The 57671-nt window shown below is 52.4% G+C and carries 52 protein-coding genes; 31 read left to right on the forward strand and 21 right to left on the reverse strand.

Annotated features, from left to right (window positions below):
* Nucleotides 1–179: 179 nt before the first annotated feature.
* Nucleotides 180–638 (forward strand): YbaK/EbsC family protein, encoded by a 459-nt coding sequence (locus tag OGX90_RS15850; protein ID WP_003830001.1) that lies wholly within the window; start codon nucleotides 180–182, stop codon nucleotides 636–638.
* A 57-nt stretch (nucleotides 639–695) separates the two neighbouring features.
* On the opposite strand, the gene bglJ is transcribed toward OGX90_RS15850, so the two are convergent.
* Complete coding sequence (gene bglJ / locus OGX90_RS15855) at nucleotides 696–1373, reverse strand: DNA-binding transcriptional activator BglJ (protein WP_048214999.1); 678 nt, start codon at nucleotides 1371–1373, stop codon at nucleotides 696–698.
* Nucleotides 1334–2059, reverse strand: coding sequence for a helix-turn-helix transcriptional regulator (locus OGX90_RS15860; RefSeq protein WP_286624239.1), 726 nt, complete (start codon nucleotides 2057–2059; stop codon nucleotides 1334–1336). Before OGX90_RS15860 ends, bglJ begins: the two co-directional genes overlap by 40 nt.
* Nucleotides 2060–2517: 458 nt before the next feature.
* On the opposite strand from OGX90_RS15860, the gene OGX90_RS15865 reads away from it, so the two are divergent.
* From OGX90_RS15865 to opgB, 6 genes are all read left to right on the forward strand, one after another.
* Nucleotides 2518–3294 carry a threonine/serine exporter family protein gene (locus OGX90_RS15865; protein ID WP_032942309.1) on the forward strand — a complete coding sequence of 259 codons (777 nt, stop codon included), beginning with the start codon at nucleotides 2518–2520 and terminating at the stop codon, nucleotides 3292–3294.
* Nucleotides 3285–3758, forward strand: coding sequence for a threonine/serine exporter (locus OGX90_RS15870; RefSeq protein ID WP_020996241.1), 474 nt, complete (start codon nucleotides 3285–3287; stop codon nucleotides 3756–3758). The genes OGX90_RS15865 and OGX90_RS15870 overlap by 10 nt, the downstream gene beginning before the upstream one ends.
* Nucleotides 3759–3882: 124 nt before the next feature.
* A complete protein-coding gene (gene dnaT, locus OGX90_RS15875) occupies nucleotides 3883–4422 on the forward strand; it encodes a primosomal protein DnaT (RefSeq protein WP_008786116.1) in 540 nt (179 codons plus the stop codon).
* A 2-nt stretch (nucleotides 4423–4424) separates the two neighbouring features.
* Entirely contained in the window at nucleotides 4425–5162 is a 738-nt protein-coding gene (gene dnaC, locus OGX90_RS15880) for a replicative helicase loader DnaC (RefSeq protein ID WP_003019133.1), read from the forward strand.
* Nucleotides 5163–5232: 70 nt separating this feature from the next.
* A complete protein-coding gene (locus tag OGX90_RS15885) occupies nucleotides 5233–5724 on the forward strand; it encodes a YjjA family protein (protein ID WP_111466152.1) in 492 nt (163 codons plus the stop codon).
* Nucleotides 5725–5954: 230 nt separating this feature from the next.
* The gene (gene opgB / locus OGX90_RS15890; protein ID WP_153687644.1) at nucleotides 5955–8246 is read left to right on the forward strand and encodes a phosphatidylglycerol--membrane-oligosaccharide glycerophosphotransferase; all 2292 of its coding nucleotides are present in this window, start codon (nucleotides 5955–5957) and stop codon (nucleotides 8244–8246) included.
* Between the two features lie 105 nt (nucleotides 8247–8351).
* Here opgB and OGX90_RS15895 read toward each other — a convergent pair whose 3' ends face one another.
* Together OGX90_RS15895 and OGX90_RS15900 are read right to left on the reverse strand one after the other, a co-directional pair.
* Complete coding sequence (locus tag OGX90_RS15895) at nucleotides 8352–9797, reverse strand: tagaturonate reductase (RefSeq protein WP_208744726.1); 1446 nt, start codon at nucleotides 9795–9797, stop codon at nucleotides 8352–8354.
* Between the two features lie 13 nt (nucleotides 9798–9810).
* Complete coding sequence (locus OGX90_RS15900; RefSeq protein WP_048215005.1) at nucleotides 9811–10833, reverse strand: zinc-binding alcohol dehydrogenase family protein; 1023 nt, start codon at nucleotides 10831–10833, stop codon at nucleotides 9811–9813.
* Nucleotides 10834–10970: 137 nt separating this feature from the next.
* Here OGX90_RS15900 and OGX90_RS15905 point away from each other — a divergent pair, with 137 nt between their 5' ends.
* From OGX90_RS15905 to OGX90_RS15915, 3 genes are all read left to right on the forward strand, one after another.
* Nucleotides 10971–11885: a GntR family transcriptional regulator gene (locus OGX90_RS15905; RefSeq protein WP_003830023.1), complete on the forward strand. Its 915-nt coding sequence runs from the start codon at nucleotides 10971–10973 to the stop codon at nucleotides 11883–11885.
* Nucleotides 11886–12098: 213 nt separating this feature from the next.
* On the forward strand, nucleotides 12099–13460 hold the full coding sequence (locus OGX90_RS15910; protein ID WP_003845612.1) for an MFS transporter: 1362 nt from the start codon (nucleotides 12099–12101) through the stop codon (nucleotides 13458–13460).
* 52 nt (nucleotides 13461–13512) lie between these two features.
* The gene (locus tag OGX90_RS15915) at nucleotides 13513–14028 is read left to right on the forward strand and encodes a GNAT family N-acetyltransferase (protein WP_213752486.1); all 516 of its coding nucleotides are present in this window, start codon (nucleotides 13513–13515) and stop codon (nucleotides 14026–14028) included.
* A gap of 281 nt (nucleotides 14029–14309) precedes the next feature.
* Here the strand turns inward: OGX90_RS15915 and tsr are convergent, their stop codons facing one another.
* Nucleotides 14310–15971, reverse strand: a complete 1662-nt coding sequence (gene tsr, locus OGX90_RS15920) for a methyl-accepting chemotaxis protein (RefSeq protein WP_008786110.1) — start codon at nucleotides 15969–15971, stop codon at nucleotides 14310–14312.
* A gap of 191 nt (nucleotides 15972–16162) precedes the next feature.
* On the opposite strand from tsr, the gene OGX90_RS15925 reads away from it, so the two are divergent.
* The 4 genes from OGX90_RS15925 (at nucleotide 16163) to yjiA (ending at nucleotide 20511) form a co-directional block, all read left to right on the forward strand.
* Entirely contained in the window at nucleotides 16163–16705 is a 543-nt protein-coding gene (locus tag OGX90_RS15925) for a hypothetical protein (RefSeq protein ID WP_003830032.1), read from the forward strand.
* Between the two features lie 289 nt (nucleotides 16706–16994).
* Complete coding sequence (btsT, locus tag OGX90_RS15930; protein WP_048219778.1) at nucleotides 16995–19145, forward strand: pyruvate/proton symporter BtsT; 2151 nt, start codon at nucleotides 16995–16997, stop codon at nucleotides 19143–19145.
* A gap of 202 nt (nucleotides 19146–19347) precedes the next feature.
* Nucleotides 19348–19542, forward strand: a complete 195-nt coding sequence (locus tag OGX90_RS15935; RefSeq protein WP_003830038.1) for a YbdD/YjiX family protein — start codon at nucleotides 19348–19350, stop codon at nucleotides 19540–19542.
* Nucleotides 19543–19554: 12 nt separating this feature from the next.
* Entirely contained in the window at nucleotides 19555–20511 is a 957-nt protein-coding gene (gene yjiA / locus OGX90_RS15940; protein WP_060682792.1) for a GTPase, read from the forward strand.
* Between the two features lie 70 nt (nucleotides 20512–20581).
* Here the strand turns inward: yjiA and OGX90_RS15945 are convergent, their stop codons facing one another.
* Nucleotides 20582–22234, reverse strand: coding sequence for a DUF262 domain-containing protein (locus OGX90_RS15945; RefSeq protein ID WP_234692574.1), 1653 nt, complete (start codon nucleotides 22232–22234; stop codon nucleotides 20582–20584).
* 272 nt (nucleotides 22235–22506) lie between these two features.
* Here OGX90_RS15945 and hsdR point away from each other — a divergent pair, with 272 nt between their 5' ends.
* The 4 genes from hsdR to symE all read left to right on the forward strand — a co-directional run bounded on the left by hsdR (nucleotide 22507) and on the right by symE (nucleotide 28767).
* A complete protein-coding gene (gene hsdR / locus OGX90_RS15950; RefSeq protein WP_234692575.1) occupies nucleotides 22507–24930 on the forward strand; it encodes an EcoAI/FtnUII family type I restriction enzme subunit R in 2424 nt (807 codons plus the stop codon).
* A gap of 74 nt (nucleotides 24931–25004) precedes the next feature.
* On the forward strand, nucleotides 25005–26474 hold the full coding sequence (locus OGX90_RS15955; RefSeq protein WP_234692576.1) for an N-6 DNA methylase: 1470 nt from the start codon (nucleotides 25005–25007) through the stop codon (nucleotides 26472–26474).
* A complete protein-coding gene (locus tag OGX90_RS15960) occupies nucleotides 26474–28207 on the forward strand; it encodes a restriction endonuclease subunit S (RefSeq protein ID WP_234692577.1) in 1734 nt (577 codons plus the stop codon). The genes OGX90_RS15955 and OGX90_RS15960 overlap by 1 nt, the downstream gene beginning before the upstream one ends.
* Before the next feature lie 215 nt (nucleotides 28208–28422).
* Complete coding sequence (gene symE / locus OGX90_RS15965; RefSeq protein WP_234692578.1) at nucleotides 28423–28767, forward strand: endoribonuclease SymE; 345 nt, start codon at nucleotides 28423–28425, stop codon at nucleotides 28765–28767.
* A 104-nt stretch (nucleotides 28768–28871) separates the two neighbouring features.
* On the opposite strand, the gene OGX90_RS15970 is transcribed toward symE, so the two are convergent.
* The 4 genes from OGX90_RS15970 to OGX90_RS15985 form a co-directional block, all read right to left on the reverse strand.
* Entirely contained in the window at nucleotides 28872–29936 is a 1065-nt protein-coding gene (locus tag OGX90_RS15970; RefSeq protein ID WP_234692579.1) for a DUF2955 domain-containing protein, read from the reverse strand.
* Nucleotides 29926–30993 (reverse strand): HlyD family secretion protein, encoded by a 1068-nt coding sequence (locus OGX90_RS15975; RefSeq protein WP_286624246.1) that lies wholly within the window; start codon nucleotides 30991–30993, stop codon nucleotides 29926–29928. The genes OGX90_RS15970 and OGX90_RS15975 overlap by 11 nt, the downstream gene beginning before the upstream one ends.
* A gap of 6 nt (nucleotides 30994–30999) precedes the next feature.
* Nucleotides 31000–31464, reverse strand: a complete 465-nt coding sequence (locus tag OGX90_RS15980) for a MarR family winged helix-turn-helix transcriptional regulator (protein WP_111466167.1) — start codon at nucleotides 31462–31464, stop codon at nucleotides 31000–31002.
* A gap of 146 nt (nucleotides 31465–31610) precedes the next feature.
* Nucleotides 31611–31775 carry a DUF1127 domain-containing protein gene (locus OGX90_RS15985; RefSeq protein ID WP_003019180.1) on the reverse strand — a complete coding sequence of 55 codons (165 nt, stop codon included), beginning with the start codon at nucleotides 31773–31775 and terminating at the stop codon, nucleotides 31611–31613.
* A gap of 177 nt (nucleotides 31776–31952) precedes the next feature.
* Here OGX90_RS15985 and OGX90_RS15990 point away from each other — a divergent pair, with 177 nt between their 5' ends.
* Nucleotides 31953–33365 carry an aminotransferase-like domain-containing protein gene (locus OGX90_RS15990; RefSeq protein WP_204191945.1) on the forward strand — a complete coding sequence of 471 codons (1413 nt, stop codon included), beginning with the start codon at nucleotides 31953–31955 and terminating at the stop codon, nucleotides 33363–33365.
* A 51-nt stretch (nucleotides 33366–33416) separates the two neighbouring features.
* On the opposite strand, the gene OGX90_RS15995 is transcribed toward OGX90_RS15990, so the two are convergent.
* Nucleotides 33417–34367 (reverse strand): Rpn family recombination-promoting nuclease/putative transposase, encoded by a 951-nt coding sequence (locus OGX90_RS15995; protein ID WP_286624248.1) that lies wholly within the window; start codon nucleotides 34365–34367, stop codon nucleotides 33417–33419.
* Nucleotides 34368–34597: 230 nt separating this feature from the next.
* On the opposite strand from OGX90_RS15995, the gene OGX90_RS16000 reads away from it, so the two are divergent.
* From OGX90_RS16000 to mdtM, 3 genes are all read left to right on the forward strand, one after another.
* A complete protein-coding gene (locus OGX90_RS16000) occupies nucleotides 34598–35413 on the forward strand; it encodes a helix-turn-helix transcriptional regulator (RefSeq protein ID WP_234692582.1) in 816 nt (271 codons plus the stop codon).
* A 48-nt stretch (nucleotides 35414–35461) separates the two neighbouring features.
* Nucleotides 35462–36112, forward strand: coding sequence for a LysE family translocator (locus tag OGX90_RS16005; RefSeq protein WP_032942296.1), 651 nt, complete (start codon nucleotides 35462–35464; stop codon nucleotides 36110–36112).
* Nucleotides 36113–36436: 324 nt separating this feature from the next.
* Nucleotides 36437–37678, forward strand: a complete 1242-nt coding sequence (mdtM, locus tag OGX90_RS16010; RefSeq protein ID WP_060682797.1) for a multidrug efflux MFS transporter MdtM — start codon at nucleotides 36437–36439, stop codon at nucleotides 37676–37678.
* Nucleotides 37679–37758: 80 nt separating this feature from the next.
* Here the strand turns inward: mdtM and metC are convergent, their stop codons facing one another.
* Together metC and OGX90_RS16020 are read right to left on the reverse strand one after the other, a co-directional pair.
* Nucleotides 37759–38949, reverse strand: coding sequence for a cystathionine beta-lyase (gene metC / locus OGX90_RS16015; protein WP_234692583.1), 1191 nt, complete (start codon nucleotides 38947–38949; stop codon nucleotides 37759–37761).
* A gap of 30 nt (nucleotides 38950–38979) precedes the next feature.
* Nucleotides 38980–40212, reverse strand: coding sequence for a dicarboxylate/amino acid:cation symporter (locus tag OGX90_RS16020; RefSeq protein WP_003830065.1), 1233 nt, complete (start codon nucleotides 40210–40212; stop codon nucleotides 38980–38982).
* 219 nt (nucleotides 40213–40431) lie between these two features.
* Here OGX90_RS16020 and OGX90_RS16025 point away from each other — a divergent pair, with 219 nt between their 5' ends.
* The 8 genes from OGX90_RS16025 (at nucleotide 40432) to OGX90_RS16060 (ending at nucleotide 47339) form a co-directional block, all read left to right on the forward strand.
* Nucleotides 40432–41358, forward strand: coding sequence for a LysR family transcriptional regulator (locus tag OGX90_RS16025; RefSeq protein WP_003845596.1), 927 nt, complete (start codon nucleotides 40432–40434; stop codon nucleotides 41356–41358).
* A gap of 75 nt (nucleotides 41359–41433) precedes the next feature.
* Entirely contained in the window at nucleotides 41434–42714 is a 1281-nt protein-coding gene (locus OGX90_RS16030; protein ID WP_003830070.1) for a DUF445 domain-containing protein, read from the forward strand.
* Between the two features lie 13 nt (nucleotides 42715–42727).
* Nucleotides 42728–43192, forward strand: coding sequence for a GNAT family N-acetyltransferase (locus OGX90_RS16035; RefSeq protein ID WP_204191940.1), 465 nt, complete (start codon nucleotides 42728–42730; stop codon nucleotides 43190–43192).
* Between the two features lie 95 nt (nucleotides 43193–43287).
* Nucleotides 43288–44439: a double-cubane-cluster-containing anaerobic reductase gene (locus OGX90_RS16040; protein WP_234692585.1), complete on the forward strand. Its 1152-nt coding sequence runs from the start codon at nucleotides 43288–43290 to the stop codon at nucleotides 44437–44439.
* A gap of 9 nt (nucleotides 44440–44448) precedes the next feature.
* A complete protein-coding gene (gene yjiL / locus OGX90_RS16045) occupies nucleotides 44449–45216 on the forward strand; it encodes a putative 2-hydroxyacyl-CoA dehydratase activator YjiL (protein WP_032942289.1) in 768 nt (255 codons plus the stop codon).
* Nucleotides 45213–45464, forward strand: coding sequence for a putative Se/S carrier protein (locus OGX90_RS16050; RefSeq protein ID WP_057067059.1), 252 nt, complete (start codon nucleotides 45213–45215; stop codon nucleotides 45462–45464). The genes yjiL and OGX90_RS16050 overlap by 4 nt, the downstream gene beginning before the upstream one ends.
* Nucleotides 45465–45558: 94 nt before the next feature.
* Complete coding sequence (locus OGX90_RS16055; RefSeq protein WP_137377270.1) at nucleotides 45559–46746, forward strand: MFS transporter; 1188 nt, start codon at nucleotides 45559–45561, stop codon at nucleotides 46744–46746.
* Between the two features lie 146 nt (nucleotides 46747–46892).
* Entirely contained in the window at nucleotides 46893–47339 is a 447-nt protein-coding gene (locus tag OGX90_RS16060) for a hypothetical protein (protein ID WP_236249200.1), read from the forward strand.
* Between the two features lie 62 nt (nucleotides 47340–47401).
* Here the strand turns inward: OGX90_RS16060 and OGX90_RS16065 are convergent, their stop codons facing one another.
* The 5 genes from OGX90_RS16065 to uxuA form a co-directional block, all read right to left on the reverse strand.
* Nucleotides 47402–48409: a porin gene (locus tag OGX90_RS16065; RefSeq protein WP_286573917.1), complete on the reverse strand. Its 1008-nt coding sequence runs from the start codon at nucleotides 48407–48409 to the stop codon at nucleotides 47402–47404.
* A gap of 193 nt (nucleotides 48410–48602) precedes the next feature.
* Nucleotides 48603–48812, reverse strand: coding sequence for a hypothetical protein (locus OGX90_RS16070; protein ID WP_003830087.1), 210 nt, complete (start codon nucleotides 48810–48812; stop codon nucleotides 48603–48605).
* Between the two features lie 629 nt (nucleotides 48813–49441).
* Complete coding sequence (gene uxuR, locus OGX90_RS16075; protein WP_286573916.1) at nucleotides 49442–50215, reverse strand: Uxu operon transcriptional regulator; 774 nt, start codon at nucleotides 50213–50215, stop codon at nucleotides 49442–49444.
* 132 nt (nucleotides 50216–50347) lie between these two features.
* Nucleotides 50348–51823 carry a fructuronate reductase gene (locus tag OGX90_RS16080; protein WP_048236203.1) on the reverse strand — a complete coding sequence of 492 codons (1476 nt, stop codon included), beginning with the start codon at nucleotides 51821–51823 and terminating at the stop codon, nucleotides 50348–50350.
* A gap of 80 nt (nucleotides 51824–51903) precedes the next feature.
* Complete coding sequence (gene uxuA, locus OGX90_RS16085) at nucleotides 51904–53088, reverse strand: mannonate dehydratase (protein WP_286624252.1); 1185 nt, start codon at nucleotides 53086–53088, stop codon at nucleotides 51904–51906.
* A 261-nt stretch (nucleotides 53089–53349) separates the two neighbouring features.
* On the opposite strand from uxuA, the gene gntP reads away from it, so the two are divergent.
* Nucleotides 53350–54693 (forward strand): gluconate permease GntP, encoded by a 1344-nt coding sequence (gene gntP, locus OGX90_RS16090; protein ID WP_003033260.1) that lies wholly within the window; start codon nucleotides 53350–53352, stop codon nucleotides 54691–54693.
* 49 nt (nucleotides 54694–54742) lie between these two features.
* Here gntP and OGX90_RS16095 read toward each other — a convergent pair whose 3' ends face one another.
* From OGX90_RS16095 to OGX90_RS16105, 3 genes are read right to left on the reverse strand one after another with little or no spacing between them, the layout of a single operon-like run.
* A complete protein-coding gene (locus OGX90_RS16095) occupies nucleotides 54743–55438 on the reverse strand; it encodes a LutC/YkgG family protein (protein ID WP_286624254.1) in 696 nt (231 codons plus the stop codon).
* Nucleotides 55431–56858: a LutB/LldF family L-lactate oxidation iron-sulfur protein gene (locus OGX90_RS16100; protein WP_286624256.1), complete on the reverse strand. Its 1428-nt coding sequence runs from the start codon at nucleotides 56856–56858 to the stop codon at nucleotides 55431–55433. Before OGX90_RS16100 ends, OGX90_RS16095 begins: the two co-directional genes overlap by 8 nt.
* Nucleotides 56859–56868: 10 nt before the next feature.
* A complete protein-coding gene (locus OGX90_RS16105; protein ID WP_001102105.1) occupies nucleotides 56869–57588 on the reverse strand; it encodes a (Fe-S)-binding protein in 720 nt (239 codons plus the stop codon).
* Between the last annotated feature and the right edge of the window lie 83 nt (nucleotides 57589–57671).

Raw genomic sequence — 57671 nt, forward strand, 5'->3', positions numbered from 1 at the left:
TTCAGCATTCTGCAACCGGTTACTGTAACCGGTTTCTTTGATTGTGAAGACGATCGAAAAACTGCTAATGTTGCTATGTTGTTACAATAAAATATTTACAGTGTGGTTGCCCCTATGACAAATTACATCCTGCAGTTTTCTGCTGTGCAGGGCTATCTGTAAGCGATAGGGAGAGAAGAATGAGTTTGCAATCAGTACGCCAATTCCTGGCGCAACATGCACCAGATATCGAGATAATCGAATTAAACCAGAGCACAGCAACCGTTGATCTGGCAGCAAAAGCCCATAACGTTGAACCTGGCCAAATAGCGAAAACACTTTCGCTAAAGGTGAAGAACGATATCATCCTGGTCGTGGCAAAAGGCGATGCCCGACTGGATAATAAAAAGCTTAAGAGTACGTTCGGTGCCAAAGCCCGAATGTTAAGTAGTGATGAGGTCGTGAACGCGACGGGGCACCCCGTTGGCGGCGTTTGCCCCTTCGGATTAGAAACACCGATATCAGTGTACTGTGATGTTTCTCTGAAGCACTACGCTGAAGTGCTGCCTGCCGCAGGTGCCATCCACAGCGCTGTTCGCATCACGCCTGAAAGGATGGCTGAACTGACTTCTGCCACCTGGGTTGACGTGTGTCAGTAATGTTTCACGCGCTAAACCGGCGGCCAAGCCCGGCAAGAAACACGTCAACGTTGCCCGTCACGAAACCGCCTGCATAAAAGGCGCTGGCTCGCCAGCACGCAGATACAGCAGGATGTCGGCGGCATCCAGTAACCCGGCATCCGAGCTGACCCCCAGTTTGGACATCACATTGAATTTGTGTGCCCGAATGGTTTTGATGTTCCGTTCAAGCTGAACAGCAATCTGTGGCATCGAATAGCCATTCGACATAAAGCGCAGTATTTCTCGTTCTGTCGGACTGAGCATACGGCTTTGATTAATATACCAATGGTTTTTCGTGCCTTCGGTTCCCCGACCAGGGCTGCTTAACGCCGTAAATAACGCGTCCTGCAACACCGTTAACGAAGAAGCTTTACTCACAACGCCATCTAACGGCAAGGGGGACAGGGAACCAATTAAACGCGCTTCAGCATCATCATCGGCAATCACCACACGGCGAATCCGCGGATAATTTATCGCCAGCTCCGTTAAATAAGCCAATCCTGCCCTACGATCGGTTCTGATTGCAGAGAGGGAAAAAATAACTGCCGAAAACGACATCTTTAACATTGCCTGGCTAAAAGCGGGCTGGTTTGAAAAAAGATGAAGTTTATATTGGTCATCCGGCATGGTATTAAATAAACTCTTAATACCCACGCTGCTCATCGTGCACTTTTCTACCAGTGCAACGTTTCTTTTGATGATTCTGCTTTCCATTCCGTGGTTTCTCCATAAACTGAAGGTAAATTAAGTTCTCGCGATCCTTGAGAACTATTTATCCAGGCATACATTTCTGCATTGCTATTTATCGACAAGCGACGCATAGCGCTATTCTTTTGGGCACTGATTGTTTTATTGCTTTTTTTCAGCAACGCCGCAATCTGATTAATCCCCCAGCCTTTCCCAAGCAGGCGCAATACTTTTCTTTCAGAGAGAGTGAGAACGATAGATCGTGTGCTATGGTCTAACAATTGCGGCATAGCAGGCGGAGAGAGCAGCGCCTTGCTTATTCTCTCTGCTCGTGTATTTCCCGCGTGAATGACATTCACTAAACTTTCAATCGGCTCGGCGTCAGAGAGCAGCGAGCTGACAGGACACATCAGTAGTTCAACCGCCAGAGGATAAAAGATACGAGATACGAGAAATACCCAGTGAATATCACGGTATTGAGATAATAAAGAATAATATTGTTCGCAAACTGCACGTGGATGATTGCAGTCTCCGGTTAAATCAGCAATTACCAAATCAGCACACCGTAGCTGTAATAACGTCAGTTCTTCAACAGAACGACAGTAGGTAAGTTCGTAATCGGAGAACTTTCCCTGCATTATACCTTTAAGCCCAGTTTGTATAATCGGTGATTTACTAATAATAATTGCGTTTTTGCAGCGTCCTGGCAACATATCCCCTCCACACTCACCAGTCCGCAATCGTACTTAATTAAATTCTCCCGGGTGGATTAATAATCTTAACTCACAGGAAAATACTCCGAACAATAAGCGGGGTGAATTGTTATCCTTGGTATTTATTTCAAAAAGTATTGACGGCACCATCCAAATAGCGCCAAATTCTAAGCTATTATTGCACAATTACGTATAAATACATTATCTGTACAATTATAATAACTACAATAGATCGTTAGCATGGCTTACGTATTTGCCATCCGGGAAAATAGCGCTACATTTCAATCATGTCTCCCTCTCGTACCTTAGCGAACGGGGGCGTTAAGATGCCACAACCGTATCACCTGTGTCTTTTTTCGACACAAAGATTGATCTTAGCCAGAGCCAGCGGGCTCATGCTTCATGATAAAAAGAAGACATTCGTCACTCAAAGAGATCCTTTTCAGTCAGAGCGAGCCATGCAAACAGAGCAGTCGTCACAGCGAACGGTTACACGGTTATGTATTCAATGCGGACTTTTTTTACTTCAGCATGGGGCAGAAAGCGCTCTGGTTGACGAGTTATCCACCCGACTCGGGCTGGCACTTGGCATGGATAGCGTAGAAAGCGCCATCTCCTCTAACGCTATCGTCCTGACCACCATTAAAGACGGGCAATGCCTGACATCAACGCGAAAAAATCAGGATCGCGGCATTAATATGCACGTCGTGACGGAAGTGCAGCACATTGTCATTTTGGCGGAACATAAACTGCTGGATATTAAAGGGGTAGAGAAACGCTTTAGCCAGATTAAGCCGCTACGCTATCCAAGATGGCTGGTCGCCTTCATGGTCGGTTTATCCTGCGCCTGCTTTTGTAAACTCAATAACGGCGGATGGGATGGTGCGGTGATCACCTTTTTCGCCAGCATGGTGGCAATGTATATCCGTCAGATTCTGGCATCCCGGCATTTGCACCCACAAATTAACTTTTGCATCACCGCGTTTGTGGCGACAACGATTTCTGGTCTGCTGCTGACGCTACCGACGTTTAGCCACACCCCGACCATCGCCATGGCCGCCAGCGTGCTGCTACTGGTTCCGGGCTTTCCGCTGATCAACTCCGTCGCGGATATGTTTAAGGGACACATTAATACCGGGCTCGCCCGCTGGGCAATTGCCAGTTTGCTGACATTGGCAACCTGCATTGGCGTGGTCATGTCGATGACCTTATGGGGGCTGCGCGGATGGGCGTGATCGATTTCATATTGGCGTTAATGCAGGACATGATCCTGTCGGCGATCCCGGCGGTAGGCTTTGCCATGGTATTTAATGTCCCTCATCGGGCGCTCCCCTGGTGTGCGTTACTCGGCGCGCTCGGCCACGGTTCGCGAATGGTAATGATGAGCGCAGGGTTTAATATCGAGTGGTCGACCTTTATGGCATCGCTGCTGGTCGGCTGCATTGGGATCCAGTGGTCGCGTTGGTATCTGGCACATCCGAAAGTCTTTACCGTTGCGGCAGTGATCCCGATGTTCCCTGGGATCTCCGCTTACACCGCCATGATCTCGGCGGTAAAAATCGGTCATTTTGGCTACAGCGAAGCGCTGATGATCACCCTGCTGACCAATTTCCTGAAAGCCTCATCGATCGTCGGCGCGCTCTCCATCGGACTATCCGTGCCAGGATTATGGCTGTATCGCAAACGCCCACGCGTTTGACGGTGCACTTTCTTTAATACCCTGCAGAGAGGGGAATCTCCCCCTCATCTGCTGCTCTCCTTCTTCTCTGTGTTACTATAAAAGCAGTCCCCTTCTCGGTTGTTGTTCAGTATTGAGAAACATTATGCCCTGCAAAATTTTGACGCCAGACGTCACTAGCATTGACGCCTTACTACACGATCACCACGCCGTGCTGGCCAAGTCTGCGGGTGGCGCCGTAGCCGTATTCGCTAACAATGCGCCAGCGTTTTACGCGGTGACGCCTGCGAGACTGGCTGAGCTGTTGGCGCTTGAGGAGAAACTGTCACGCCCGGGAAGCGATGTGACATTAGATGATCAATTTTATGAAGAGCCGCAAGCCGCTCCCGTTGCCGTACCAATGGGGAAATTTGCGATGTACGCTGCCTGGCAGCCTGATGCCGACTTTCAGCGTCAGGCCGCTTTATGGGGCGTAGCGTTGAGAGAGCCAGTTACTGCTGAAGAGCTGGCCTCATTTGTTGCCTACTGGCAGGCTGAAGGAAAAGTCTTTCACCATATTCAGTGGCAGCAAAAACTGGCGCGCAGCATTCAGATTGGACGGGCCAGCAATGGCGGAATGCCAAAGCGCGATGTGAACAGCGTCAGTGAACCTGACAGCCACATTCCACCGGGTTTTAGAGGATAACGATGAAAAACGTTGGCGACCTGATGAAACGTCTGCAAAAAATGATGCCACCTAATGTCGAGCCCGCCTTTAAAACGGGCGAAGAACTGCTGGCATGGCAAAAAGAGCAAGGTGAAATTCGTGCCGCAGCGCTGGCCCGCGAAAACCGGGCTATGAAAATGCAGCGCACATTCAACCGCTCCGGTATCCGTCCGCTGCATCAGAACTGTTCGTTCGAAAACTATCGGGTAGAGTGCGAAGGTCAGATGAACGCCCTGAGCAAAGCCCGCCAGTATGTTGAAGAGTTTGACGGCAACATCGCCAGCTTTATCTTCTCCGGCAAACCCGGCACCGGCAAAAACCATTTAGCCGCCGCCATCTGCAACGAACTGTTGCTGCGTGGTAAGTCAGTGTTGATCATTACCGTGGCCGATATCATGTCGGCGATGAAAGAAACGTTCAGTAATCGTGAAACCAGCGAAGAACAGCTGCTCAACGATCTGAGCAATGTGGATCTGCTGGTGATCGACGAGATCGGCATGCAGACCGAATCCCGCTATGAAAAAGTGATCATTAATCAGATTGTCGATCGCCGTTCGTCCTCAAAACGTCCGACCGGTATGTTAACTAACAGCAATATGGATGAAATGAACAAGCTGCTGGGTGAGCGCGTGATGGATCGTATGCGCCTTGGCAACAGTCTGTGGGTCATTTTTAACTGGGAAAGCTACCGTAGTCGGGTAACCGGTAAAGAGTATTAACGTATTAGGACCACTCCTAAGACTGCCAGCGCTATACTGCGCTGAAAAGGCATAACACGAGTTGCATATAATGATGAAAACTACCAAACGTCTGCTGTGCTGTGCGCTTGCCGCCAGCACGCTCATCTCCACCAGCGTTTTCGCCGCCTCCTGGCAGGATTCGCTCTCCAGCGCGGCCAGTGAGCTGAGCAAACAAAGCTCCGGCTCGCAAAGCAGCTCGTCGCTCTCTTCCCTGACCAGCCTGCTGAACGGCAGCAATCAGTCTTTGACCTCCAGCAGCATGAATAACGCCGCCGGGATCCTGGAATACTGCGCTAAACAGAAACTGGCCTCGGTCACCGACGCGCAAAACGTCAAAAACCAGGTGCTGGATAAACTGGGACTCAGCGCGCCAGAGCAGAAACAAGATACCAACTATATGGACGGGATTCAGGGGCTGCTCAACGCCAAAGATGGTCAACAGCTGAACCTGAGCACGATCGGTAACAGCTCGCTGGCGAAGCAGGTAAAAACCAAGGCCTGCGATCTGGTGTTAAAACAGGGCATGAACTTCATTTCCTGACGCACGACATGCCGCGTATAACCTGCGCGGCATCTATTTATTTTCGACAATACATTCACATTCCAAATAAACAGTATTTCTCCACAAAAACGCGCATATCTAAACCAATTCTGAATAACAACGTAATTTAATGTCACTACAATTGCAGCAATGTAACAACGCTATTACATTGTTCTCTCACCAAATGATTAGCCTGCCAGGCAATTGCCCGGTTTACTGAGGATCGACCGTTGTCAGAATTAATCTCCATCACTCTGTTTCTCGCTTCAGTGCTGATTTATGCCTGGAAAGCGGGTCGCAACACCTGGTGGTTTGCCGCCACGTTAACGGTGCTGGGGATTTTTATTGTCTTGAATATCACGCTGTACGCCAGTGATTATTTCACCGGCGACGGGATCAATGACGCGGTTCTCTATACGCTGACCAACAGCCTGACCGGCGCAGGCATCGGCAAATATATCCTGCCGGGCGTTGGGATCGCGCTGGCGCTGACGACCGTTTTTGTCGCTCTCGGCTGGATCCTACGCCGCCGTCGCCATCATCCACATCATGTGGGTTACAGTCTGCTGGCCCTGCTGCTGGCGCTGGCCTCCGTTGACGCTAGCCCGGCATTTCACCAGATAACCGAACTGGTGAAGTCGCAGTCACGCGATGGCGACCCGGATTTCCCGACGTATTATAAAGAGCCATCGAAAACCATTCCCAATCCGAAGCTGAACCTGGTGTATATCTACGGTGAGAGCCTCGAACGCACCTATTTTAATAACGACGCGTTCCCGGATCTGACCCCGGAACTCGGCGCGTTGAAAAACGAAGGTCTGGATTTCAGCAACACCATGCAGCTGCCGGGTACGGATTACACCATCGCGGGCATGGTCGCCTCCCAGTGCGGTATTCCGCTGTTTGCGCCGTTTGAAGGCAACGCCTCTGCGTCGGTTTCAAGTTTCTTCCCTAACAATATTTGTCTGGGCGATATCCTGAAAAACTCCGGCTATCAGAACTACTTTGTGCAGGGTGCCAACCTGCGCTTTGCTGGCAAAGACGTGTTCCTGAAATCTCACGGCTTTGACCATCTGTATGGTGCGGAAGAGTTAAAAAGCGTGGTGGCGGACCCGACCTATCGTAACGACTGGGGCTTCTACGACGATACCGTGCTGGACGAAGCGTGGAAAAAATTCGAAGAGCTTTCGCGCTCGGGCCAGCGTTTTTCACTGTTTACCCTGACCGTGGATACCCATCATCCGGATGGATTTATCTCCCGTAGCTGCAACCGTAAACGTTATGACATCGACGGGAAGGCTAACCAATCGTTCAGCGCGGTCAGCTGCAGCCAGGAAAACATTGCCGAATTTATCAATAAAATCAAAGCATCGCCGTGGTTTAAAGATACCGTTATCGTGGTGTCTTCCGATCATCTGGCGATGAACAACACCGCATGGAAGTATCTGAACAAGCAGGACCGCAACAACCTGTTCTTCGTACTGCGCGGCGATCAACCGCAACAGGACACGCTGGCGGTAAAGCGTAACACGATGGATAACGGCGCAACGGTACTGGATATTCTCGGCGGCGATAACTTTATCGGCCTTGGCCGCAGCAGCTTGTCGAGCGAATCCGTCTCGGAAGTGTTCCTGAACATCAAAGAAAAAATGCTGGCGTGGAAGCCCGATATCATTCGCCTGTGGAATTTCCCGAAAGAGATGAAAGAGTTCACCGTCGACCAGGACAAAAATATGATCTCTTTCTCCGGCAGTCATTTCCGCCTGCCGCTGCTGCTGCGCGTATCGGACAAACGCGTCGAGCCGCTGCCGGAAAGCGAATACTCGGCCCCGCTGCGCTTCCAGCTGGCAGATTTCGCCCCACGCGATAACTTCGTCTGGGTCGATCGCTGCTACAAAATGGCGCAACTGTGGGCGCCGGAGCTGGCACTCTCTACCGATTGGTGCGTATCACAGGGGCAGCTGGGCGGACAGCAAATCGTACAGCACGTCGATAAAGCCAAGTGGAAAAGTAAAACCGTATTTAAAGACACGGTGATCGACATGGAGCGCTATAAAGGTAACGTCGATACGCTGAAAATTGTCGATAATGACATTCGCTACAAAGCAGATAGCTTCGTTTTCAACGTGGCGGGCGCGCCGGAAGAGGTCAAACAGTTTAGCGGCATTTCACGCGCCGAATCCTGGGGACGCTGGTCCAATGCGCAGCTCAGCGAAGAAGTAACGATTGAGTACAAAGCCCCGCTACCGAAGAAATTCGATCTGGTCATTACCGCGAAAGCCTTCGGTGACAATGCCAATCGTCCGATCCCCGTGCGCGTTGGCAACGAGGAGCAGACGCTGGTGTTAGGCCATGACGTCAGCACCACCACCTTACATTTTGATAACCCGGCGGATGCCGATACGCTGGTAATTGTTCCACCCGATCCGGTCGCCACCAACGAGGGCAATATTCTCGGTCACTCACCGCGTAAGCTGGGGATCGGGATGGTTGAAATCAAAGTCGTGGCTCAGGGTTCGTAACATGAAAGGCCTGATAGCGCTTTGCTTATCAGGCCTATCGTGAACCGAATGTATTGTCTGAAAAAAAACAGCGCCCAACACCACACCGGGCGCTGCATGGCAACCTTATTCCAGACCGTTCACCGCCTGGCGCATACCCTGCACCAGAATCATCTCCAGATTGGCCGTCACCTGCCCGGCAAGCCCAGGTAACAACGTCAAATCCTCTCCCCAGTGTGCCGCATCGCCAAGCACGGCATCCACCAGTTCACGCAACGTTAAATCGTTGCCAACTCGCGGCCACAGGCTGGCATACAGGCTTACCCACTGCTCATCATCCTGTATCGGATAGCGTTCCCCGTCGCGCTCTGCACGATAAAACGCCAGCAGCGCAGCGAGGGCAAACGTTAACCGCACGGGCCAGCGCCCATTGTGCTGACCCGCCAGCAGCTGCGGCAAAATTCGGGTGCGGAATTTGGTCATCCCGTTAAGCGCAATGGAAAGCAACTGGTGGCGAATGTAGGGGTTCTGAAAACGCCCGCTCACCGCATCGGCAAATTCACGCAATTCGTCCGCCGGGAGATCCAACACCGGAATAATCTCCTCACTAATCGCCCGCTCGACAAAGCGGCGGACATCAGCATCCTGCATCGCCTCGCCAACGGTCTCCAGCCCGCACAGCCACGCGACCGGCACCAGAGCCGTATGCGCACCATTGAGGATAGCGACCTTGCGCTCTTTGTACGGTTTGATATCGCTCACCACACGGATATTCAGCGGACACTGCGCCAGCTTCAGCTCCTCTGCCAGCCACTGCGGCCCCTGGATCACAAACAGGTAAAAATGCTCCGCGGTATCGAGAAACGCATCGTGATAGCCAAGCGTAGCCTCCAGCGTAGCGGCTTCTTCGCGCGGATAGCCGGTGACAATACGGTCGACCAGCGTGGAACAGAACGTGTTTGCCGTCTCCACCCAGTCGGCAAATGCCGGAGGAAGTTGCCACTCCTGCGCATACCGCAGCACCAGGGTTTTGAGCGCCTCACCGTTATAGTCGATAAGCTCGCACGGGATAATTACCCAGCCCTTATCCACCGCGCCCGCAAAGTGGTTAAAACGCTCCAGCAGCAGGCGTGTCAGCTTGGCCGGAAAACTCACCGGCGGCGCATCATCCACACGGTCCGCTGCGTGATAGCTAATTCCGGCTTCGGTGGTATTCGAAAACACAAAACGGATGTCCGCATTGTGCGCCAGCGCCAGATACGCCGCGAAATCCTGATACGGGTTGATTTCGTTATTCACCGAACGGATAAGCCGTGCCTCACTCACTGCCTCACCCTGCTCGTTAAGCCCGCGTATCAGCGTGGTATACAGCCCGTCCTGGGTATTCAGCGACGGCGGAAAATCGGTATTGATCGGGCGAACGATGGTCACGCCAGCGTTCAGATCGGTTTGCTCGTTGAGGATATCCAGTTGCCAGTCAACAAACGCCCGCAGGAAGTTACCTTCACCAAACTGGATCACGCGCGTTGGGTAGCTGGCCCCCGGAAAATCACGTCGATTCAATGTCTTCATCGCATTTCCCCTCTCAGAACGTGATCACGCCTTTAATCAGCTCACGGTTGTTAATCACATCCCGTTCGTAGATTTCTGCCAGTGTGGCAAACGCGTAACGGTGCGTGAGCATCATGTCGGCGGTAAGTTTGCCTTCCGACATCAAACGGCCCACTTTGGCGAAATCTTCCGGCGTGGCGTTGCGGCTGCCCATCATGGTGGTCTCTTTCTTGTGGAACTCAGGGTCAGAGAACTGCAAATCGCCTTTGAACAGCCCAACGAAAACGATGCTGCCGCCATGACGAATCAGATTCACCGTGTTGTTCATCGCATGCTGATTCCCCGTGGCATCAATAACCTTTTGCGCCAACGAACCGCCAAACTGGTCACGCAGCTGCGTATCAAAATCTTCAGCGGATGGGTCGATAACCGGGAGCCCCAACCGGGAAGACACGTGCTCCCGGCGTGCTGGACTGGTATCGGCGACCACCACCTGTGCGCCATCGGCTTTGGCAATCGCTGCCGCCCCCAGACCAATCGGACCCGCGCCGACCACCAGCACCTGCTCACCCGGAGCCACCGCCGCCCGGCGTACCGCATGAGCGCTGATAGCGTAAGGCTCAATCAGCGCCGCCGCCTGCGGGTCAATCCCCTGCGCATCCAGCAGGTTGGTCACCGGAACGGACAGATATTCACTGAAACCGCCATCCTGGTGCACGCCAATCACTGAAATCTTCTCGCAGCAGTTGGTGCGCCCGCTCAGGCATGCCGGACACTGCTGGCAGGCCACGTAAGGAATAACCGCCACCTGCTGACCATTTTTCAGATTCTGTATATTCTTACCCAGACCGACAATTTCCCCACATATTTCATGCCCTAATACACGCGGGTAGCTGAAAAAAGGTTGATTGCCACCCCAGGCATGAATATCAGTACCACAAATTCCTACCGACTTAATTTTAATTAATGCTTCACCCTCACCCGGAATAGGTATTTCGCGCTCTTTCCAGACTAATTTTTTAGGTTCCTGGCAAATCAACGTATTCATCGTAGACATGATTCTGCTCTCCTGTTTTTTTGTTGCCTCAGATATCAACGAAAATAAAAAAGACGGAGAAAGCAGAAACACAATCTGTGAATTCCAGCGCATAAAAATGTTTTAAATCGGGTTTTAATAGATAAAAAGGAGAAGCCATGAGCCGTTCGCAGAACTTACGCCACAATGTGATTAACCAGATAATCGATGATATGGCGCGTGGTCATATCCCTTCCCCACTCCCCTCACAAAGCGCACTGGCGGAGATGTACAACATCAGCCGCACCACCGTGCGCCATATGCTGAGCCACTTAGGCGAGTGCGGCGTGCTGACCCAGGTCGGCAGCCACTATGTCATCGTGCGAAAACCCGACCATGACGACGGTTTTGCCTGCACCACCGCCTCCATGACCGAGCAAAACCGGATTTTTGAGCAGGCGTTTTTCACCATGATCAACCAGCGACAGCTGCGTGCAGGCGAGAGCTTCTCCGAACTGCAGCTTGCCAGAGCCGCAGGCGTCAGCCCGGTGGTAGTGCGGGAATATCTTTTAAAATTCGAGCGTTACAACCTGATTAAAAACGAAAAACGCGGTCAGTGGAGCATGAAGCAATTCGATCAGGCCTATGCTGAACAGCTGTTTGAACTCAGAGAGATGCTGGAAACGCATTCTCTGCAGCATTTCCTCAATCTGCCCGATGATGACCCGCGTTGGTTGCAGGCTAAAACGCTGCTGGAGCGCCATCGGATCCTGCGCGACAGCATTGGCAGCAGCTTTCGCATGTTCTCGCAGTTAGATCGTGAGTTCCATGCTTTGCTACTCTCTGCTGCCGATAATGTATTTTTTAATCAATCACTTGAAATCATCTCCGTGATTTTCCACTTCCACTATCAGTGGGATGAGAGCGATCTCAAGCAGCGTAACATCATTGCCATTGATGAGCACATGACCATCCTCAGCGCGCTGATATGTCGCAGCGACCTGGATGCCACCCTGGCGCTCTGTAACCATTTGAATTCAGCCAAACAATCGATGATTCGCTCCATCAACCAGGGTTGTAACGTCGCTCATTAAGTACCGATAAAAAACAGCAAATCATTACCGGGAGCACGATTTTATAAAAATAAAAACGCCTGAAAAATACCTCTTGCCTATGCTCACGCTAAGTCGACTGCATTAAAAACTTTTGTGAGCGGTGATGAGCAAATTGATTCATCACTGGTATTTTTTCAATACTGCACAGTCCTGCTGTGTGAAAAATAAATTATTGAGGTTCAGGAGTCCGGCGTGGAAAAAAATAATATTACCCTCGACCCAAGTTCTTCGTTTGGCACGTCGTCATCTGCGGATATTAATGTTCCGCCTGAGGGCATGGTGCAACGCAGTAGCCGAATTAAACGTATCCAGACCACAGCAATGATTTTATTATTTTTTGCTGCGGTGATTAATTACCTCGACCGCAGCTCACTGTCGGTCGCCAACTTAACGATTCGTGAAGAACTGGGGCTGAGCGCCACGCAAATCGGCGTGCTGCTGTCGGTATTCTCTCTCGCTTACGGTATTGCGCAACTGCCCTGCGGTCCGCTGCTGGACCGCAAAGGTCCGCGCATTATGCTGGGACTGGGGATGTTCTTCTGGTCGCTGTTTCAGGCGATGTCCGGCATGGTGCACAGCTTCACCCAGTTTGTGTTGGTGCGTATCGGGATGGGGATCGGCGAAGCGCCAATGAACCCGTGCGGCGTAAAGGTCATCAACGACTGGTTTAACATCAAAGAGCGCGGCCGCCCGATGGGATTATTCAACGCCGCCTCCACCATCGGGGTTGCCATTAGCCCGCCGATTCTGGCTGCCATGATGCTGGTAATGGGCTGGCGCTGGATGTTCATCACCATTGGCGTGCTGGGTATTTTCCTCGCCATCGGCTGGTACATGCTGTATCGCAACCGCGAGCAAATTGAGCTGAGCGCCACGGAACAAGCGTACCTGAACGCCGGTAGCGTCAATGCCCGCCGCGATCCGCTGAGCTTTGCCGAATGGCGCAGCCTGTTCCGCAACCGTACCATGTGGGGCATGATGCTGGGCTTTAGCGGCATCAACTATACCGCATGGCTATACCTGGCCTGGCTGCCGGGCTACCTGCAAACCTCCTACAACCTGGATTTAAAAAGCACCGGATTAATGGCGGCGATCCCGTTCTTGTTTGGCGCAGCCGGCATGCTGATTAACGGTTTTGTCACCGACTGGCTGGTGAAAGGCGGTATGGCGCCGATCAAGAGCCGTAAGATTTGTATTATCGCCGGGATGTTCTGCTCCGCAGCCTTCACCTTCGTCGTGCCGCAGGCCACAACGTCAATGGCCGCCGTGTTACTGATCGGTATGGCGCTGTTCTGTATCCACTTCGCAGGTACCTCGTGCTGGGGTCTGATCCACGTCGCCGTCGCCTCACGTATGACAGCTTCCGTGGGCAGTATCCAGAACTTTGCCAGCTTTATCTGCGCGTCGTTCGCACCGATCGTCACCGGTTTTATTGTTGATACCACCAACTCTTTCCGCCTGGCGTTGATCATCTGCGGCTGCGTCACCATGGTGGGTGCCCTCGCCTACATCTTCCTGGTTCGCCAACCCATCAGCGATCCGCGTAAAGATTAATCCTCCAGATGCCCGATAACACCGCGTTTATCGGGCATGTTATGCTCCTCGTATGAACATCACCTTGCGCGCCACTACTCTGGCAGACACTGCCGCTCTTCCCGCCATCGAACGATCTGCGGGGCAACGTTTTTTACGCATCCCCGAACTGGCGTGGATTGCTGAAGACCAGATGTTATCCGCTGCTCAGCATCAGGCTTTTGCCGCCGCAGGCATGAGCTGGCTGGCGCAGGTCGATGCGCTTCCGGTCGGTTTTTTGGTTGCCGAAACGCTGGGGTCATCGCTGTTTATTGCTGAACTGTCGCTGCATCTGGAGTGGCAGGGAAAAGGAATTGGCCGCAGATTGATTGAGTATGTTGCCGAACAGGCGCACGCGAAAGGTTATACGTCGCTCACGCTGACCACCTTCCGCGATGTGCCGTGGAATGCGCCATGGTACGCGCGACTGGGATTTGAAATGCTGGCTGACGAGACGCTACCTGCAAAGTTGCGCCAGAAAAGAGAAGAGGAAGCGGCGCATGGACTGGCATTTGAATCGCGCTGCGCCATGCACCTGATGTTGCGCTAATTGCCCGATGGCGGCTACGCCTTATCGGGCCTACGTAACATTTCCGGTAAGCCTGATAAGCGGCAGCGCCATCCGGCAACCACGTATCTTTCCCCGTAGGCCGGATAAGCGGCAGCGCCATCCGGCAACCACGTATCTTTCCCCGTAGGCCGGATAAGCGACAGCGCCATCCGGCAACCACGTATCTTTCCCCGTAGGCCGGATAAGCGATAGCGCCATCCGGCAACCACGTAACTTTCCCGTAGGCCCGATAAGCGATAGCGCCATCCGGCATCACAGGCTTAGAACGTTTCCCAGTTGTCCCCGGCATCCGTTACCGCGGCTTTGCGCGGCTGGACCGTTGAAACCGGTTTAGCGGCCGCAACGTCACGCGCGCGCTGTTGGTCATGCTGAATACGGAACACGGCAACGGCCTGAGTCAGGCGGCTGGCCTGCTCTTCCAGCGCCGCAGCGGCGGCGGCGGATTCTTCCACCAGCGAGGCGTTCTGCTGCGTCACGCGATCCATCTCGGCAACGGCCAGACCCACCTGGTCAATACCGCGGCTCTGTTCATCAGAAGCAGAGGCGATTTCACCCATGATATCGGTCACGCGGGTTACCGCATTGACGATCTCATCCATGGTTTCACCGGCGCTTTCTACCAGCGTTGAACCAACATCCACGCGGCTGACCGAGTCTTCAATCAGGCTCTTGATCTCGCGCGCGGCCTGCGCACTACGCTGGGCCAGGTTACGCACTTCACCCGCAACCACCGCAAATCCACGGCCCTGCTCGCCCGCACGTGCTGCTTCTACCGCGGCGTTGAGCGCTAGAATGTTAGTCTGGAAGGCAATGCCGTCGATGACGCTGATAATGTCGGCGATTTTCTGCGAACTGGACGCGATGTCACGCATGGTTTGCACCACGTTATCCACCACTTTGCCGCCTTTCTGCGCGGTTTCAGAAGCACTCAGCGCCAAATGGCTGGCCTGACGCGCGTTTTCGGCGTTCTGCTTCACGGTCGCCGTCAGCTGTTCCATGCTGGCTGCGGTTTCTTCCAGAGATGCAGCCTGCTGCTCGGTACGGGAGGAGAGATCGTTATTGCCCATCGCAATCTCGCTGGCCCCACTGTAAATCGCGTTGGCACCGTTACGCACGTCACCCACGGTATTCATCAGCTCACCCTGCATATGGCGCAGGCTTTCCGCCAGTTGCCCAATCTCGTTGGACCCTTCCACTTCAATACGTTTCACCAGGTCACCGCTGGCGATATGACGAATGCTGTCGATCAGACGGTTCATTGGAGAGATAAGGGTCAGCTTGATACCAAACCACACCGCAATAATCGCCGCCAGTACGGTAATCAGCACACAAACCAACACCCACATCGCCTGGCTGTAAGAGCTGTTGTTATCTGCCACCGCGATGTCATACAGGCGATCGTTCTGCTGCATGTAGTTGATATATTGCTTCTCAAAACCATCCTGATAGCTCTGTGTCGGTTGATCAAAGAACGCGTTGATCTTCCCGTCACCCAGTAACTGGATCAGCTCCGCCAGCGCACCGTGATAGATGTCATAGGTGCGGTTGATCTCCTGGAAAGCGGCTTCGCTTTGGCGCGGATCGCGCGGGAGCGACTCGTAAATCGCCCAGTTTTTTTCCGTCAGCTTCAGCGCCGTGCTGGCTACCTGCATCAGCTCGGCAACGGTCGCGCCGCTGCCAATATTGCTCTGATCCATCATGTAGCGAATGCCTGCCCGGTTCAGGGTGTTACGCGTTTGCAGCAGCTCAACCCAGGTGGCGTTCAGCGCAGACTGTTGCTGGCGAATGGTTTGCAGAACGGTAAAGTTCTCTTTGTCATTCTTAAGTGAGTTAAAAAACAAGCCGCCAGAGGCGAGCTGTAAAAGGCCAAATAGCGCCAATACCAGCAGTAAGCTGGTAACAATCTTCATTCGTTTTAACATGTTTTCTCTTTCCGCTAGACAGATACTCTGGTTTTCGGCCTGGAAAGAGAAAACTTTATGGTGCCAGCAATTGCCACAGGATTATCGTTTTCACATTAAATACCGTTCCCTATGACAAATTACGCAAAAAATTAGTCGTTCCATTACGTCTTAGGTGTAGGATTCCGTTTTTTGAAGGAAAGGATGCTTCTATGTTAAATCGCGATTTTGATCACCTATCCACCCTCGCACACCACTTTTTTGAACGTGAAGATATTCGCCAAAAGCTCAATATCATCGATCAGTACAACATCTCCGGTTGGGAAGTCTGGATGCAGATAGAATTTGCCAATCTGCTAGCTTCGACGGGTCATGAATGGTGGCGTGAGCAAACTCTTGCTTGCGATCTCCGGAAAAATCCACAGCGTTTGTCTGTACGTGCAGATTTCTTGTTGCGGAAAAAAGGCTGGACGCAGGATAGCTACATTGCGCTTGAACTCAAACAGAACCAGGATCCGACAAGCTGCGTCAGAAATATGATTGCTGATTTGGTTAAAAGCGCAAAAATCAAACGTTCGGAATTAGAGCTGCGTAGCTTCTGGACGCTGGGGGTAACGCCCCGCATAGATAAAGAGCGCCTCGATGAACTCATTGACTACTATCTGGATGAAAAATATTACCTGACTAAATCACGTAAGAAACATGTGTTGCTCAGAGACATTGAACATACGCCTTATTGTTATATCGTAATCTGAGTCTCTCAGTGAGGTGCTTTGCCAGTGGGAAAACACGGCATGTAGACAGGCAAACGCTATAATGCCGTGATCTCATTCACATAAATATCCCCGTTAACCCCTACTGCTTACCGCTCACTGACACTTGGGACCGCTTAAGCTGACATACAACCGCTCACTTATTTACCTTACTTTACGCGCGTAATTCTCTGGCAAGATCCCCCCAACATAGCAGTCAATTTACCTCCTCAAACACAAGATCAAACCCACGCGGCTTCGGCCAATTATTAATTAGATACCAGGTTTTACTATGGATACGAAAAAGATATTCAAGCACATACCCTGGGTGATTCTCGGAATCATCGGTGCATTCTGCCTCTCGGTAGTGGCATTACGTCGGGGTGAGCACATTAGTGCCCTGTGGATCGTTGTCGCCTCAGTTTCTGTTTATCTGGTGGCCTATCGTTACTACAGCCTGTACATCGCCCAAAAGGTGATGAAACTTGACCCAACGCGTGCCACGCCGGCGGTCATCAACAATGACGGTCTGAACTACGTTCCAACCAACCGTAACGTCTTGTTTGGTCACCACTTTGCCGCTATCGCAGGTGCTGGTCCGCTGGTTGGGCCGGTACTGGCTGCGCAGATGGGCTACCTGCCTGGTACGCTGTGGCTGCTGGCAGGCGTCGTGCTGGCCGGTGCGGTGCAGGACTTCATGGTGCTGTTTATCTCTTCCCGCCGTAACGGCGCATCTCTGGGTGAGATGATCAAAGAAGAGATGGGCCCGATCCCGGGAACCATTGCGCTGTTCGGCTGCTTCTTAATCATGATCATCATCCTCGCAGTACTGGCGTTGATCGTGGTAAAAGCGCTGGCAGAAAGCCCGTGGGGTGTGTTCACCGTCTGCTCAACCGTACCTATCGCGTTGTTCATGGGGATCTACATGCGATTCCTGCGACCGGGACGTGTGGGCGAAGTGTCGGTGATTGGTATTGTGCTGCTGGTTGCTTCTATCTACTTCGGCGGCGTGATTGCGCACGACCCATACTGGGGCCCGGCGCTGACCTTTAAAGACACCACCATTACCTTTACCCTGATCGGCTACGCATTTATCTCTGCGCTGCTGCCGGTATGGCTGATCCTCGCCCCGCGCGACTATCTGGCTACCTTCCTGAAAATCGGCGTTATCGTCGGTCTGGCGGTGGGGATTGTTATCCTCAACCCGGAACTGAAAATGCCGGCAATGACGCAGTACGTTGATGGTACTGGCCCGCTGTGGAAAGGCGCTCTGTTCCCGTTCCTGTTCATCACCATCGCGTGTGGTGCGGTATCTGGCTTCCACGCGCTGATTGCTTCCGGTACCACACCGAAGCTGCTGGCCTGTGAAACCGATGCGCGCTTTATCGGTTACGGCGCGATGCTGATGGAATCCTTCGTCGCAATTATGGCGCTGGTTGCCGCGTCTATCATCGAACCAGGTCTGTACTTCGCGATGAACACCCCGCCTGCGGGCCTTGGCATCACCATGCCGAACCTGCATGAAATGAGCGGCGAAAACGCACCGCTGATTATGGCGCAGTTGAAAGACGTCACCGCACATGCGGCAGCGACTGTCAGCTCCTGGGGCTTCGTCATTTCGCCTGAGCAGATCCTGCAAACCGCGAAAGACATCGGTGAACCGTCCGTTCTGAACCGCGCAGGTGGCGCACCGACGCTGGCCGTTGGTATCGCTCACGTGTTCCACAAAGTGCTGCCGATGGCTGATATGGGCTTCTGGTACCACTTCGGTATTCTGTTCGAAGCGCTGTTCATCCTGACCGCACTGGATGCCGGTACCCGTTCTGGCCGCTTTATGCTGCAGGATTTACTGGGTAACTTCGTGCCGTTCCTGAAGAAAACCGACTCCCTGGTTGCGGGTATCATCGGTACTGCGGGCTGCGTAGGCCTGTGGGGTTACCTGCTGTATCAAGGCGTTGTTGACCCGCTGGGCGGCGTTAAGAGCCTGTGGCCGCTGTTCGGTATCTCTAACCAGATGCTGGCTGCCGTGGCACTGGTTCTGGGCACCGTGGTGCTGGTTAAAATGCAGCGTACCAAATACATCTGGGTTACCGTTGTTCCGGCTGTATGGCTGCTTATCTGCACCACCTGGGCGCTGGGTCTGAAACTGTTCAGCACCAACCCGCAGATGGAAGGCTTCTTCTTCATGGCGAATCAGTACAAAGAGAAGATTGCTAACGGCGGCGAACTGACCGCTCAGCAGATTGCCAACATGAACCACATCGTCGTCAACAACTACACCAACGCAGGTCTGAGTATTCTGTTCCTGGTGGTGGTGTACAGCATCATTTTCTACGGGTTCCGTACCTGGCAGAAAGCCCGCGCCATCGACGGTCGCTCTGATAAAGAGACACCGTATGTACCGGTGCCGGAAGGCGGCGTGAAGACCTCTTCACACCACTAACCTGAAGCCGGGTGGCGCACAGCGCTCCCGGCCTCAATCACTTAGTGCCGCAGGCGTAATTGGCGCAGTCAGTTTGGCCGCGGACAGCGCGCAGCAACCGGAGCGTACACACAGTACGTGAGGATTGCGAGCACTGCCCGCGGTCAAAATGGCAAGTGAAATAGCCTGCATCCACGAGCTCAACATATATCCGGGGCGTTCCATGTTTGGTACTTTAGGTCAGGCAAAGAAGTATCTCGGTCAGGCGGCGAAGATGCTGATTGGCATTCCGGACTACGACAACTATGTCGAGCACATGAAGACCAACCATCCCGATAAGCCGTACATGACCTACGAAGAATTCTTCCGCGAGCGCCAGGAAGCCCGCTACGGTAGCGGCGGAAGCAGTTGCTGTTAGAAGGAGAAGTGAATGACCCCGATTGCAGTTACCCTACTCACCGGTTTTCTTGGCGCGGGTAAAACCACCCTGCTGCGCCATATTCTCAACGAGCAGCACGGTTACAAGATTGCCGTTATCGAAAACGAATTCGGTGAAGTCTCGGTGGACGATCAGCTGATTGGCGATCGCGCCACGCAGATCAAAACCCTGACCAACGGTTGTATTTGCTGTACCCGCTCCAGTGAACTGGAAGACGCACTGTTAGATCTGCTCGACAACCTCGACAAAGGCGCCATCAATTTCGACCGTCTGGTGATCGAGTGCACCGGCATGGCCGACCCCGGCCCGATCATTCAGACCTTTTTCTCCCATGAAGTGATTTGCGAACGCTACCTGCTGGACGGCGTAATTGCGCTGGTTGACGCGGTACATGCCGACGAGCAGATGAACCAGTTCACCATCGCCCAGTCGCAGGTAGGCTACGCAGACCGGATCCTGCTGACCAAAACCGACGTCGCAGGTGAAAGCGAAAAACTGCGTGAGCGCCTGGCGCGCATCAACGCCCGTGCGCCGATTTACACCGTGACACATGGTGATATCGACCTCTCCCTGCTGTTCGATACCAACGGTTTTATGCTGGAAGAGAACGTAGTCAGCGCCAAACCGCGCTTCCACTTTATCGCCGACAAGCAAAACGATATCTCCTCGATCGTCGTCGAGCTGGATTACCCGGTCAACATTAGCGACGTGTCGCGAGTGATGGAAAACCTGCTGCTGGAATCCGCCGAGAAGCTGCTGCGCTACAAAGGTATGCTGTGGATTGAAGGCGAGCCAAACCGCCTGCTGTTCCAGGGCGTCCAGCGCCTGTACAGCGCCGACTGGGACCGCCCGTGGGGCGACGAAACACCGCACAGCCTGCTGGTGTTTATCGGCATTAACCTGCCGGAAGACGAGATCAGAGCCGCGTTTGCGGGATTGAAGAAGTAACTTTGCTATTTTGAATTATTCAGATTTACACATGCCATATAATATGGCATGTGTAAATCTTACACGGAGATTATACTAACCAAAGCTGTTTTAATTGAGACTTCATATTCTCATGTCTCCTTTTAAGCTCTGGCAAGCCCCATTCGGCTGATTTACATACATCTTTTGTAAGATCAAATGAACTTTTGCTATTCAATTTTTCATAAATAGATTTTTTCTTAATAAAATCAGAGTGCTGCGCCTCTGAATTTTTAGTACCGCTAATAAGAGTCAAGTTGCCTATTTTATGCAACCAGTAAACATGTTCATGTGGTTCAAATCGATTAATCCAATATTCATTCACCAAAGCCTGAGGGAGAATATGTTCAATAGTTATTCTTCCTGTATAAGTTTTAATTACACTTTCGTCTTGCTGTTCCATGTCAAGACGAAGTAAAATAGCTTTAATTAAATTAACCTGATTAGGCCTTGGTTCATATAAATCATCATCAAGTGCAGCAATAAACCCTTCATTATCCGCATGCTGATTAATTTGATTAATAATAGAAGAAAGAGGCAATCCATTATTTATGGCAACAAGCGCAGAATAACAAACCATCTCTCTTTGGCTTTTAATCTGTTTTTTTAACCAACCATGCATATATACTTTTTCAAAGCAGGTAATAAACTGAGAAAATTCTTCTAATGTAAACTCTTCTGTACGAACCATTCTGTTCAGGAAGGCTAAGGCAGGAGGGATCCATTCATCTACTCCAAGATTACTCAGGGAAGCTATTTTCCTTCGAATAGAAGAATGTTCAAAATCATTTTCCAGAATTTTAGAGTAATTTTTAGCAGAACTGACTAACATCAGCGACATCGCGATAGCATCGCCATCAAATTTTTCTTGTAAATTCTCAATAAAGGATTCAAATCCTTTTTGTAAAACCCTGTCACGATCTTTCTTCTCTGAAAGTTTGTGAAGTGTAAGAAACTTATCAAGCCTTCTAACACCAACCATATCCTCAATTTGGGACCATGCAGATTCAATTTGTTCAGATTTTTTATTATGTGCAGCCGCAGACTCAAAAAGCGCGTTTTTCAATAAATCTGCATTACTCAGAGGTAATCCCCGACTATTTAGAACATTAAATAACCGAAATGATGATGCAAAATCATCAGTTTGCACAAAGACTATATATACATTTTGTAATATATATTTAGCCAATAACTTCAACTCATCATCTGATAACTTCGCTAAGTAATCCCTAATGACTTCCGCATTACTAATAAAAACCAAATCAGTATCTGACGGTTTTTCTGGTTTATAATTCTTTAGGTCCTGAAGAATATAATACTTATAAAGTTCATACTCCTTCTTCCTGACAACTAGCCTCGGTTCTTCCGCTTCATCAGAATAGACATCAATTGGCAAAACTCTTTTTTGCAGATCGTCTTTAACACCTTGTATTGATATCTGTTTTTTCAGCTCAGACACAATAATACTAAGTGTTGTCAAACGTTGCTGCCCATCAACAACTTCATACTGATTCTGCCCTTTGTTGATGCAAATCATACTTCCTATAAAATATTCACGTTCTTCAGATTGAGAACTTTCATATATATCATCAATAAGCTGTTCTGCATTATCAACAGTCCAACTATAAGGTCGTTGATAAGAAGGAATAATGTATTTTTTGTTTTCGGTAAGGATATCCTGGACCTTACACTCTTTAGCTTCCATGTTCACATCCAAATTGATAGTTAATGGCTACATTATCTTTCCTGAACTACAGAAAGGCAACCTTAGAAAATTTGTATCTCTATGTTCTTCATGATTTTTATAACAACTGTCGAGCCAACATACCTCCCGTTATCAATGCATTCTAATGCGTTGATAAAATGCATAACATGCATTGTTTTATGTAAACTCATAACGAAATACCCACTCAAGTCATAGCCAGCTCCTTGATTTTAGGTAAAATCAGAACCATCTGATTCTATCGAGAGCGCCCAATGGCTGACCTGAACCTGAGTACCCTGACGGAAGCAGACATCATCACCAAATGCGTTATGCCCGCCATCCTTGATGCTGGCTGGAACGATACAACGCAAATCCGACAAGAGGTCAAACTCCGGGACGGTAAGGTCATTGTGCGCGGCAAAGTCGCGGCACGTAGAACGGTGAAATCTGCCGATATCGTGCTGTACCACAAATTAAACATGCCGCTGGCGGTGATCGAAGCCAAAGCCAATAAACATGAAATCGGCAAAGGCATTCAGCAGGCGCTGGGTTATGCCCACCTGCTGGACGTTCCCTTTGCGTTTGCTTCTAACGGCGATGGCTTTATCTTCCACGATAAAACGGCAACCGACGCGATTGAGCGAGAAATCACCCTCGACGAATTCCCAACGCCTGTTGAATTATGGCAAAAATACTGTCTCTGGAAAGGCTACACCGCCGCCCAGCTTCCGGTGATTACTCAGGACTACTACGACGACGGCAGCGGCAAAGCGCCGCGTTATTACCAGCTACAGGCCATCAATAAAACCATTGAAGCCGTTTCCGCTGGGCAGAACCGCGTTCTGCTGGTGATGGCAACCGGAACGGGGAAAACCTACACCGCCTTCCAGATTATCTGGCGCTTATGGAAAGCGAAAAGTAAGAAGCGGATCCTGTTCCTCGCCGATCGCAACATTCTGGTCGATCAAACCAAAAACAACGACTTCCTGCCGTTTGGCACGGCGATGACCAAGGTCACCGGGCGCACCATCGATCCAGCATTTGAAATCCATCTCGCGCTGTACCAGGCCATCACCGGCCCGGAAGAAGATCAAAAGGCCTTTAAACAAGTAGCGCCGGATTTCTTTGACCTGATTGTTATCGACGAATGCCACCGTGGCAGCGCCTCGGAAGATAGCGCGTGGCGCGAAATCCTCGACTATTTCAGCGCCGCCACGCAGATTGGCTTAACTGCCACACCAAAAGAGACTCATGAAGTCTCCAGCACCGATTACTTTGGCGACCCGGTGTATATCTACTCGCTGAAAGAAGGCATCGAAGACGGCTTCCTTGCCCCTTATAAAGTCGTGCGCGTCGATATCGACGTCGATCTTCAGGGCTGGCGTCCCACCAAAGGCCAGACGGATAAAAACGGCGAGCTGATCGACGACCGTATCTACAACCAGAAAGATTTTGATCGCACGATGGTGATTGATGAGCGCACCGAACTGGTGGCGAAAACCATTACCGATTACCTCAAACGTACCAACCCGATGGATAAAACCATCATCTTCTGTAACGACATCGATCACGCGGAGCGGATGCGCCGCGCGCTGGTCAATCTCAACCCGGAACAGGTCAAGAAGAACGACAAGTACGTGATGAAAATCACCGGTGATGACGACATCGGCAAAGCCCAACTGGATAACTTTATTAACCCCAAAAAGGCCTATCCGGTTATCGCCACCACCTCCGAGCTGATGACCACCGGCGTCGACGCCAAGACCTGCAAACTGGTGGTGTTGGACCAAAACATTCAGTCGATGACTAAATTCAAGCAAATCATCGGTCGCGGCACCCGCATTGATGAACGCTACGGCAAGCTGTGGTTCACCATCCTCGATTTCAAAAAGGCCACCGAACTGTTCGCCGATGAGCGCTTCGACGGCATCCCGGAAAAGGTGATGGACACCACGCCGCAAGATATCGCCGACCCGGAGTCTGATTTTGAAGAACAGTTCGACGAGCACGAAGAAGAGACTGAAGATGACATCACCGGGGCCGATGAAGATCCCGCGCCGTATACCGTCACCGGCTCAGACGATGTCGGCCCGCTGCCGGAAGATGATGAAAACAAAGTGCGCAAGTTTCACGTCAACGGCGTGGCCGTGGGCGTGATTGCCCAGCGCGTACAGTATTACGATGCCGACGGCAAGCTGGTCACCGAATCCTTCAAAGATTACACCCGCAAAACGCTGCTCAAAGAGTACGCCTCGCTGGATGATTTCACCCGCAAATGGCAGGACGCCGAACGCAAAGAGGCCATCATCAAGGAACTGGAGCAGCAGGGGATCATCTGGGAAGTGCTGGCGGAAGAGGTCGGTAAAGAGCTCGACCCGTTCGACATGCTGTGCCACGTGGTGTATGGTCAGCCGCCGTTAACCCGCAAAGAGCGGGCGGAGAACGTGCGTAAACGCAACTACTTCACCAAATACTCCGACGCTGCGCAGGCGGTGCTGAATACGCTGCTGGATAAATACGCCGACGCGGGCGTGCAGGAAATAGAGAGTATTCAGGTGCTGAAGCTCAAGCCGTTCGACAGCATGGGTACGCTGCCGGAGATCATTAAAAGCGGATTCGGCGACCGTAACGGGTATAATCAGGCCATCAGCGAGCTGGAGAGCGAAATCTACCACTTACCGCCCCGCTCCGCGTAACCACTCCCCTTTTGCGCCTTCTGCTGCCACCGCGTAGCAGAAGGCCTTATTGTTAATGAAACATGGAACACATCATGTCAATCAGCTCAGTTATCAAATCCTTACAGGACATTATGCGCAAAGACGCTGGCGTGGACGGCGATGCGCAGCGTCTCGGCCAGCTCTCCTGGCTGCTGTTTCTGAAAATCTTTGACGCCCAGGAAGAGGCGCTGGAACTGGAGCAGGATAACTATCAGTACCCGATCCCGCAGCGCTACCTGTGGCGCACCTGGGCGGCAAACGCCGAGGGCATTACCGGCGATTCCCTGCTGGAGTTCGTCAACGACGACCTGTTCCCGGTGCTGAAAAACCTCACCGCCCCCATCGATAAAAACCCGCGCGGCTTTGTGGTCAGACAGGCGTTCAGCGATGCCTATAACTACATGAAAAACGGCACCCTGCTGCGTCAGGTGATCAACAAGCTCAACGAAATCGACTTCACCAGCGCCAGCGAACGCCACCTGTTCGGCGACATTTACGAACAGATCCTCAAAGATCTGCAATCGGCGGGCAATGCCGGTGAGTTTTATACCCCGCGCGCCGTGACCCGCTTTATGGTCGATCGCGTTGATCCGAAGCTCGGCGAGTCAATTATGGACCCGGCCTGCGGCACCGGCGGCTTCCTCGCCTGCGCGTTCGATCACGTAAAAAACAACTACGTGAAGAGCGTGGCCGATCACCAGACGCTGCAACAACAGATCCACGGCGTGGAGAAAAAGCAGCTCCCGCACCTGCTGGCGACCACCAATATGCTGCTGCACGGCATCGAAGTGCCGGTGCAAATTCGTCACGACAACACCCTCAACAAACCGCTGTCGTCGTGGGATGAACAGCTGAATGTGATCGTCACCAACCCGCCGTTCGGCGGCACCGAAGAAGACGGCATCGAGAAGAACTTCCCGGCAGAGATGCAGACCCGCGAAACGGCGGATCTGTTCCTGCAACTGATTATTGAAGTGCTGGCGAAAAACGGCCGCGCGGCGGTGGTGCTGCCGGACGGTACGCTGTTTGGCGAAGGCGTGAAAACCAAGATCAAAAAGCTGCTCACCGAGGAGTGCAACCTGCACACCATCGTGCGTCTGCCGAACGGCGTGTTTAACCCGTACACCGGGATCAAAACCAACCTGCTGTTCTTTACCAAAGGCCAGCCGACCAAAGACATCTGGTTCTACGAGCACCCGTACCCGGCGGGAGTGAAGAACTACAGCAAAACTAAGCCGATGAAGTTTGACGAGTTCCAGGCCGAGATCGACTGGTGGGGCAACGAGGCCGACGGCTTCGCCAGCCGCGTCGAGAACGAACAGGCGTGGAAGGTCAGCATCGACGAGGTGATTGCCCGCAACTTTAACCTCGATATCAAGAACCCGCACCAGGCGGAAACCATCAGCCACGATCCGGATGGACTGTTGGCGCAATACGCCAAGCAGCAGGAAGCAATCCAGACCCTGCGCCACCAGCTGCGCGACATTCTCGGCGCGGCGCTCTCCGGTAAGGAGGCCAACTGATGGCGGTGGAAAAACTGATTGTCGACCATATCGACACCTGGACCACGGCGCTGCAAACCCGCTCCACGGCCGGGCGCGGCAGCTCGGGTAAGATTGACCTGTACGGCATTAAGAAGCTGCGCGAGCTGATTCTGGAGCTGGCGGTGCGCGGCAAGCTGGTGCCGCAGGATCCGAACGACGAACCGGCATCGGTGCTGCTGGAGCGTATTGCGGCGGAAAAGGCCGAGCTGGTAAAGCAGGGGAAAATTAAAAAACAAAAACCGCTGCCGGAGATTAGCGAGGAAGATAAACCGTTTGAGCTGCCGGAGGGGTGGGAGTGGACAACACTCAATACTCTTGCAGAAATAAATCCCAAAATAGATGTGTCTGATGATGAGCAAAACATATCTTTTGTTCCGATGCCTCTCATATCAACAAAATTTGACGGGTCTCATGATTTTGAAGTCAGAAAATGGAAAGAGGTAAAAAAAGGTTATACCCACTTTGCCAATGGTGATATAGCCATTGCAAAAATTACACCCTGCTTTGAAAATAGCAAAGCAGCAATATTTTCTGGATTGAAAAATAATGTCGGTGTTGGAACAACAGAATTGCATGTCGCGCGGCCCTACAGCCAGGCAGTTAATCTGCAATACCTTCTTTTAAACTTTAAATCACCTGGTTTTCTTAAAGCCGGTGAATCTCAGATGACAGGCTCCGCAGGCCAGAAGCGTGTGCCTAGAAATTTCTTTGAAAACTATCCGCTACCATTCCCTCCATTACAAGAACAAGAACGAATAGTAAACAACTTTACTCAATTAATGATCCTCTGCGACCAACTGGAGCAGCATTCCCTGACCAGTCTGGATGCCCATCAGCAGCTGGTTGAAACCCTGCTAACCACGCTAACCGATAGCCAGAACGCCGATGAATTGGCCGAAAACTGGGCGCGTATCAGCGAGTATTTCGACACGCTGTTTACCACCGAAGCCAGCATTGACGCCTTAAAACAGACCATTCTGCAACTGGCGGTGATGGGCAAACTGGTACCGCAGGATCCGAACGATGAACCGGCCTCTGAACTGCTCAAACGTATTGCGCAGGAAAAAGCGCAACTGGTGAAAGACGGGAAAATTAAAAAACAAAAACCGTTGCCGCCGATTAGTGATGAGGAAAAACCGTTCGAATTGCCAATAGGTTGGGAATGGTGTCGTTTAGGTGAATGCATCAACCTAATTTCTGGACAGCACCTGAAACCAGATGAATATGAAGAAGAGTGCCATGGTGAAATGCTTCCTTATATTACTGGACCGGCCGAATTTGGACTAATCAGCCCAACTTATTCCAAATATACAAATGAAAAAAGGGCTATTGCTGCTAAGGGCGATATTCTAATTACATGTAAAGGCGCAGGGCTTGGAAAGCTTAACGTCGCTGATACCAATATAGCCATTAGTCGTCAACTAATGGCTATTAATGTAATTAGGATGAATTCAGAATATCTTAAAATTGTACTTGATAGCATGTATGGTTATTTTCAATCTAAAGGGGTTGGTATAGCTATACCTGGAATATCACGAGAAGATGTGATGGAGCCATTAATTATGCTTCCTCCATTCGAAGAACAAAAAAGGATAATGGAAAACTTATATAAATTAAGTTTTCTTATCGAAGATATAAAATTCAGGATTAAATCCGCCCAACAAACCCAGCTCCACCTGGCCGACGCCCTCACCGACGCAGCCATAAATTAACCCGCCCCCAGAAACCAATAAAGCGGCTAAATAGCCGCTTTATTCCCATCAGAAAAAATAATCCTTCCCTTCATCCGCGCCGTTATTTTCATTCATTTTCAGCTGGACTTTCCTTCTATTCCCTGATGATATGTACAGGTATTTAACGCAAGACGCCCGTGCTGCAACACGAGCGCCTCGCTAATCACAATCACTATTTTAAGAGAATAGCCATCATGACTACCCCGCATTCTATTGCAGAATTCACCGATCCAGAAGTCTCCCCGGCAAATAATCGTCTGGGCACCGTTAGCTATGCGAGTCGCTACCCGGATTACACGCATGTCCCGGCGATTATTATGAAAGGCCAGTGGCTGGAAGCCGCCGGTTTTTCCACCGGTACCCCATTCGATGTCAGGGTGATGCCCGGCTGCATTGTGCTGACGACTAAGCTGCCAGAACCGGAAGAGCCCGCGTTATTGCAGTCGCTGCGTCGGGTGTGCAAGCTGTCGGCGCGTAAGCAACAGCAGGTGCAGGAGTTTATCGAGGTGATTTCAGCTAAGACACGCAGGAAGAAATAATCCCCTGCTGAATTGCCCGGTGGCGCTACGCTTACCGGGCCTGGAAATAGCACTTTCCCGTAGGCCGGATAAGGCGCAGCCGCCATCCGGCACTCACTGCCCACTCACTCAGTAATCACAAACCGCGTCGCGGCAAAGCAGTTCAAAACCCGGTGCACCAGAAATACCATGGTGAGCGTTGCCACCAGCGCGACGGTGACGGAGGTGATACGGTACAGATCGCTGAATACCAGGTCCTGATCCGGGTGCAGGTTCTGGCCAAACATAATGCCGATGGTAGTGATACTGGCAAACCCCACGCCTGCCCCGACTTTTTCCATTACGTGCAGGCGGGCACTGAACGCCAGCCCGAGGCCAATCAGCGGCATCATCAGCAGCATATGGTTGCTGAAATCATAGATAAGCAGTTGCACCAGCAGAATATACAGGCAGGCCAGCACCACGCCGACCACGCGCCAAATCGAGCTGATCACAGCGCCACGGTAGTGCATCGGAAACAGGATCAAAATGCCGGCCATCAGCGCCGACAGCGAATCACTCAAATCGCAGATCTGGAAGACCACAAAAATCATCGTCGCCACCGTGCCGGAAAGCAGCGATTCATGGCGCACCCGGGCGGCATCTTTCTCAATGCGCGGCGGTGGCTGGCGGGGTTCCACGTCCGGGATCAGATAATGCAGCAACGCGCTCAGCGCCACCGCCATGACGCAGGCTTCCATATTGGATAACATCAGCGTATGCCAGTTGGTGGTGGGATAGCTCATAAAGTTGAGCATCGTACTCTGGCACACCACGCCCATCGAACCGAGCAGAAACAGCGGTCCTTTGCTCATAAAACGAAAACGCATCACATACAGGCCGAACACCACCAGTGTCATAACCAGCGGCCACTGTGAAAGATAGCCGACGATCAGCACCATTTCGACACAGTTCACCGCCGCGCTGAACACGAACTGTGTTGCCACATGGCGGTTGAATACCGGTACCAGCGACAGCAGCATCAGCGGATAAACCACAAAGAACACGCCGTACTGCACGTTGTAGAAGGTCGAAATACTCAGCGCGATTGTCCCGGCAACGGAGATACGCAGGGTCTGGCGAAAATCATTGGCGGTGTAGACAATATTCCCGTGCGGCGTAAAGACGTGGGCCAGCGTGTTAATAGACATAGTGCAGCCAGCTGACGAGGTGGATCTGTGCCCCGGCAAAGGTGCGGGCGAACACGCCCTCGCTGTTATACAGCTGTACCGTTGCGCGCGCCCCGGTCGGTAACGGCGTGTCGAGCGGTTCGTTCAGCGCGACGTGAATGCGCATACGCTGGGCATCGCGCACCCAACGGGTAGACTGTTCCGGTTGCGACAACTGGCCATTAACCTGTTCCTGGCCCGCCAGAATACCGGCATCGCTGCTGGTGACGCGGGCAGAGAAAACTTTGCCCGGCATGGCATCGAACACCACGGCGGCATCGGTCTCCACTTTAGTGTGGCGCAGACTTTTCTCGCGAAAGTCGGCCACGATATCGGTCTGATGGCTGACCAGCGCCAGCAGCGGCGTGGCGGCAGTGGCGTAAAGTCCTGGGCTAAGCTGGAGATTACTCACCGTACCGTCGGTCTGGGCATATACTTTGCTCCAGCCGAGGTTCAGTTGCGCCTCTTCCAGCGCGTTACGGTATTTTTGCAGCGTTACGTTAAGTTTGTCATCGCGCTCGCCGCGCTGGATCAGCAGGTTCTGAATACTGGCATTCAGCGCCGCCACCGACTGCTCGCTGGTTTGCCAGGCAGTACGCACCTTGTCGAGATCGGATTGCGACACATTCTGCATGGCGCTCAGGCGCTGATAGCGGTCTAAGGTGGTCTTATCGTTGCGGGCGTTGAATTGCGCGGTGCGCAGGTTGGCGCGGGCAGAGACGATCTGCGCATCTAGCTGTTGGTTACTCAGCTTCGCCTGCTCAAGGGCAATTTGCGCAGCCTCGACCTTATTGATAAATGGCGTCGGATCCAGTTCGTACAGCAAATCGCCCTTCTTCACCTGGCTATTATTGTGTACATGCACCTGCGAGACGTAGCCGGAAACGCGTGAGGAAACAGGCGTTACCACGCGCATCACCGTGGAGTCCGGCGTCAGCGGGATCCAGATATCGGCAACGATAAACCAGGCGAATATTACCAGGAAAGCGGCAATACTCACCCTTACCCAACGGGCAAATTTTTGTTCTGGGGTCATCATAGTTTTTTAGTGTTGATTGTCTTCTTCGCGGATTGTCCGCAGATTGCAGGCGATTTGATTGAGCGTGGCGCTGAAGGAAGCGAGTTCCGCCTCAGGGATGGTGCAGGTGACGCGATGTTGGTATGTCTCTATCACCCGGTTGAGTTCGTCCAGCCTTGCGCGGCCTTGCGCGGTCAGCGCCAGCAGGCGGATGCGTTTGTCATAGGGCGATGTGGAACGCAGCAGATAGCCCTGCTTTTCCAGCTGCGAGAGGGTGCGCATCAGCGGCGGCAGTTCGATGCCCTGCATTTGTGCCAGTTCACTGACTGAGACGTTGTCTCCCAGTTGATACAGTTGCATCAGTACCGTCCAGCTGGACTGCGTCAGGCCAGTATCGGTGATGGCAGCATCAATAATGGCCCGCCACTGGCGCACCACCATCGCCATGCGCATCCCCATCGGGCGGCGGGCAAACAGTTCATCTTCAGTCATCTTACTTTCCTCTCATCGCTGAAGAGAAAATAATACTTATCAGGATAAGTATCAAGAAACGGACTAACCAGAAGCATGAATTGATAAATATTGTGAATATAAAAGAGGCGGGGCGATACCCCCCAGCCTCTGTCGATGAAAGAAAATCACTCCACCTGATCGCGTCGCAGCCCGACGTCCCGCAGCCGCTCATCGCTCATCTGTTGCAATAGGCGCCGCGTTTGCGCTCGCAGCCGCCACGCCTTGTATGCCCGCCAGATCAGTACAAACCCAATAAACGGCTGTTTTGCTTTATTCTCGTGAAATTCCATACCTTGCCTCCCCACCTTGCCAGAGGCTTTATCTTCACGGATCTGGCCTAAAACAATACAGACTCACAAAGTACTTTTATTTAACATACAGATTGGTTAAAAAGAGTTCTGCATCGCTTTTTTCACGCCAATCTGTACTGATTTTTTAATCTGTATGGTACCCATGAGGGATACAGCATGACGCGTTACCAACATCTGGCCAATCTGCTGGCCGAACGCATTGAGCAAGGGCTGTATCGCCATGGCGAAAAACTGCCCTCGGTACGCAGCCTGAGCCAGGAGCATGGGGTCAGTATCAGCACCGTCCAGCAGGCGTATCAGACGCTGGAACAGCGCCAGCTGATCACGCCCCAGCCACGTTCCGGTTATTTTGTCGCGCCACAAAAAGCGCAGCCACCCTTGCCACCGATGTCGCGTCCGGTACAGCGTCCGGTCGAAATAACCCAGTGGGATCAGGTGCTGGATATGCTGGCAGGTCATGCGGACAAATCGATAATCCCGTTTAGCAGCGGCGTGCCCGATATTAATCAACCCAGCCTGAAGCCGCTGTGGCGCGAGCTCAGCCGCGTGGCACAACATAATCTGCGCGCGATTCTGGGCTACGATGAAATCTCCGGATGCCGTGAACTGCGTCAGCAGATTGCGCGGCTGATGCTGGACGGCGGTTCGGTGGTTAATGCAGATGATATTGTGATCACCAGCGGCAGTCAGAGCGGAATGTCGCTGGCGCTGCTGACGGTCTGCCAGCCCGGAGATATTGTCGCCGTTGAATCACCGGCCTACTACGGCACGATGCAGCTACTGCGCGGCTTAGGGATCAAGGTGATTGAGATCCCTACCGATCCGGATACCGGGATCAGCATTGAAGCGCTGGAGCTGGCGCTGGATCAGTGGCCGATCAAAGGTGTGCTGCTGGTTCCCAACTGCAACAACCCGCTCGGATTCATTATGCCGGATGCGCGTAAACGGGCGGTGCTCGCCCTCGCCCAGCGTCACGACATCGTCATTTTTGAAGACGATGTGTATGGCGAGCTGGCCACAGAGTACCCGCGCCCGCGCACGATCCACTCCTGGGACAGCGACGGCCGCGTAATACTCTGCAGTTCGTTTACCAAATCCGTCGCCCCCGGTCTGCGCGTGGGTTGGGTGGTGCCCGGTCGTTATTACAACAAACTGCTGCACATGAAGTACGCCGTCATTGGAACTAACGTTCCCGCTACGCAACTGGCAGCGGCTTCCTTTGTGCGCGAAGGTCATTATCATCGACATATTCGTCGTATGCGCCAGATTTATCAGCGCAATATGGAGATCTACACCTGCTGGGTACGGGAATACTTCCCCTGCGGGATCTGCGTCACCCGACCGAAAGGCGGCTTTATGCTGTGGGTCGAGCTGCCGCTCCAGGTTGATATGGTCTGTGTCGCTAAGCAGCTCTGTCGCCTCAAAATCCAGGTTGCACCGGGTTCTCTGTTCTCCGCATCGGGGAAGTATCGCAACTGTGTGCGCATCAACTGCGCATTGCCGCCAAACGATAAGCATCGGGAAGTAATGCAGAAGCTCGGAGAGGCGGTAAAAACGGCAATAGAGTAGATCGAGCTGCCCGGCGCTTCCGGGCAGGCAATTAGGCAGTTTAAGCTATATCTAATGGCTTAAACCCTGAATATCTTCAGCGGAAAGTCGGGTGATTTTTTGTACCGTGCTGATATCGATGCCATCTGCCAGCATGGTGCGGGCAATACGCAGTGCCTCATCATGTCGCCCCTTTATCAATCCTTCCTGTTTGCCTTCTTGTTTACCTTCCAGCTTGCCTTCAAGCCATCCTTTTTGAAATCCTGCCTCATGTAATCTGTCCGCGATTGTCATCAAATGCTCCTTGTGCTGCGGTGAACGTTCGGCAACCCCGCGAATAAACTCACTGAATCGAGGTGCATCGCCAGTTCGTAAAATATAATTAAACAGCGTCTTTATCTGAGTGTCATTAGTCAGTCCGGTAAGTAGCAGGGAAACAATTTGCTCGACCAACCCCATAAGATCGCGTTGACGGATATGTTTTTGGATTAACTCCAGCAGCGCCATACGTCGATGCTGCACAATTTCGTCATCCGGAATAACCGTAATATCCACCAATAGAAACGCCGCAGCATACAGCTGACGAGCCAGCTTCGGGTTGGCAAACTCATCCAGCCAGCACAGCGAATAAGGGTACGGGCTTTTAGCGCCGTGATAAAACAGCATCGGCACTACCAGCGGCAACTGCTGATGCCCAGCATCTAAATGTTTCTGCATGGCCGCTACCGCATAGCGCATCAGTCTGAATGCCATATGCGCATCCGGTGTGCTTTGGTGTTCAATCACCACATAAATATATCCATCCCCATCCGTCGTTTTCACCGACCACAGCACATCGGAATAGTACGCACGTAAATTCTCTTCGATAAAACTGTCTGACTCTAGTTTAAGCGTCTGAAGATCGCAAAGCTCGCGCAGCGAAGCGGGAAGATGTATTTGTAGGAAATCCCGAGCGGTCTCAGGATGGCGCAAAAACGTTTTAAAAACCGCATCATGTGGTGTTGAAGTTGAAGCTTTGCTCATGGCGATCCTTCACCTGAAAATAAGATGCCATGACTGTAGCGCCGGAAAACCACATCCTCACCTGCAACTTTCTCTCTTTGCGAGGCGATTTCCGGGATAACAACGTCCTTATGTAACGTCTGCATTTGTCTGGAACACGTCACGCAGAATCGCCATCTCAATGCGCATTCCCACTTTTTCACCACCCGGCCTGTGCTATAACAAATCATCACTTTCAGGGAGGACACGATGTGACGCATACCCGGGATATTCCACAATCGTTCTGGCGTGATGAGCAGTTGCCGTGGCTGGAACTGCGCAGCACCTGGCAAAGCCAGCAGGCCTACAAGCGGCATCACCACTCTCAGCTCTCGATTGGGGCAATTCTCGAGGGGGAAACGTGCTGTCTGTGCGATGGCGAGGAATACCATCTGCAGGTGGGCGATCTGATTGTGATACCGCCGCTGGCACCTCACAGCTGTAATCCTGTAAACGGACAGTTTCGCAGCTATCATATGCTTTATCTTGATACCCAGTGGTGTCTTGCTAATCTGCCTGCACAGAACACCAATCAGCGGCTTTGCACGCCTGCTCCCGTTATCCGCGATGCGCAATTATTCCAGCGTTATATGCACCTTGTGACGCTCATGCCGCAACGCCAAACCGCGCAAATAACGGATGCCGCGCAAGCATTGCTGCACACGCTGCCGTTGCAGTTGGTCACACCAGAAAACCTAAGCGCCACCAGCCAGTATCTGCGCGAACGGTTGCAGTCCAGCCTGCTCACGCCGCCCTCACTCAATGAGCTGGCACATGAGTGTCATATGCGTAAAGAGACGCTGATCCGTACCTTTAAGCAGGACACCGGGCTGACGCCAGGAAGTTATCTGAACATCATACGGATTGACTATGCTCGCCAGCGGCTGCGGGCCGGAGACGAAATTGCCGATGTCGGCTACCAGAGCGGGTTTGCCGACCAGAGCCATTTCCATCGCACCTTTGTTCGCTACACCGCCGCCACACCGCGCCAGTACGCGTTGGGACGATCAATATCAGACAATAATTAGCGCTGCGTCAGGCGTACGGTGATCTCAGATTCATTCTCTGAGGTCGCTATGTCGCTGCTTTCTGTACTTTTTCCTTCTGCTTTTCCCGCGCTGGCGCTGGCGCATTTCGTCGCATTGCTTAGCCCCGGGCCGGACTTCTTTTTACTGGTCGGTTACGCCGCACGATACCGGATGCGCGGCAGCGCCGGGTTGTGCGTGGGGATCGCTTTCGGCAACGGGCTGTATATCCTGCTGGCAATTATCGGTTGGGGGATCCTGCGCCAGCTTCCCCTGTTGTTTACGGTTATTGAGCTGCTGGGCGCGCTCTATTTATTGTGGATTGGCAGCCTGCTGGTACGCAGCCGCCCGCAAACGCTGACCGGAACAGACGCCCAGTCTACCTGTCCAGGATTTGGCAAACAGCTACTGCTGGGATTGGGTTCGTCACTGCTCAACCCAAAAAATGCGCTGTTCTATCTGGCGCTAATGACCGCCCTGCTCGGCCCGTCGGTGACGCTGCTGCAACAAACCATGAGCGGGATCTGGATGACCAGCGTAGTGCTGTGCTGGGATCTGCTGATCGTGATGTTCATCGGTTTACCGCAGATCCAGAGACGGTTATCCAGAGGGATATTATGGGTAGAACGTATCGCTGGCGGTGTATTGATTATCTTCGGTTGTGCTATCGCTCTGCGGTTTTTGCAGAGCATCGTAGTCTGATTTGCAGGGCGATTTTCTGCATATAAACCGGATAAACTCGTTTAATTAATATCCAATCCGCATTAAACTGCGGATGGTTATTACCCGTTCAACTTACTCTTCCTGAGGTGCGATGTGCTGATTGTTACCTGTAATCGTTACGTTTTCTGACCCCGCGTCAGTGAGCGTATCTTCTGTTTGCGCTTCGCGCAGACAGCGTTTTTGATTACATGAAATTCAGTACATTTGCAGTCTGCTTTTTTCTGTCATCGGTCTGACGTCTCAAAGACGGTATTGAATTTCGCTATTCCCGTTGAGGGTTTTCTCCCGACAAGGAGCTGTTTTATGCAACGGATTCTCGCGTTTTTCTCCCAACGCGCCACAACGCTATTTTTTCCTGTCGCGTTGATTTTATATGACTTCGCCGCCTATCTGTCGACGGACCTGATCCAGCCTGGCATCATCAATGTGGTACGTGATTTCAACGCCGATGTTAGCCTGGCACCCGCTGCGGTGAGCCTCTATCTGGCGGGAGGCATGGCGCTGCAATGGCTGCTGGGGCCGCTTTCCGACCGAATTGGCCGTCGACCCGTGCTGATTGCGGGGGCGTTAATCTTTACCCTCGCCTGTGCTGCCACGCTGTTCACTACCTCAATGACGCAGTTTCTGGTAGCCCGATTTGTGCAGGGCACCAGCATCTGCTTTATCGCGACCGTTGGCTATGTCACGGTGCAGGAGGCGTTTGGGCAAACGAAGGCCATTAAGTTAATGGCGATAATCACTTCCATTGTGTTGGTTGCACCGGTTATCGGCCCGCTCTCCGGAGCGGCGCTAATGCACTTTGTACACTGGAAGATCCTGTTTGCCATCATTGCCGTCATGGGGTTTATCGCCCTGATTGGGTTAATGTTAGCCATGCCGGAAACCGTCCAGCGCGGCGCGGTGCCGTTCAGTGCCCGCGGCGTAGTGCGTGATTTCCGCGACGTTTTCCGCAACCGGGTGTTCCTGTTTGGCGCAGCCACGCTGTCGTTAAGCTATATTCCGATGATGAGCTGGGTGGCGGTCTCACCGGTTATTCTGATCGATGCTGGCGGCATGACCACATCGGAGTTTGCCTGGGCACAGGCCCCGGTGTTCGGCGCAGTGATCGTCGCCAATATGGTGGTGGTTCGTTTCGTGAAAGATCCGACCCGACCGCGCTTCATCTGGCGGGCCGCACCTATACAGCTGAGCGGGCTGGCAGTGCTGATTGTCGGCAATTTACTGTGGCCGCACGTCTGGCTGTGGTCGGTGCTGGGGACCAGCCTGTATGCGTTTGGTATTGGGATGATCTTCCCGACGCTGTTCCGCTTTACGCTGTTTTCCAACAACTTACCGAAGGGTACGGTTTCGGCGTCGCTGAATATGGTGATCCTGACGGTGATGGCGGTTTCTGTCGAAATTGGACGCTGGCTATGGTTTAACGGCGGCAGGATTTCGTTTCATCTGTTGGCGGTTGCGGCAGGGATAGCTGTCGTGTTCACGCTGGCAGGCTTACTCAAACGGGTACGCCAGCATGAGGCAACGACGTTAGCCACTGAAAACTAACCTGCCCGCTTATCCGGCCTACGACAACTATGTAGGCCGGATAAGGCGCTTGCGCCGCTTCCGGCTACGGTCACCTCACCTTACGCAATGCGTGCAAATCCCGCGTCCAGATCGGCAATCAGGTCGTCGATATCCTCAAGGCCGATATGCACCCTGACCAGCGTGCCGCTGAAATTTACCTCTCCGGCCGGGCGAATGCTGTTCAGCTCTTCCGGCTGGTTCGCCAGAATGAGCGACTCAAATCCGCCCCACGAATAGGCCATATGGAACAGCGAGAAGTTATCGAGGAAATTCGCCATCTGTTCGTCGGTCAGTCTCTTTTTCAGCACAAACGAGAACAGGCCTGAGCTTCCGATAAAATCACGCTGAAAATACTCATGGCCCGGACATTCCGGTAATGCCGGATGATTCACCCGTGCCACTTCCGGCCTTGCCGACAGCCAGCGGGCAATATGGATGCTGCTCTCCTGATGCTGCTTAAGGCGTACCGCCAGGGTGCGCAATCCGCGGCTGCCGTTGTAGGCCGTATCGGCATCCAGCGTTTGCCCCATCAGATAGGAGTTTTCGCGTAAACGATCCCAACAACGGGCGTTCGACACCGCCGTGCCCAGCATGGCGTCCGAATGGCCGATGGTGTACTTCGTTCCCGCCTGAATGGAAATATCCACGCCATAATCCAGCGCTTTGAACAGCACGCCTGCCGCCCAGGTGTTGTCGATCATAATGACAATCTCCGGATTCACCGCGCGGATAGCCTTCACCATCCCCGGCACGTCCTGGACTTCCATGGTGATAGAACTTGGTGACTCAAGGAATACAACCTTTGTTTCCGGACGCAGAAGATCGACGATACCTGCACCAATCAGCGGATCGTAATACGTTGTTTCCACGTTGAATTTACTCAGGATCTTATTGCAAAAATCCTGGGTTGGTTCATAGGCCGCACCCGTCATCAGAATATGATCGCCACCCTGAACAAACGCCAGAATCGCATTGGTCACCGCCGCAGCACCACATGGGTACAGCGCGCAGCCAACGCCGCCCTCCAGTTCGCTCATTGCCTTCTGGAAGGCAAAGTGGGTATAGGTTCCGCGACGACCATAAAACAGCTCGCCGTTCGCGCGATTGGCGGTGGCAAATTTCTTGTCCTTCACGGTATCAAATACCAGTGAAGAGGCGCGTTGGATAACCGGATTCACCGCTCCCTGGGTATAGCGTTTGTCGCGACCAGCAACAACCAGGTGCGTTTCAAGCTTCATTGCGTCTTTCATAACATCTCCTGTTCTTAATCCGTGTGAAACCTATACCACCGCAGCAGTAGAGTTTATTTCAGTGTTGGTCTGCTTTTTTCCAGCGAACCGTTCAACAATCTGCGCCGCATTCAAATCATGGATAACGTTAATCAGTGTGGCCGGCGCATCGGTAATGGTGCCCAGCACCACCAGCATCGGGATTGCTTCCATCGGCAGGCCGAGCGTTGTGACGATAAAGATTTCACCCAGGAACGCCCCGCCCGGCACGCCACCAACGATAATGGCGGAGAGCACCGCAATCAGCATCGTCAGGAAGAAGGTTTCGGTGGTGAATTCCATGCCCAATACGGAATAGATAAAGACAATTTTTAGCGCGGCAATCATCGCCACGCCGCCCTTGTTGAGGTTAACCAGCAGCGGAATGGAGACATCAACGATTTCCGGGTTAATCCCCATCGCCTTACCGGCACGCAGCGTCACCGGGAGCGTCCCCAGTGAAGAGCAGGTACCCAGCGCGGTCGCAGACGGTTCAATCGCGTTACGCCAGAAGGCTTTGACCGCCGGAATACCGCCGCCAATATACGAATAGAGAATCGAGCCAAAGACAAAGTAGACCAGTGTGGCAACCATAAACAGGCCGATGGCGCGGGCAAAGGTTAACAGTAGTGCAGAGTCCTGACTGGCCATGGTGGCGGCGAAGTAGCAGCCCAGACCAATCGGCGCGACCTTCATAATGATCGAAACGATCTTCATGATCACGGTATTGGCGTCTTCCAGCAGCGACGCAATGCGTTTACCGGCCTGATCCGACTGGCCAATTGCGACACCGGCGATGATCGCCATTACGATCAGCGCCAGAATATTGGACTTAGAAAACAGTCCGATAAAGTCGCTGGTGGTGATCATACTGACAAAATCCATCTTACCGCTGCCCGCCTGCACCGACTGCGAGAGATCGATAGTGACGCCCTGCGCCGGGTTATACCAGAGCGCCAGCGCGACGATCCCGGCGGCTGGAATAAAGGCCATGGCGATCGAAACAATAAAGATAATCGCCATAATGCGTCCCAGCCTTTTCAGGTCGGTCATACTGGCGATCGAAGACATAACGCTGATACCCACCAGCGGCACAATAATCATAAATAGCAGGTTTAAGAATATCTGACCTATTGGCTGGAGTTTACTTGCAAACGATGGGGCATAAATACCTAATAAGCCGCCAATCACCAGAGCAACTAATAAAATAATCGACGATTTGTAGGGTTCGAGTCGTGACCACATAATCGGTACCTTTAGAATAATAATTAATGAGATTAAATTCACAATGTGATGAGTTTCCGTTTCGCCTCCTTTTATTTTGTGACGTAACTCACCTAAGTTGTTATTTTTTCATTTTGCCAGCAAGTTGTTTCCTGTGATTCAATAGTTGCATGTTTAAAACGCGAATGTAACGGCCTATTCGTACCGTTTTTGCAAATCACTTGTGAATTAAAGGAAACTATGAGTACGCCGATTTCACTCAAGCATCTGGAGTTTTTTACTAAAATCGTCGACTGCGGAGGATTGTCAGAAGCCGCGGCGCAGCTCAACGTATCGCCGTCTGCGGTCAGCAAAAGTCTGGCTGCGATGGAAGACACGCTGGGCACGACATTAATTAAACGCACCACCCGCAGTATTACCCTGACCGACGCAGGGCAATATCTCTTCAACCGCGCTAATAAGCTTTTGAAAGAATTCGATGAAACGCTGAATACCACTTCCGGTTATTACCACAGCCCGCAGGGTGAATTACGCATAACCTGCTCAATTGCGTTTGGTTATTCCCGGCTGGTGAACCTGGTGGATAAATATCGCTCCCAGTTCCCGGATGTAAATCTGTATATCGATCTCAACGATAACTTTGTGAATCTGAACGAAACAGATTTCGACATCGCCCTGCGCATCTCCACCGCACCGCCGCAAAACTATGCGATGCGCAAGCTGGTGCCTGTTCGCTGGGCGTACTGTGCCTCACCCGGCTACCTCGCCAAAAAAGGCATGCCCCAGCGTCGAAGCGATCTGGTGGATCATGATTGTCTGGTTTATCCCGGCCTCACACCGGTACTCAAGGTGGCGGATGAACAGGATCGTCTGCATCAGTTGAAACTGCATATGCCGATCCAGGCCAACAGCAGTCTGGTATTGCTAAAGTCAGTGTTAGAAGATCAGGGAGTGGCGTATTTGCCCACCTATCTGATTGGCGATCATATTCAAAAAGAAGAGATAACGCCGCTGATGCTCGACGGCACTATCACCTGTGAAACTCACGCCCTGTATGCGCTGTACTTTCCCAGCAAGTACAGCAATCCTAAGGTGCGATCGTTTATCGATTTTCTGGTGGCGGAACTCGGCCCCTTGCCCGCCTGGGACAACTGGATCCCGGAGTAAGCCCAGCCCACCTGAAAATGGGAGGCGCTCCACATTTTTTGCGCGATCCCCCCGTCTGGCTCTATCCTTAAGCCTATGAATAAAATTGCTGAACTCAAACGCGCCAAGCGACTGGCGCTCTCATTGCTGCTGATTGCCGCTGCCACCTTCGTCATCACGCTGTTTCTGCCGCCTAATTTCTGGGTACTGGGGATCAAAGCGATCGCCGAAGCGGCGATGGTGGGCGCGCTGGCGGACTGGTTTGCCGTGGTGGCGCTTTTTCGCCGGGTGCCGATCCCGTTTATCTCTCAGCACACGGCGATTATCCCGCGCAATAAGGATCGGATCGGCGAAAATCTCGGGCAATTTGTGCAGGAAAAATTTCTCGATACCCAGTCGCTGGTCGCGCTGATCCGCCGCCATGAACCGGCGCTGTTGATCGGCAACTGGTTCAGCCAGCCGGAAAACGCCCAGCGTATTGGCCAGCATCTGCTGCAGATCATGAGCGGTTTTCTCGAACTGACCGACGACTCGCGCATTCAGCGGCTGATCAAGCGGGCGGTGCACAAGGCCATCGACAAGGTCGATCTCTCCGGTACCAGCGCGCTAATGCTGGAAAGCATGACCAAAAACAATCGCCATCAGGTGCTGCTCGACACGCTGATCGCCCAACTGATCGCCCTGCTCCAGCGCGACAGCTCGCGAGCGTTTATCGCCAGACAGGTCGTGCACTGGCTGGAAACCGAACATCCGCTGAAAGCGAAGATCCTGCCAACCGAATGGCTGGGCGAGCACAGCGCCGAGCTGGTGTCTGATGCCGTTAACTCCTTGCTGGATGACATCAGCCACGATCGCGCACATCAGATCCGCCATGCCTTCGATCGCGCCACGTTTAAGCTCATCGATAAGCTCAAACACGATCCGGAGATGGCCGTGCGGGCCGAAAGCCTGAAAAGCTATCTGAAAGAAGATGAAGCCTTCAACCGTTATCTTGGCGAGCTGTGGGCAGACCTGCGTCAGTGGGTGAAAACCGACATTAACGCCGATGATTCCCGCGTGAAGCAGCGCATCGCCAGCGCCGGGCAGTGGTTCGGCGAAACGTTGGTAGCCGACAGCGCCCTGCGCGCCTCACTGAATGGGCATCTTGAGCAGGCCGCACATAAAGTAGCGCCAGAGTTCGCCACTTTCCTGACACGCCATATTAGCGACACGGTGAAAAGCTGGGATGCACGCGATATGTCGCAGCAAATCGAGCTGAACATCGGTAAAGATTTGCAGTTTATCCGCGTCAACGGCACGCTGGTTGGCGGTTCTATTGGGCTGGTGTTATATCTGTTGTCGCAAATTCCTTCCCTGCTGACGCTGGCGAATTTTTAAGGAGAAAAATTCAATGACGATGAACATCCGCATTTTTTCCCTGCGCGAAACACCGGAAAAACTGCACGAGGTCACCGCTTACTTTCAGCAACAATGGGCCTCAGAAGACTCCATGAGAGTTTACGAGGATGCACTGCATCGTTGTATTGGCGCAAAGAACCCGCTACCGCAGTGGTACTGGATGCAGGACGGCGACAGCATTGTTGGCTGCGCCGGATTGATCACCAATGATTTTATCAGTCGCGGCGAACTGTGGCCGTGGCTATGCGCACTCTATATCGATCCTCGCTATCGTGGTCACGGTCTGGCATTTCGCCTGATTGAACATATTGCGCAGCAGGCTAAACAGCTAGGCTTTATGCAGCTCCATTTGTGTACTGACCTGGAAGGCTTATACGAGAAAGCGGGATTTTACTTTGACGGGCCGGGCTATCATCCGTGGGGGGAAGTCTCACGGGTCTACAGTCGTAATCTGTAAGCGCACAATTGTTGTACATCAATAAAGCCAGATAAATTGCATGGTTATAATGCGACGTCTTTTTACTGTCTCCCGTGTTACGGGGAAGGAAAATCATGTCGCTAATCACCGATTTACCCGCCATTTTTAATCAATTCTCCGACGCCCGTCAGAAAGGTTTTCTCACCGTAATGGATCTTAAAGAGCAGGGTATCCCGCTCGTTGGGACCTATTGCACCTTTATGCCGCAGGAGATAGCGATGGCGGCAGGCGCGGTCGTCGTTTCGCTATGCTCAACCTCTGATGAAACGATTGAAGAGGCCGAAAAAGATCTGCCACGAAACCTGTGTCCACTGATCAAAAGCAGCTACGGGTTTGGTAAAACGGATAAATGTCCCTACTTCTACTTCTCTGACCTGGTGGTGGGCGAAACGACCTGCGATGGTAAAAAGAAGATGTACGAGTACATGGCTGAATTTAAAGCGGTACATGTGATGCAACTGCCCAACAGCGCCAGTGATGCGGCTTCGCGGGCGCTGTGGAAAGCCGAGATCCTGCGTCTGCAGCAGGCAATCGAAGCCCGTTTTGGCACCCCGATTACCGAAGCCGCGCTACGTGAAGCCATCATTCTAAAAAATCAGGAACGTCGCGCACTGGCGAATTTTTACCGCGTTGGCCAACTCAATCCACCCGCACTCAGCGGCAGTGACATTCTGAAAGTTGTTTACGGCGCAACCTTCCGCTTTGATAAAGCAGCACTGATCGACGAGCTTAATAGCATGGCCGAGCGGGTACATCAGGAATGGCAGGCCGGGAAACGTCTGGCGTCGCGTCCACGCATACTGATAACCGGCTGCCCCATCGGCGGCGCGGCAGAAAAAGTGGTTCGTGCCATTGAAGAAAACGGCGGTTGGGTGGTGGGCTATGAAAACTGCACCGGGGCGAAAGCCACTGAACAGTGCGTGGAGGAAACTGGCGACGTCTACGACGCGCTGACCGATAAATACCTCGCCATCGGCTGCTCATGTATTTCCCCTAACGATCAACGTCTGAAAATGCTCAGCCAAATGGTTGAAGAGTACCAGGCTGACGGCGTCGTCGATGTCATTTTACAGGCTTGCCACACTTACGCCGTTGAATCACTCGCCATCAAACGCCACGTCCGCCAACAGCACAACATTCCCTACATCGCCACTGAAACTGACTACTCCAGCGCGGATATCGGCCAGCTTAGCACTCGTGTCGCCGCGTTCATTGAAATGTTGTGAGGAACAGGGATGACATACTCAATAGGGATAGATTCCGGCTCCACAGCGACTAAAGGTATTTTGCTGGAAAGTAACGTCATCAGACGTCGCTTTCTCTGCCCAACACCTTTTCGCCCTGCCGAAGCAATCGCGCAGGCATGGGAAACGCTGCAGGCGGGGCTGGACGTTAGACCATTTTTAACCCTCACTGGCTACGGACGGCAGCTCGTGGATTATGCTGACAAACAGGTCACTGAAATTTCCTGCCACGGACTGGGGGCACGCTTGCTGGCTCCCGGTACCCGCACAGTGATTGATATCGGCGGTCAGGACAGTAAAGTCATCCAGCTAGATGATGATGGTAACCTCAGCGATTTCTTGATGAACGACAAATGTGCGGCTGGGACCGGACGTTTTCTGGAAGTCATCTCACGCACGCTCGGCGCCAGCGTAGAGCAGCTAGATGCGATTACCACTGGCGTCGAACCACATGCCATCACCAGCATGTGCACGGTTTTTGCCGAGTCAGAGGTTATCAGCCTGCGCTCTGCGGGTGTCGCGCCGGAGACCATTTTAGCGGGTGTGATCAACGCGATGGCCCGACGCAGCGCGAATTTCATCGGACGGCTTTCAGGGCAGGCTCCACTGTTATTTACCGGGGGAGTAAGCCACTGTCACGCCTTTGCTCGTATGCTTGAAGGCCACATTGGCATTCCCGTACACACGCATCCCGACGCGCAGTTTGCTGGGGCGATTGGAGCCGCGTTAATTGGTCAGCGTCAGGGGAAACGTGAGTGAAGGAAACACTGTTCTTGTTTCATACTACCCTCGGCGTCATCAAAACGCGTAAAGCGCTACAGGCTGCGGGTATGTGCTTTCGGGTGGCAGATATTCCCCGCGAGCTACGCGGTGGCTGCGGGCTGTGCATTTACATCGACTGTGTTGCTGGCAAGGAGGATGAGTGGATAATTGCGGGTCATACCGAATCTATCTACCGTCTTGAAAACGGAGACTGGCGCTGCCTTGCCACTTTTCCTCCTTCCTGAACGTGCCAGGGGACTTATTTTTATTTTACTTTTCATTATCATTTACACATGTAATATAACAATTATCAGCTAACAGCGCGAAATGAGAGTCCGTATGTCCCAGGGAAGTCCAGATTCAAATCGTCATGCCATCAGCGTCGCGCTTTTTGGCATGCTGGTCTTAACACTGGGTATGGGAATTGGGCGCTTTCTGTATACGCCAATGCTGCCGGTGCTGCTGTCGGAAGGTCAATTTACATTTGACCAACTCTCCTGGATTGCCAGCGCCAACTACGCCGGGTATCTGGCAGGAAGCCTGCTCTTCTCCTTCGGGCTCTTCCATCTTCCCTCTCGCTTACGCCCGATGTTGCTAACGTCCGCGCTCGCTACCGCAGGGCTGATTCTGGCGATGGCAAGCTTAACGCAGCCCGCGCTGGTGATGCTGATCCGCTTTCTGGCGGGCGTCGCCAGTGCCGGTATGATGATCTTTGGCTCAATGATCGTTCTGCATCATACCCGGCATCCCTTCGTGATCGCGGCGTTGTTCTCCGGCGTTGGTGCAGGTATTTTGCTGGGCAATGAATATGTCATTAGCGGTCTGCATTTTGCGCTTTCATCGCACACGCTCTGGCTGGGCGCAGCGGCAGCCTCGGCTCTGTTCTTCGTGCTACTGGTTATACTCCTGCCATCTCGCGATCACGTGCTCCCCGCTGCGGCCCCGGTAAAAACAGAGCATCAGCCTATGTCCTGGTGGCTGCTGGCTCTACTGTACGGGCTGGCCGGATTTGGCTACATCATTGTCGCCACCTACCTGCCGCTAATGGCGAAAAGTGCCGGTTCGCCGCTGTTGACTGCCCATCTCTGGTCGCTGGTCGGCATATCGATAATTCCGGGGTGTTTCGCCTGGCTGTGGGCCGCCCGACGCTGGGGAGTATTGCAATGCCTGACGGCGAATTTGCTGATTCAAAGCGCCTGCGTGGTCATGACGCTCGCCAGCGGCTCCTTGCCGCTGCTGGTGATAAGCAGCATGGGGTTTGGCGCAACGTTTATGGGAACTACTTCACTGGTGATGCCGCTTGCCCGTCAACTAAGCGTGCCGCGCAATATTAATCTGCTGGGCCTGGTCACTCTGACTTACGGCATTGGACAAATACTTGGTCCGCTATTAACCAGCCTGCTGGGAAGCGGCGCACAGGCAATCGTTAACGCCACGGTGTGCGGCGCGGTCGCGTTGTTTATTGCGGCGCTTATCAGCCTCACGCAATTATACAAACAGCGTTTCGCCTCGCCCAAAAGGGTATAACCGGCTAACGTCTAAAGAAGATATATTCGGATTAGTCCGCAATTAAATGTCAGCATTTAATAAACCGCAAATAATCGGCAATTACCCGCCAGACAATTTATAATTCCCAGCTGTTCATTTATAAACTCAATTTAAAATGCGTAAAAATGGACATATTAATTCAACATCAACACCATCTTCGGGAAAGGCACATGTCGTGGTTTAAAAAAATACTACTGGGGTTAATTATTTTGGCGGGTTTAATTGGCACGCTAAAGGATTATAAAGACTTTGGCCTGTTTGGCGCACTGGGATTGTTTATTATCTTCCTGTTATCAACAACATTCTTATGGCAATGGGCCTCTGGCAAGTTACCAGAGATAACAAAGTTACATGCCATACTTATTTTACTGGCCAGCGCGGTAGCCTCTATTTTTGTTATCAATATGGCAATTGCCGGAAATTTGCATGTGGATTTAATGGAAGTCATGCGCGTTACCATTACCCATAATCCGCTTTTTTATCTGATCCTCTGCGTGGTCGCATGGGTAAAAGTGGGCATCTGGCAATGGCTGTTTAGCGGTGTACAGATGAAAGAAAGCCAGCCGGTTTAAACTCCAACAGATGTAAAAAAGGCGTCTTAACCAAGACGCCTTTTTCGTACTAGTATAACTACTTAGAACTGATAGGTCAGACCCGCAACAACCTGATTGTCGCCGTCTTTGCCATCGAGCAGGTTAATTTTGTAACCCACATCAGCAACCATGTTTTTGTTGAAGTAGTAGTCTGTGCCCAGCGCAACGTATTCGGTCAGATCAGTGTTGTTGTTGTCACGTGCATGAACGTATGCCACGTTCGGACGCAGACCAAAATCAAACACATAGGCCGCCATCGCTTCAAAGTGCTGCGCTTTGTCCGCATCCTGAATCAGGTTGTGGGATTCGCCGTACATGGTCGCAACGTAGATAGCGTTTGCATCATATTTCAGGCCAGCACCCCAGAATTCTGCGTTTTCGCCATCCCAACCATTTTGTTTCTGCTGAGCAGTCACAGAACTGTTGGTGTAGGCTGCAATGGCAGATACGCCGGAATCAGCGATATTGTCGTAGCCCAGGGAGAAGCCGTAGCCATTGCCGTGCTGTTTCGTCGGATCCTTATCGGAATCATCCTGACCCTGATATTGCGCGCCCAGGCTCAAGCCATCAACGGCACCAAACAGATTTTTGGTACGGAGTGTTGCAACGCCAGAAGTGCGTGTAGTAAGGAAGCGGTCAGTATTTTCAAAGGAGTCACCGCCGAACTCTGAGAGAGTGTCAGTGTAAGCTCCCACGTCGTAAGCGATACCGTAGTTACGACCGTAGTCAAAGCTAACGTCATGGCCATAATCCAGACCAGCAAACGCCAGACGTGTATTAACACCATTCTGAGAACCTTCTGCTTTAGCGGCATCAAATTGACTTTCAAACTGACCATAGCCAGTCAGTTGATCGTTGATTTGAGTCTCACCGCGAAAACCCAGACGCGCATAAGTCTCATCGGCATTAGTGCCGTCAGTCCAGGAATGGACCGCTTTGACTTTGCCGTACAGATCCAGTTTGTTGCCATCTTTATTATAAATTTCCGCTGCCTGAGCGGAGGTTACCCCTAATGCCATTACAGCTAATGCCACTACTGACTTTTTCATATTATTACTCACTTTTAATTGTGAATTTTGCTATCAACTTTGTTATGAAGGCGGAATGCCCACATAAAAAAGTCCCCTCCAGATAAGGGGAAACACCAATAACACACCGAAAAAATATACCAATAAAGGCAATAATGAAGTGGCAAGACCTATTTCAATTTTGGGTTTTAAATAAAACCCGAACAGAGAGTAATTACTTAGATTCTTCGCTTGTGCTCTCATTAATAGAGCGATGCAACATTAATGCCTCGGCAATAATGTCTTGTTTACTTTTACGGGTTTCAAATGCCAGCGTCCGAACATATTCCCATAGAGAAGTATCGACACGGGCACTTAATAGAACCATATCTTTTGATCGGGTTCCCCTGGCTTTTCGGATATCAGGGTAATCTCGAGAGGGCATAGTCATCTCCTGAACGCAAACACGCTTATGGCGATGAAATATGCAGTCAGTGTAAAAACATGTCAACGGCAAAATACAGTCACAATAGTAATGAAACTGTTAATAAACAAAGAAAAACTGGAACACTATTTCAAATGAAAGATAACTTGATTATAGAATAATGTGTAATGTTAGCTTTACACATATTCGTTTTTATTCATTTGATTAAAAAGGCATGAATCATTCACATGTAAAATGACATGCATTCAAAACATCATTGCTGCCAATAGGTTACATATCGTTATTAATGTCTACTTTTACGCAAACCACGTGTTTTTATGCGCTGCTATGCCAGGCGGCCCTGCCCTAACCACAGCGGAAATTACTTTGATTCTCACTTAATACAGACCAGTTTTGTCTAAAAATACGCACGAAAAGGTAAAAATAAGGTAAATAGCGCATTTTTTCGCAAGCAAAAATAAGTTGTTTTTAATTGATGAAAATCAATTTACATCACACAGGGGCAGCGAAAAAAATGATCATTGAAGACTATGGAAACCATTTTTTACATGAGGTTTAAGACGTGAAAAGAAAGGTTGCTATGCAATGCCGAGCGGGCCGGAACAGCCCGCGTGGGAGAGGTGGTAAAATCAGGCGTTAACTTTATCCAGCGGCCAGGAGTCAAACAGATAGCCATCGAAGTCGATGTCATCAACATTTGAAAACTCCAGCAGGCGCTGTTTGACGTTTTCCAGATGCTGCCACATCGCCAGCTTGGCCGCGCGGGCATCCTTTTTGATTAACGCCGCCAGGATCTGCTTGTGGTCGCCCATCCACTCTTTACGATAGTGAGTATCGTCGAGGTGACTATGAAGCTGGATCCACATCGGGTTGTTCTCGCGCCACTGCCATGACTGGCGAAACAGCTCCACCAGCATGCTGTTATGCGTAGCTTCAGCGATGGCGAGATGGAACTGCATGTCACCGCTTTCAGAGCCGTTAGGCTCGCTGGACGCCAGCTCACGCTCTTCCAGCTGTAACGCCTGGCGCATTTTGACGATATCTTCACGGGTAGCCTGCAGCGCGGCAAATTCGGCGATATTGCTTTCCAGCAACTGTCGCGCCTGCAGCAGCTCAAACGGGCCCGCATCATTGCAATGATTGACATCCGAACTGTCGATGGTCTGCGCATCCGCATTGTCGAGCACGTAGATCCCAGCGCCACGACGCACGTCCACCAGCCCCTTAATTTCCAGCATGATTAACGCTTCGCGAACCACCGTGCGAGTGACGTTGAGCATCTCGGCAATCTCACGTTCCGGTGGCAAACGCTCACCGGGCTGGTACGGTGTCTGGACAATCAGATCGCGGATCATGGCACCCACTTCCTGGTAGGGTCTTTGTTGAGAAGTGTTCGATTTCATCGTGTTATGTCCGTCAGAAGCGTGTAATCAGATACGGTGAATAGGTATCGAACTATAGCATTTGCGGCAAGTCAAAAACAGAAAACGGGTCAACCAAATTAGTATTTTGATTGACCCGTCATACCTGGGAGGTTATGCGTCAGCGCTTAACGCTGCAACGCACTCGCGTGCGCCGTGTTCACACAACTGTTGATACGCTGCGGTAACCGTCGCAACAAAGTCGGCGTTTTCCGCCAGATCATGACCAAAAATGCCGCTCAACCCCAGCAGCGCCGTCACGCGTTCGGCTCCCTGGAACTGTTGGTTAATGCGCTGGAATTCAGCCTGCATTGGGTCGACAACATCAATGACCTGCCCCTGTTCATCCACACCGTGGGTGTAGCGCATCCAGCCCGCGATGCCCAGTGCCAGATGACGCCAGCCGCTACCGTTTTGCAGATGCAGACGCACCGGATCCAGCAGACGCTGTGGCAGTTTCTGGCTGCCGTCCATCGCAATCTGCCAGGTACGGTGGCGCAGAGATGGGTTGCTGAAACGCTCGATCAGCAGCGTCGCGTAGGCGTTGAGATCGGTACCTTCCGGCATCGACAGCGTTGGCGCTTGCTCCTGCATCATCAGCGCAAACGCCGCTTTGCGGTATGCTGGATTGGTCATGGTGTCAGCGATGGTTTCATAACCGCCGAGATAGCCCAGATAAGCGAGGAAAGAGTGGCTGCCGTTGAGCATGCGCAGTTTCATCATTTCAAACGGTACTACGTCGGCAACAAACTGTGCGCCGACTTTGTCCCAGTCAGGGCGACCGTTAACAAAGTTGTCTTCAATCACCCACTGGCGGAACGGTTCGCAGGCGATAGCGCACGGATCGTAAACGCCCAACTGGTCGGCAATCTCCTGCAACGTTTCTGGCGTTGCCGCCGGAACAATGCGGTCTACCATGGTGCACGGGAAAGTGGCGTTTGCTTCAATCCACTGCGCCAGCTGCGGGTCACGCGCCTGCGCCAGGCCCAGCACCGCGACTTTCGCCACATGCCCATTTTCACGCACGTTATCGCAGGACATCACGGTAAAGGCCGCCAGCCCCTGCTCACGACGCAGATGCAGCGCCTGTACGATGTAACCAATCGCCGATTTCGGCGCGGCTGGATTTGCCAGATCGTGTTTAATCAGCGGGTTATTGAGATCTAACTGGCCGCTGGCAGCATCGGTGCAGTAGCCTTTTTCCGTTACCGTCAGCGAGACAATTGCCGTCTGCGGGCGTGCCATGGCCTGTAAAATACCATCACAGCCGTCAAGCTCCGGGTGCAGCGCTTCTTTCATCGAGCCGATCACTTTCAGCACGGTGTTGTCCGCGCCTTTTTCCGCCACGGTATACAGCAATTGCTGCTTGCGCAGGTTTTCAATCAGTATGCAGTCATTACCCGGCATCAGGTTAACTTCACAGATACCCCAGTCGCTGTCGGTGGTTTCCAGCAGATGGTGGGTGTACAGCGCCTGATGCGCGCGGTGAAAAGCGCCGCATCCCAGGTGAACAATGCGGGATTGCAGACGAGAGCTGTCCCATGCAGGGCGTGCAACCGGCAGGTTGCTATTGGCAATTGTCGTTGTCATTGTGAACTCCAGATCCCGTCGGAAAGACCAACGGAGAGAAAAGAAAAAAGCCGGCCAGACAGGCGACCGGCAACACTGCTTTAGCGGCTAAAGAAAGCGCGCTGGATAGCCATCTCAACGCCACGCACTTCCGCCAGGCCTTTCAGGCGACCAATCGCGGAGTAACCTGGGTTGGTTTTCTTTTTCAGGTCGTCAAGCATCTGGTGACCGTGGTCCGGGCGCATAGGGATCAGATCTTCTTTGCCCTCGGCTTTACGGCGCTGTTCTTCCTCAACGATCGCTTTCACCACTTCGTACATGTCAACGTCGCCATTTAGATGCGCCGCTTCATGGAAGGTTTTCGGGTTATCTTCACGCAGCGTGGAGCGCAAATGGGTGAAGTAAATGCGCGGGCCAAACTGTTTGATCATGTCGACCAGGTCGTTATCCGCACGAACGCCGTAGGAGCCGGTACACATGGTGAAACCGTTCGCCATGCTGTTGACCGTATCGACCATCCACTGCATGTCTTCCACGGTGGAAACAATGCGTGGCAGGCCAAGGATTGGGCGCGGCGGATCGTCAGGATGTACCGCCATACGCACACCGACCTCTTCTGCTGCCGGAATAATCGCCTTCAGGAAGACGGCAAAATTCTCACGCAGCGCAGCTTTATCGATATCCTTATAGCGTTCAAGATGCTGGCGGAACTGGTCGAGCGTGTAGCCCTCTTCCGCGCCCGGCAAACCGGCGATGATATTGCGGGTCAGACGTGCTTTGTCTTCTTCGCTCATGGTGGTGAAGCGTTCATGCGCCTGCGCAATCTCTTCGGCGGAGTAGTCCGCTTCCGCGCCCGGGCGTTTAAGGATATGCAGCTCAAAGGCGGCAAATTCAATTTGATCGAAACGCAGCGCTTTGGAGCCGTCCGGCAGGACGTATTCCAGGTCGGTACGGGTCCAGTCGAGAACCGGCATAAAGTTGTAGCACACGGTACGAATGCCGCACTCGGCCAGGTTACGCAGGCTTTGCTGGTAGTTGGCAATCCACTGCTGATAGTTGCCGGAACGGGTTTTAATGTCTTCGTGGATCGGTACGCTTTCGACGACCGACCATACCAGGCCCGCCTGCTCAATAATGGCTTTGCGTTTTAGGATCTCATCAACCGTCCACACTTCCCCGTTCGGGATATGGTGCAAGGCAGTGACAACGCCCGTTGCACCCGCCTGACGCACATCCGCTAAGGTGACCGGATCGTTAGGACCATACCAGCGCCATGTCTGTTCCATGTTTTATTCCTCGTTTACGTTATGGACTCGACGATATGGCACATAAATTCCTCCTTTTGGTATTACATGTCAACCTGAAGCGATGAATTGGTTAACCAAATCACGATATCTGCTGATCATACCGCTAATGAACGGCCATACAACCCAGTATTAATGTAAACATGTAACGCAATGTGACATCCATCGCATCATAGGTTGACCAATATATGTAACATCTCAACCAAAATCATAATAGTTCAACCAAAGTAAGGTAGACGTTATATGCACGTTCTCAATATTCTGTGGGTTGTATTCGGCATCGGCCTGATGCTGGTGCTCAATTTAAGATTCAAAATAAACTCGATGGTCGCCCTGCTGCTGGCGGCACTCTCGGTCGGTATGCTGGCGGGAATGGATTTAATGGAACTGCTGCATACCATGAAATCCGGTTTTGGCAGCACGCTGGGGGAGCTGGCGATTATCGTGGTATTCGGGGCCGTCATCGGTAAGCTGATGGTTGACTCCGGCGCGGCGCATCAGATTGCCCATACGCTGCTGGCGCGACTCGGTCTACGTTACGTGCAGCTGTCGGTGATCATTATTGGTCTGATCTTCGGCCTGGCGATGTTCTATGAAGTGGCGTTTATTATGCTGGCACCGCTGGTGATCGTCATTGCCGCGGAAGCGAAGATCCCGTTCCTTAAGTTGGCGATTCCTGCGGTTGCCGCCGCCACCACCGCCCACTCACTGTTCCCACCGCAGCCGGGTCCGGTCGCGCTGGTTAACGCCTACGGCGCTGACATGGGCATGGTTTACATCTACGGTATCCTGGTGACCATTCCGAGCGTGATCTGCGCCGGACTTATCCTGCCGAAATTCCTCGGCAACCTCGATCGTCCAACGCCGTCATTCATGAAGGCCGACGTACCGGTTGACCAGAACAACCTGCCGTCCTTCGGCGTGTCTATTCTGGTGCCGCTGATCCCGGCGATCATCATGATCTCCACCACCATCGCCAACATCTGGCTGGTGAAAGGGACGCAGGCGTGGGAAGTGGTCAACTTCTTAGGCTCCTCGCCGATTGCAATGTTTATTGCCATGGTTGTCGCCTTCGTGCTGTTTGGTACCGCGCGCGGTCACGATATGCAGTGGGTGATGAACGCCTTTGAAAACGCGGTGAAAAGCATCGCCATGGTGATCCTGATCATCGGCGCGGGCGGCGTACTGAAGCAAACCATTATCGATACCGGCATCGGCGATACCATCGGCATGCTGATGTCGCACGGCAATATTTCTCCCTACATCATGGCGTGGTTGATAACCGTGCTGATTCGTCTGGCAACGGGTCAGGGCGTGGTCTCAGCCATGACGGCGGCGGGGATTATTAGCGCAGCGATCCTCGACCCGGCAACCGGTCAACTGGTGGGCGTCGACCCGGCGTTGCTGGTGCTGGCAACAGCGGCCGGCTCCAACACCCTGACCCATATCAACGATGCTTCGTTCTGGCTGTTCAAAGGCTACTTTGACCTGTCGGTGAAGGATACGCTGAAAACCTGGGGTCTGCTGGAGCTGGTAAACTCCGTGGTTGGCCTGATTATCGTGTTGATCATCAGCATGATTGCATAACGTCGATACCGCTCTGGCCTATAGCGCCAGAGCGGTTTTCCATCCTGCCTCAACAATCCTCAATAATCAGATACACCGCCTTCACCGGGCCATGCACCCCAACCACCTTGATAAGCTCAATATCCGCCGTCGAGCTGGGTCCACTGATGATATTAATGCACGATGGCATACGCTCACCGGCCTGTGCTTTCTGATGCAGTTTTTCTGCCAGCTGCGCCACGCGCGGCAGGATGGTGCTTTTACGCAGCACGAAAATAGAGGACTCCGGCAACAGGCTCAGGGAGCGCCCGCGCTCTGGTGCGGAAAACAGTACCACGCCGCCGGACTCGGTCAGGCCATACTCGGCATACACCACGCCGACTTTCGCCTGCTCGGCCTGGGTAATATTTTCGCTACCACGCGCCGGATCCCAGACCACGGCGTTGCATTCCTGCTGCAAGCGTTCGGTGATACCCAGATCCACCAGCCGGCTGTCGCCGCTCAGCACCACAGGCTGCTGACCCAATTCTTTACACAGGCGCAGCGCCGCGTCTGCGGCCTGGTCCTCGCTGGTCAGTTCGCAGCGGGCCAGCATCACTTCGCTGGCAAACTGGATAAACGCAGAGCAGCGCTGCTCGGGGCTAAGCTCGGCCAGGCGCTCGTTGGCATAGTTGTTAACCGGCGCGGCATCTGCTTGCGGCTCGAAGCGCAGCGGGCGACCCAGCGCCTGGGCGATGGTGTTTAAAAACGCGGTACGGTTATCCATTCTTTTTCTCCTGCGCCTGATGTTTCTTAAACCAGCTACGGAAGCTCTCGCCGTCAGCATCAGGCAGATCGCGCGCCTCCATCCAGTCACCAATCGCGCCAACCTTGAGCGGGGTTTTGCCGCCATTGATAAACCAGCTCGCCGCATGCGCGCCCGCCATCATCCCGACTTTCCACAGCCCCGGATGGCTATTGGCATAGGCGAACATCTTGATCGCCCGTCGCTCGGCTTTCGGCGTAATGCCCTCCTCGGCCATCACCCGGCGATGACGCAGGATCAGTTTTGACAACGGAATACGCACCGGGCAGACGCTGTCACAGGCCGTGCATAAAGAACAGGCGTACGGCAGGTCTTTAAAATCTTTATAGCCACCGAGCAGCGGAGAAATCACCGCGCCGATAGGTCCAGGATAGATAGAGCCATAGCCGTGTCCGCCGATGTGGCGGTACGCCGGACAGGTATTCATACAGGCTCCGCAGCGGATGCAGCGCAGCACATCGCGAAACTCTGAGCCCAGCACCTGCGAGCGACCGTTATCGACAATCACCAGATGGAACTCTTCCGGTCCGTCAACGTTATCCGCCTCACGCGGGCCGGTCAGCCAGGTGTTGTAGCCCGTCAGACGTGCGCCCACGGCGCTGCGCGCCAGCATGGTGATCAGCACATCCACCTCGGCAAAGGTCGGCGCGATACGCTCCATGCCCATCACCGCAATGTGCGTTTTCGGCAGCGTGGTGCACATGCGCGCGTTGCCTTCGTTGGTCACCAGACACACCGAGCCGGTTTCCGCCACGGCAAAGTTACAGCCAGTAATACCGATTTCGGCACTGAGGAATTCCTCGCGGATCTTCTGACGAATGAACAAGGTCATAGCTTCCGGGGTTTCCGGGCCGTCGTATCCCAGACGTTCGTTCAGCACGCGGCGGATCTGGTAGCGATCTTTATGAATCGCCGGGACCACGACGTGCGAAGGCGGATCCTGATCCAACTGCAGAATATATTCCCCGAGATCGGTTTCGATCACCTGGATTCCGGCATCCTGCAGCACGTGGTTGACGCCGATTTCTTCGGTCACCATCGACTTGGACTTCACCACCTTCTTCGCATTTTTACTCTGCGCGACCTGCAAAATGTAGCGAGTGGCGTCTTCTTTGGTTTTGGCGAAATAGACGTGTCCGCCGTTTTCCGTCACTTTCTCGGAGAGTTGGTACAGGTAAGCGTCGAGGTTGCTCAGAACGTGATCGCGGATCTGGCTGGCACGATCGCGCCAGTCTTCCCAGTGGCCTAACTCATCGACCATTTTTTGCCGATTCGCGCCGATACGCTCCTGCGCATTAGCCACGGCTTTGCGCATGATCGGATCTTCTATCTGCTGACGAATACGCAGTTTAAATTCTACATCGCTGGTTTTTATCGACATCTCTTTCCCCTCAGCGGCTCATCAGCACTTCAGCAATATGCATCACTTTGACCGGCTGGCCTTCCCGTTGCAGTCGGCCGCCAATGTTCAGCAGGCAGCTAACGTCTGCGCCAATCAAAAATTCCGGCTTTGCATCCATCAGATGTAAGACTTTCTCTTTCACCATCTCACCGGATATCTCGGCCATCTTGACCGAGAACGTCCCGCCAAAGCCGCAACAGGTATCCTGATCGGCAAACGTCAACAGCTCCAGTCCGCGCACGTTTTTCAGCAGCGTAAGCGGCTCTTCCTTCACTCCCAGTTTGCGGGTCAAGCTACAGGAAGGATGATACACAGCACGGCCCTGCAGGCTGGCACCAACGTCCACCACGCCCAGTTTGTTGACGATAAAGGAGGTGAGATCCTGCATACGCGCGGAAACTTTCTCAGCACGCAGCGCCCATTCCGGTTCATCGGCCAGATACGTCGGGTAGCTTTTTACCGCGTAGGTGCAGGAGCCTGCCGGGGAGATAATCGGATCGTCGTTGTCTTCCAGCGCGGCGATCAGGTTTTTCATCCCGGGGATCGCCTCTTTGATGTATCCGCTGTTGATGGCTGGCTGACCGCAACACCCTTGCTTCTCGGGGAAATTCACGCGACAACCCAGTTTTTCCAGCAGCAATACGGAGTCTCGTGCCATCCGTGATTTCAGTGCGTCACCAATGCAGGTAACAAAGAAATTTACATTCACAATAACTACTCCATTGCTTCATTTCTGTTTATTGCGCTTGATATCGCGATATCAAGCAAAGATTCAGCTGTATTTCACGCCCA

It is taken from the genome of Citrobacter sp. Cpo012, from assembly GCF_030333015.1.
In the GTDB taxonomy this organism is placed as follows: Bacteria; Pseudomonadota; Gammaproteobacteria; order Enterobacterales; family Enterobacteriaceae; genus Citrobacter; species Citrobacter portucalensis.

Bases quoted from the DNA above. Each gene is read 5' to 3' on its own strand.
- OGX90_RS15850 (WP_003830001.1), top strand. From the start codon at position 180: ATGAGTTTGCAATCAGTACGCCAATTCCTGGCGCAACATGCACCAGAT.
- bglJ (WP_048214999.1), bottom strand. From the start codon at position 1,373: ATGGAAAGCAGAATCATCAAAAGAAACGTTGCACTGGTAGAAAAGTGC.
- OGX90_RS15860 (WP_286624239.1), bottom strand. From the start codon at position 2,059: ATGTTGCCAGGACGCTGCAAAAACGCAATTATTATTAGTAAATCACCG.
- OGX90_RS15865 (WP_032942309.1), top strand. From the start codon at position 2,518: ATGCAAACAGAGCAGTCGTCACAGCGAACGGTTACACGGTTATGTATT.
- OGX90_RS15870 (WP_020996241.1), top strand. From the start codon at position 3,285: ATGGGCGTGATCGATTTCATATTGGCGTTAATGCAGGACATGATCCTG.
- dnaT (WP_008786116.1), top strand. From the start codon at position 3,883: ATGCCCTGCAAAATTTTGACGCCAGACGTCACTAGCATTGACGCCTTA.
- dnaC (WP_003019133.1), top strand. From the start codon at position 4,425: ATGAAAAACGTTGGCGACCTGATGAAACGTCTGCAAAAAATGATGCCA.
- OGX90_RS15885 (WP_111466152.1), top strand. From the start codon at position 5,233: ATGATGAAAACTACCAAACGTCTGCTGTGCTGTGCGCTTGCCGCCAGC.
- OGX90_RS15895 (WP_208744726.1), bottom strand. From the start codon at position 9,797: ATGAAGACATTGAATCGACGTGATTTTCCGGGGGCCAGCTACCCAACG.
- OGX90_RS15900 (WP_048215005.1), bottom strand. From the start codon at position 10,833: ATGTCTACGATGAATACGTTGATTTGCCAGGAACCTAAAAAATTAGTC.
- OGX90_RS15905 (WP_003830023.1), top strand. From the start codon at position 10,971: ATGAGCCGTTCGCAGAACTTACGCCACAATGTGATTAACCAGATAATC.
- OGX90_RS15915 (WP_213752486.1), top strand. From the start codon at position 13,513: ATGAACATCACCTTGCGCGCCACTACTCTGGCAGACACTGCCGCTCTT.
- tsr (WP_008786110.1), bottom strand. From the start codon at position 15,971: ATGTTAAAACGAATGAAGATTGTTACCAGCTTACTGCTGGTATTGGCG.
- OGX90_RS15925 (WP_003830032.1), top strand. From the start codon at position 16,163: ATGTTAAATCGCGATTTTGATCACCTATCCACCCTCGCACACCACTTT.
- btsT (WP_048219778.1), top strand. From the start codon at position 16,995: ATGGATACGAAAAAGATATTCAAGCACATACCCTGGGTGATTCTCGGA.
- OGX90_RS15935 (WP_003830038.1), top strand. From the start codon at position 19,348: ATGTTTGGTACTTTAGGTCAGGCAAAGAAGTATCTCGGTCAGGCGGCG.
- yjiA (WP_060682792.1), top strand. From the start codon at position 19,555: ATGACCCCGATTGCAGTTACCCTACTCACCGGTTTTCTTGGCGCGGGT.
- OGX90_RS15945 (WP_234692574.1), bottom strand. From the start codon at position 22,234: ATGGAAGCTAAAGAGTGTAAGGTCCAGGATATCCTTACCGAAAACAAA.
- hsdR (WP_234692575.1), top strand. From the start codon at position 22,507: ATGGCTGACCTGAACCTGAGTACCCTGACGGAAGCAGACATCATCACC.
- OGX90_RS15955 (WP_234692576.1), top strand. From the start codon at position 25,005: ATGTCAATCAGCTCAGTTATCAAATCCTTACAGGACATTATGCGCAAA.
- OGX90_RS15960 (WP_234692577.1), top strand. From the start codon at position 26,474: ATGGCGGTGGAAAAACTGATTGTCGACCATATCGACACCTGGACCACG.
- symE (WP_234692578.1), top strand. From the start codon at position 28,423: ATGACTACCCCGCATTCTATTGCAGAATTCACCGATCCAGAAGTCTCC.
- OGX90_RS15970 (WP_234692579.1), bottom strand. From the start codon at position 29,936: ATGTCTATTAACACGCTGGCCCACGTCTTTACGCCGCACGGGAATATT.
- OGX90_RS15975 (WP_286624246.1), bottom strand. From the start codon at position 30,993: ATGATGACCCCAGAACAAAAATTTGCCCGTTGGGTAAGGGTGAGTATT.
- OGX90_RS15980 (WP_111466167.1), bottom strand. From the start codon at position 31,464: ATGACTGAAGATGAACTGTTTGCCCGCCGCCCGATGGGGATGCGCATG.
- OGX90_RS15985 (WP_003019180.1), bottom strand. From the start codon at position 31,775: ATGGAATTTCACGAGAATAAAGCAAAACAGCCGTTTATTGGGTTTGTA.
- OGX90_RS15990 (WP_204191945.1), top strand. From the start codon at position 31,953: ATGACGCGTTACCAACATCTGGCCAATCTGCTGGCCGAACGCATTGAG.
- OGX90_RS15995 (WP_286624248.1), bottom strand. From the start codon at position 34,367: ATGAGCAAAGCTTCAACTTCAACACCACATGATGCGGTTTTTAAAACG.
- OGX90_RS16005 (WP_032942296.1), top strand. From the start codon at position 35,462: ATGTCGCTGCTTTCTGTACTTTTTCCTTCTGCTTTTCCCGCGCTGGCG.
- mdtM (WP_060682797.1), top strand. From the start codon at position 36,437: ATGCAACGGATTCTCGCGTTTTTCTCCCAACGCGCCACAACGCTATTT.
- metC (WP_234692583.1), bottom strand. From the start codon at position 38,949: ATGAAAGACGCAATGAAGCTTGAAACGCACCTGGTTGTTGCTGGTCGC.
- OGX90_RS16020 (WP_003830065.1), bottom strand. From the start codon at position 40,212: ATGTGGTCACGACTCGAACCCTACAAATCGTCGATTATTTTATTAGTT.
- OGX90_RS16025 (WP_003845596.1), top strand. From the start codon at position 40,432: ATGAGTACGCCGATTTCACTCAAGCATCTGGAGTTTTTTACTAAAATC.
- OGX90_RS16030 (WP_003830070.1), top strand. From the start codon at position 41,434: ATGAATAAAATTGCTGAACTCAAACGCGCCAAGCGACTGGCGCTCTCA.
- OGX90_RS16035 (WP_204191940.1), top strand. From the start codon at position 42,728: ATGACGATGAACATCCGCATTTTTTCCCTGCGCGAAACACCGGAAAAA.
- OGX90_RS16040 (WP_234692585.1), top strand. From the start codon at position 43,288: ATGTCGCTAATCACCGATTTACCCGCCATTTTTAATCAATTCTCCGAC.
- yjiL (WP_032942289.1), top strand. From the start codon at position 44,449: ATGACATACTCAATAGGGATAGATTCCGGCTCCACAGCGACTAAAGGT.
- OGX90_RS16055 (WP_137377270.1), top strand. From the start codon at position 45,559: ATGTCCCAGGGAAGTCCAGATTCAAATCGTCATGCCATCAGCGTCGCG.
- OGX90_RS16060 (WP_236249200.1), top strand. From the start codon at position 46,893: ATGGACATATTAATTCAACATCAACACCATCTTCGGGAAAGGCACATG.
- OGX90_RS16065 (WP_286573917.1), bottom strand. From the start codon at position 48,409: ATGAAAAAGTCAGTAGTGGCATTAGCTGTAATGGCATTAGGGGTAACC.
- OGX90_RS16070 (WP_003830087.1), bottom strand. From the start codon at position 48,812: ATGCCCTCTCGAGATTACCCTGATATCCGAAAAGCCAGGGGAACCCGA.
- uxuR (WP_286573916.1), bottom strand. From the start codon at position 50,215: ATGAAATCGAACACTTCTCAACAAAGACCCTACCAGGAAGTGGGTGCC.
- OGX90_RS16080 (WP_048236203.1), bottom strand. From the start codon at position 51,823: ATGACAACGACAATTGCCAATAGCAACCTGCCGGTTGCACGCCCTGCA.
- uxuA (WP_286624252.1), bottom strand. From the start codon at position 53,088: ATGGAACAGACATGGCGCTGGTATGGTCCTAACGATCCGGTCACCTTA.
- gntP (WP_003033260.1), top strand. From the start codon at position 53,350: ATGCACGTTCTCAATATTCTGTGGGTTGTATTCGGCATCGGCCTGATG.
- OGX90_RS16095 (WP_286624254.1), bottom strand. From the start codon at position 55,438: ATGGATAACCGTACCGCGTTTTTAAACACCATCGCCCAGGCGCTGGGT.
- OGX90_RS16100 (WP_286624256.1), bottom strand. From the start codon at position 56,858: ATGTCGATAAAAACCAGCGATGTAGAATTTAAACTGCGTATTCGTCAG.